The organism is Georgenia sp. H159 (assembly GCF_035607575.1).
Lineage (GTDB): Bacteria > Actinomycetota > Actinomycetes > Actinomycetales > Actinomycetaceae > Oceanitalea.
In genome coordinates this window covers 171,158-228,017 of record NZ_JAYDZY010000004.1, presented here as the reverse complement: position 1 = coordinate 228,017, position 56,860 = coordinate 171,158, and the positions used below count along the sequence as shown (strand labels likewise).

Annotated in this window: 53 protein-coding genes (2 of these 53 cut by a window edge); 27 read left to right on the top strand and 26 right to left on the bottom strand. The window is 71.3% G+C overall.

Going from position 1 to position 56,860, the window contains the following annotated elements:
- On the bottom strand, window positions 1-656 hold the 5' portion of the coding sequence (locus VR894_RS07470) for an RNA polymerase sigma factor (protein ID WP_324650743.1). Its footprint begins 592 nt before the window's first position; 656 of the gene's 1,248 nt are visible here — the first part of the coding sequence; its start codon is at window positions 654-656; its stop codon lies off the left edge, out of view.
- Between the two features lie 2 nt (window positions 657-658).
- Window positions 659-1,012 carry a YciI family protein gene (locus VR894_RS07465; RefSeq protein WP_324650742.1) on the bottom strand — a complete coding sequence of 118 codons (354 nt, stop codon included), beginning with the start codon at window positions 1,010-1,012 and terminating at the stop codon, window positions 659-661.
- 101 nt (window positions 1,013-1,113) lie between these two features.
- Here VR894_RS07465 and VR894_RS07460 point away from each other — a divergent pair, with 101 nt between their 5' ends.
- Window positions 1,114-2,922, top strand: coding sequence for an alpha/beta fold hydrolase (locus tag VR894_RS07460; protein ID WP_324650741.1), 1,809 nt, complete (start codon window positions 1,114-1,116; stop codon window positions 2,920-2,922).
- A 57-nt stretch (window positions 2,923-2,979) separates the two neighbouring features.
- Here VR894_RS07460 and VR894_RS07455 read toward each other — a convergent pair whose 3' ends face one another.
- Complete coding sequence (locus VR894_RS07455; RefSeq protein ID WP_324650740.1) at window positions 2,980-3,846, bottom strand: AraC family transcriptional regulator; 867 nt, start codon at window positions 3,844-3,846, stop codon at window positions 2,980-2,982.
- Window positions 3,847-3,928: 82 nt separating this feature from the next.
- Complete coding sequence (locus VR894_RS07450) at window positions 3,929-4,462, bottom strand: TetR/AcrR family transcriptional regulator (protein ID WP_324650739.1); 534 nt, start codon at window positions 4,460-4,462, stop codon at window positions 3,929-3,931.
- A 76-nt stretch (window positions 4,463-4,538) separates the two neighbouring features.
- Between VR894_RS07450 and VR894_RS07445 the strand changes: the two genes are divergently transcribed.
- The gene (locus VR894_RS07445; protein WP_324650738.1) at window positions 4,539-5,246 is read left to right on the top strand and encodes an MBL fold metallo-hydrolase; all 708 of its coding nucleotides are present in this window, start codon (window positions 4,539-4,541) and stop codon (window positions 5,244-5,246) included.
- A gap of 2 nt (window positions 5,247-5,248) precedes the next feature.
- On the opposite strand, the gene VR894_RS07440 is transcribed toward VR894_RS07445, so the two are convergent.
- The gene (locus VR894_RS07440; RefSeq protein ID WP_324650737.1) at window positions 5,249-5,686 is read right to left on the bottom strand and encodes a VOC family protein; all 438 of its coding nucleotides are present in this window, start codon (window positions 5,684-5,686) and stop codon (window positions 5,249-5,251) included.
- Between the two features lie 150 nt (window positions 5,687-5,836).
- On the opposite strand from VR894_RS07440, the gene VR894_RS07435 reads away from it, so the two are divergent.
- The 3 genes from VR894_RS07435 (at window position 5,837) to VR894_RS07425 (ending at window position 8,220) form a co-directional block, all read left to right on the top strand.
- On the top strand, window positions 5,837-6,511 hold the full coding sequence (locus VR894_RS07435) for an SDR family NAD(P)-dependent oxidoreductase (RefSeq protein WP_324650736.1): 675 nt from the start codon (window positions 5,837-5,839) through the stop codon (window positions 6,509-6,511).
- A gap of 147 nt (window positions 6,512-6,658) precedes the next feature.
- Complete coding sequence (locus tag VR894_RS07430; RefSeq protein ID WP_324650735.1) at window positions 6,659-7,447, top strand: hypothetical protein; 789 nt, start codon at window positions 6,659-6,661, stop codon at window positions 7,445-7,447.
- Between the two features lie 206 nt (window positions 7,448-7,653).
- The gene (locus VR894_RS07425) at window positions 7,654-8,220 is read left to right on the top strand and encodes a dihydrofolate reductase family protein (RefSeq protein ID WP_324650734.1); all 567 of its coding nucleotides are present in this window, start codon (window positions 7,654-7,656) and stop codon (window positions 8,218-8,220) included.
- Between the two features lie 12 nt (window positions 8,221-8,232).
- Here the strand turns inward: VR894_RS07425 and VR894_RS07420 are convergent, their stop codons facing one another.
- Entirely contained in the window at window positions 8,233-8,862 is a 630-nt protein-coding gene (locus tag VR894_RS07420) for a hypothetical protein (RefSeq protein ID WP_324650733.1), read from the bottom strand.
- Entirely contained in the window at window positions 8,853-9,437 is a 585-nt protein-coding gene (locus tag VR894_RS07415; protein WP_324650732.1) for an ArsR family transcriptional regulator, read from the bottom strand. The genes VR894_RS07420 and VR894_RS07415 overlap by 10 nt, the downstream gene beginning before the upstream one ends.
- A gap of 232 nt (window positions 9,438-9,669) precedes the next feature.
- Here VR894_RS07415 and VR894_RS07410 point away from each other — a divergent pair, with 232 nt between their 5' ends.
- From VR894_RS07410 to mobF, 3 genes are all read left to right on the top strand, one after another.
- On the top strand, window positions 9,670-10,113 hold the full coding sequence (locus tag VR894_RS07410) for a hypothetical protein (RefSeq protein ID WP_324650731.1): 444 nt from the start codon (window positions 9,670-9,672) through the stop codon (window positions 10,111-10,113).
- A 1,378-nt stretch (window positions 10,114-11,491) separates the two neighbouring features.
- Window positions 11,492-12,421 carry a hypothetical protein gene (locus VR894_RS07405; RefSeq protein WP_324650730.1) on the top strand — a complete coding sequence of 310 codons (930 nt, stop codon included), beginning with the start codon at window positions 11,492-11,494 and terminating at the stop codon, window positions 12,419-12,421.
- Between the two features lie 1,490 nt (window positions 12,422-13,911).
- Window positions 13,912-16,494 carry a MobF family relaxase gene (mobF, locus tag VR894_RS07400; protein ID WP_324650729.1) on the top strand — a complete coding sequence of 861 codons (2,583 nt, stop codon included), beginning with the start codon at window positions 13,912-13,914 and terminating at the stop codon, window positions 16,492-16,494.
- On the opposite strand, the gene VR894_RS07395 is transcribed toward mobF, so the two are convergent.
- Window positions 16,484-17,104: a helix-turn-helix transcriptional regulator gene (locus tag VR894_RS07395; RefSeq protein ID WP_324650765.1), complete on the bottom strand. Its 621-nt coding sequence runs from the start codon at window positions 17,102-17,104 to the stop codon at window positions 16,484-16,486. The two genes, mobF and VR894_RS07395, sit on opposite strands and share 11 nt — an antisense overlap.
- Window positions 17,105-17,220: 116 nt before the next feature.
- Here VR894_RS07395 and VR894_RS07390 point away from each other — a divergent pair, with 116 nt between their 5' ends.
- Together VR894_RS07390 and VR894_RS07385 are read left to right on the top strand one after the other, a co-directional pair.
- Window positions 17,221-17,460, top strand: coding sequence for a helix-turn-helix transcriptional regulator (locus tag VR894_RS07390; protein WP_152191427.1), 240 nt, complete (start codon window positions 17,221-17,223; stop codon window positions 17,458-17,460).
- Between the two features lie 58 nt (window positions 17,461-17,518).
- Entirely contained in the window at window positions 17,519-18,637 is a 1,119-nt protein-coding gene (locus VR894_RS07385) for a site-specific integrase (RefSeq protein ID WP_324650728.1), read from the top strand.
- A 336-nt stretch (window positions 18,638-18,973) separates the two neighbouring features.
- Here the strand turns inward: VR894_RS07385 and VR894_RS07380 are convergent, their stop codons facing one another.
- On the bottom strand, window positions 18,974-20,128 hold the full coding sequence (locus tag VR894_RS07380; protein ID WP_324650727.1) for a hypothetical protein: 1,155 nt from the start codon (window positions 20,126-20,128) through the stop codon (window positions 18,974-18,976).
- 391 nt (window positions 20,129-20,519) lie between these two features.
- Here VR894_RS07380 and VR894_RS07375 point away from each other — a divergent pair, with 391 nt between their 5' ends.
- From VR894_RS07375 to VR894_RS07365, 3 genes are all read left to right on the top strand, one after another.
- Complete coding sequence (locus tag VR894_RS07375) at window positions 20,520-21,149, top strand: site-specific integrase (protein WP_324650726.1); 630 nt, start codon at window positions 20,520-20,522, stop codon at window positions 21,147-21,149.
- Window positions 21,150-21,607: 458 nt separating this feature from the next.
- On the top strand, window positions 21,608-21,952 hold the full coding sequence (locus VR894_RS07370; RefSeq protein WP_324650725.1) for a type II toxin-antitoxin system HicB family antitoxin: 345 nt from the start codon (window positions 21,608-21,610) through the stop codon (window positions 21,950-21,952).
- A gap of 427 nt (window positions 21,953-22,379) precedes the next feature.
- Window positions 22,380-23,336: a S1C family serine protease gene (locus VR894_RS07365; RefSeq protein WP_324650724.1), complete on the top strand. Its 957-nt coding sequence runs from the start codon at window positions 22,380-22,382 to the stop codon at window positions 23,334-23,336.
- 75 nt (window positions 23,337-23,411) lie between these two features.
- On the opposite strand, the gene ychF is transcribed toward VR894_RS07365, so the two are convergent.
- Together ychF and VR894_RS07355 are read right to left on the bottom strand one after the other, a co-directional pair.
- On the bottom strand, window positions 23,412-24,497 hold the full coding sequence (ychF, locus tag VR894_RS07360; protein ID WP_324650723.1) for a redox-regulated ATPase YchF: 1,086 nt from the start codon (window positions 24,495-24,497) through the stop codon (window positions 23,412-23,414).
- 93 nt (window positions 24,498-24,590) lie between these two features.
- The gene (locus VR894_RS07355) at window positions 24,591-26,264 is read right to left on the bottom strand and encodes a gamma-glutamyltransferase (protein ID WP_324650722.1); all 1,674 of its coding nucleotides are present in this window, start codon (window positions 26,262-26,264) and stop codon (window positions 24,591-24,593) included.
- Between the two features lie 81 nt (window positions 26,265-26,345).
- On the opposite strand from VR894_RS07355, the gene VR894_RS07350 reads away from it, so the two are divergent.
- The 4 genes from VR894_RS07350 to VR894_RS07335 all read left to right on the top strand — a co-directional run bounded on the left by VR894_RS07350 (window position 26,346) and on the right by VR894_RS07335 (window position 29,727).
- Entirely contained in the window at window positions 26,346-27,446 is a 1,101-nt protein-coding gene (locus VR894_RS07350) for an acyltransferase family protein (RefSeq protein ID WP_324650721.1), read from the top strand.
- A 91-nt stretch (window positions 27,447-27,537) separates the two neighbouring features.
- The gene (locus tag VR894_RS07345; RefSeq protein WP_324650720.1) at window positions 27,538-27,879 is read left to right on the top strand and encodes a cupin; all 342 of its coding nucleotides are present in this window, start codon (window positions 27,538-27,540) and stop codon (window positions 27,877-27,879) included.
- Window positions 27,880-27,913: 34 nt separating this feature from the next.
- Window positions 27,914-28,486, top strand: coding sequence for a PH domain-containing protein (locus VR894_RS07340; protein WP_324650719.1), 573 nt, complete (start codon window positions 27,914-27,916; stop codon window positions 28,484-28,486).
- Between the two features lie 59 nt (window positions 28,487-28,545).
- A complete protein-coding gene (locus VR894_RS07335; RefSeq protein WP_324650718.1) occupies window positions 28,546-29,727 on the top strand; it encodes a DNA recombination protein RmuC in 1,182 nt (393 codons plus the stop codon).
- 82 nt (window positions 29,728-29,809) lie between these two features.
- On the opposite strand, the gene VR894_RS07330 is transcribed toward VR894_RS07335, so the two are convergent.
- Both VR894_RS07330 and VR894_RS07325 read right to left on the bottom strand, forming a co-directional pair.
- Window positions 29,810-31,462: an AMP-binding protein gene (locus tag VR894_RS07330; RefSeq protein WP_324650717.1), complete on the bottom strand. Its 1,653-nt coding sequence runs from the start codon at window positions 31,460-31,462 to the stop codon at window positions 29,810-29,812.
- Between the two features lie 251 nt (window positions 31,463-31,713).
- Complete coding sequence (locus VR894_RS07325) at window positions 31,714-32,754, bottom strand: 4-hydroxy-3-methylbut-2-enyl diphosphate reductase (RefSeq protein WP_324650764.1); 1,041 nt, start codon at window positions 32,752-32,754, stop codon at window positions 31,714-31,716.
- A gap of 258 nt (window positions 32,755-33,012) precedes the next feature.
- On the opposite strand from VR894_RS07325, the gene xseA reads away from it, so the two are divergent.
- The gene (xseA, locus tag VR894_RS07320) at window positions 33,013-34,248 is read left to right on the top strand and encodes an exodeoxyribonuclease VII large subunit (protein ID WP_324650716.1); all 1,236 of its coding nucleotides are present in this window, start codon (window positions 33,013-33,015) and stop codon (window positions 34,246-34,248) included.
- A gap of 30 nt (window positions 34,249-34,278) precedes the next feature.
- Here the strand turns inward: xseA and adhE are convergent, their stop codons facing one another.
- Window positions 34,279-36,984, bottom strand: coding sequence for a bifunctional acetaldehyde-CoA/alcohol dehydrogenase (gene adhE, locus VR894_RS07315; protein ID WP_324650715.1), 2,706 nt, complete (start codon window positions 36,982-36,984; stop codon window positions 34,279-34,281).
- 150 nt (window positions 36,985-37,134) lie between these two features.
- On the opposite strand from adhE, the gene VR894_RS07310 reads away from it, so the two are divergent.
- Entirely contained in the window at window positions 37,135-37,365 is a 231-nt protein-coding gene (locus tag VR894_RS07310; RefSeq protein WP_324650714.1) for an exodeoxyribonuclease VII small subunit, read from the top strand.
- A complete protein-coding gene (locus VR894_RS07305) occupies window positions 37,362-38,366 on the top strand; it encodes a carbohydrate kinase (protein ID WP_324650713.1) in 1,005 nt (334 codons plus the stop codon). The genes VR894_RS07310 and VR894_RS07305 overlap by 4 nt, the downstream gene beginning before the upstream one ends.
- A gap of 108 nt (window positions 38,367-38,474) precedes the next feature.
- Here the strand turns inward: VR894_RS07305 and VR894_RS07300 are convergent, their stop codons facing one another.
- Both VR894_RS07300 and VR894_RS07295 read right to left on the bottom strand, forming a co-directional pair.
- Complete coding sequence (locus tag VR894_RS07300) at window positions 38,475-39,869, bottom strand: PhoH family protein (RefSeq protein WP_324650712.1); 1,395 nt, start codon at window positions 39,867-39,869, stop codon at window positions 38,475-38,477.
- Window positions 39,870-40,116: 247 nt separating this feature from the next.
- Complete coding sequence (locus tag VR894_RS07295; protein WP_324650711.1) at window positions 40,117-40,878, bottom strand: isoprenyl transferase; 762 nt, start codon at window positions 40,876-40,878, stop codon at window positions 40,117-40,119.
- A gap of 141 nt (window positions 40,879-41,019) precedes the next feature.
- Here VR894_RS07295 and trhA point away from each other — a divergent pair, with 141 nt between their 5' ends.
- Window positions 41,020-41,727: a PAQR family membrane homeostasis protein TrhA gene (gene trhA, locus VR894_RS07290; RefSeq protein ID WP_324650710.1), complete on the top strand. Its 708-nt coding sequence runs from the start codon at window positions 41,020-41,022 to the stop codon at window positions 41,725-41,727.
- Between the two features lie 15 nt (window positions 41,728-41,742).
- On the opposite strand, the gene VR894_RS07285 is transcribed toward trhA, so the two are convergent.
- On the bottom strand, window positions 41,743-42,096 hold the full coding sequence (locus VR894_RS07285) for a hypothetical protein (protein ID WP_324650709.1): 354 nt from the start codon (window positions 42,094-42,096) through the stop codon (window positions 41,743-41,745).
- On the bottom strand, window positions 42,093-42,944 hold the full coding sequence (gene mca / locus VR894_RS07280) for a mycothiol conjugate amidase Mca (RefSeq protein WP_324650763.1): 852 nt from the start codon (window positions 42,942-42,944) through the stop codon (window positions 42,093-42,095). Before mca ends, VR894_RS07285 begins: the two co-directional genes overlap by 4 nt.
- A gap of 113 nt (window positions 42,945-43,057) precedes the next feature.
- Here mca and VR894_RS07275 point away from each other — a divergent pair, with 113 nt between their 5' ends.
- Both VR894_RS07275 and greA read left to right on the top strand, forming a co-directional pair.
- A complete protein-coding gene (locus tag VR894_RS07275) occupies window positions 43,058-43,474 on the top strand; it encodes a DUF4307 domain-containing protein (protein ID WP_324650708.1) in 417 nt (138 codons plus the stop codon).
- Window positions 43,475-43,639: 165 nt separating this feature from the next.
- The gene (gene greA, locus VR894_RS07270; RefSeq protein ID WP_324650707.1) at window positions 43,640-44,125 is read left to right on the top strand and encodes a transcription elongation factor GreA; all 486 of its coding nucleotides are present in this window, start codon (window positions 43,640-43,642) and stop codon (window positions 44,123-44,125) included.
- A gap of 59 nt (window positions 44,126-44,184) precedes the next feature.
- Here the strand turns inward: greA and ilvA are convergent, their stop codons facing one another.
- Both ilvA and VR894_RS07260 read right to left on the bottom strand, forming a co-directional pair.
- The gene (gene ilvA, locus VR894_RS07265; RefSeq protein ID WP_324650706.1) at window positions 44,185-45,405 is read right to left on the bottom strand and encodes a threonine ammonia-lyase; all 1,221 of its coding nucleotides are present in this window, start codon (window positions 45,403-45,405) and stop codon (window positions 44,185-44,187) included.
- On the bottom strand, window positions 45,402-46,793 hold the full coding sequence (locus VR894_RS07260; RefSeq protein WP_324650705.1) for an AI-2E family transporter: 1,392 nt from the start codon (window positions 46,791-46,793) through the stop codon (window positions 45,402-45,404). Before VR894_RS07260 ends, ilvA begins: the two co-directional genes overlap by 4 nt.
- A 200-nt stretch (window positions 46,794-46,993) precedes the next feature.
- Between VR894_RS07260 and msrA the strand changes: the two genes are divergently transcribed.
- Window positions 46,994-47,662 (top strand): peptide-methionine (S)-S-oxide reductase MsrA, encoded by a 669-nt coding sequence (gene msrA, locus VR894_RS07255; RefSeq protein ID WP_324650762.1) that lies wholly within the window; start codon window positions 46,994-46,996, stop codon window positions 47,660-47,662.
- Between the two features lie 30 nt (window positions 47,663-47,692).
- On the opposite strand, the gene VR894_RS07250 is transcribed toward msrA, so the two are convergent.
- The 4 genes from VR894_RS07250 to VR894_RS07235 all read right to left on the bottom strand — a co-directional run bounded on the left by VR894_RS07250 (window position 47,693) and on the right by VR894_RS07235 (window position 50,357).
- On the bottom strand, window positions 47,693-48,439 hold the full coding sequence (locus VR894_RS07250) for an ABC transporter permease (RefSeq protein ID WP_324650704.1): 747 nt from the start codon (window positions 48,437-48,439) through the stop codon (window positions 47,693-47,695).
- Window positions 48,436-49,350 carry an ABC transporter ATP-binding protein gene (locus VR894_RS07245; protein ID WP_324650702.1) on the bottom strand — a complete coding sequence of 305 codons (915 nt, stop codon included), beginning with the start codon at window positions 49,348-49,350 and terminating at the stop codon, window positions 48,436-48,438. Before VR894_RS07245 ends, VR894_RS07250 begins: the two co-directional genes overlap by 4 nt.
- 72 nt (window positions 49,351-49,422) lie before the next feature.
- The gene (locus VR894_RS07240; RefSeq protein ID WP_324650701.1) at window positions 49,423-49,827 is read right to left on the bottom strand and encodes an FKBP-type peptidyl-prolyl cis-trans isomerase; all 405 of its coding nucleotides are present in this window, start codon (window positions 49,825-49,827) and stop codon (window positions 49,423-49,425) included.
- Window positions 49,828-49,838: 11 nt separating this feature from the next.
- Window positions 49,839-50,357 (bottom strand): MarR family transcriptional regulator, encoded by a 519-nt coding sequence (locus tag VR894_RS07235; RefSeq protein ID WP_324650699.1) that lies wholly within the window; start codon window positions 50,355-50,357, stop codon window positions 49,839-49,841.
- Window positions 50,358-50,431: 74 nt separating this feature from the next.
- On the opposite strand from VR894_RS07235, the gene VR894_RS07230 reads away from it, so the two are divergent.
- A complete protein-coding gene (locus tag VR894_RS07230) occupies window positions 50,432-53,512 on the top strand; it encodes an efflux RND transporter permease subunit (RefSeq protein WP_324650697.1) in 3,081 nt (1,026 codons plus the stop codon).
- 32 nt (window positions 53,513-53,544) lie between these two features.
- On the opposite strand, the gene VR894_RS07225 is transcribed toward VR894_RS07230, so the two are convergent.
- Complete coding sequence (locus tag VR894_RS07225; protein ID WP_324650696.1) at window positions 53,545-54,516, bottom strand: acetylxylan esterase; 972 nt, start codon at window positions 54,514-54,516, stop codon at window positions 53,545-53,547.
- A gap of 97 nt (window positions 54,517-54,613) precedes the next feature.
- The gene (locus VR894_RS07220; RefSeq protein ID WP_324650695.1) at window positions 54,614-55,477 is read right to left on the bottom strand and encodes a Bax inhibitor-1/YccA family protein; all 864 of its coding nucleotides are present in this window, start codon (window positions 55,475-55,477) and stop codon (window positions 54,614-54,616) included.
- A 239-nt stretch (window positions 55,478-55,716) separates the two neighbouring features.
- On the opposite strand from VR894_RS07220, the gene VR894_RS07215 reads away from it, so the two are divergent.
- Window positions 55,717-56,685, top strand: a complete 969-nt coding sequence (locus VR894_RS07215) for an ABC transporter ATP-binding protein (protein ID WP_324650694.1) — start codon at window positions 55,717-55,719, stop codon at window positions 56,683-56,685.
- Window positions 56,682-56,860, top strand: partial view of an ABC transporter permease subunit gene (locus VR894_RS07210; RefSeq protein WP_324650693.1) — the 5' end (the start) only. It continues 667 nt past the right edge of the window; 179 of the gene's 846 nt are visible here — the first part of the coding sequence; its start codon is at window positions 56,682-56,684; its stop codon lies off the right edge, out of view. Before VR894_RS07215 ends, VR894_RS07210 begins: the two co-directional genes overlap by 4 nt.

Below are 56,860 nucleotides of genomic sequence, written 5' to 3'. Positions count from 1 at the left end.
GCCAGCTCGGCGAGCCGGACGGCCTCGCCGGACTCCGCGACGCGGACGACGGCGTCCCCTCCGGCGGGCGCGTACCCGGCGGTGAAGGCGAGGTAGATCGCCCGCGCCACGTCGTCCAGCCGCTCCGGCCACACGCCGGGATCCGGGACGACGAACGGGATCCCACTCGTCGTCAGCCTGCGTCTGGCCCGGGTGAGGCGGGCGGCCATCGTGGCCTGCGGGACGAGGAAGAGCCTGGCGATGTCGGCGGTCGGGACGCCGAGGACGAACCGGAGGGCGAGCGCCGGGCGCACCTCCTCGGCGAGTGCGGGATGCGTGGCCATGAAGAGCAGCGGCAGCCGGTCATCGACGTCGCCCCCGGGAACGGACGGGTCCGGGCCGGCGGGCGGCCCGCCGTCGTCGGCGAGGAGACGTGCCTTGGCGCGCGCGGTGCCCTCGCGGCGCAACGCGTCCACCACCCGCCGGTGGGCGACCGTGCGTACCCAGCCGGCCGGGTTCTCCGGGACACCGCCGGTCGGCCACTGCGCGGCAGCCTCGGCGAAGGCGTCCGCGAGCGCGTCCTCGACGAGGTCCGGGCGCCCGAACCGCCGGACCAGCTGTCCGAGCAGCCGGCCCCAGTGGGAGCGCCAGACCTCGTCGAGGACGTCCTGGGCCACGGTCAGTACGGGTCGACGACCGGGGAGAGCTGGATGTCGTACGGCGGCAGCTCGGCGAGCAGCTCGACGAGCACGTCGAGGTCGGGCACCTCCATGAGGTAGAAGCCCCCGAGGCCCTCAACGGCCTCCGCGTACGGCCCCTCGGTCAGCGTCACCTTCCCCGAGCGGGTGGTCATCACCGTGCTGCCCGCACTGTCGCCGAGCGCCCCACCGGCGAGGATATCCACCCCCTCACGGGCCTGGCAGGCGTCGTCGAACGCCACGAACCGCTGCATCGCCGCCCCCTGCTCCTCGGGGCTCAGGGTGCTCCAGGCGGGCATGTCGCCGTCGCCGATCAGCAGGACCAGGTACTTCATCGTGCGCTCCTCTCGTGGGGACGGCGGAGGTGCCGTCGCCATCATGTCGCGCGACGGGGGCGGAAATCGACAGGTCCCGCTGCGGAGGTAGGTTCGGGTGCGTGAGCAGCACTGCCGGGACCGTCCGTTCCCTCCTCGACCTGCGGACGTGGGTGGCCTTCGACGTCGACGACGCCGGGCGCGTCCTCGCCGGGCACGACGAGCTCGGCACCGTCCAGCTCGTGGAGATCGCGCCCGACGGCAGCCGCACCGCACTGACCGCGCTGCCCAGCCGGTGCTCCGGCCGGTACGTGCCGGGCCGCCGTCAGGTGGTCGTCCAGCACGACACCGACGGCGACGAGCTCATGCAGCTCTCGCTCCTCGACCTCGGCACGCTCCCCTCCGGCCCGGTGACTCTGGATGGCCTCACGCCGCTCGTCCGGGACAGGCGGTACATGCACGTCCTGCAGGACGTCACCGCCGACTCCGTCGTCTTCCACACCAACCGGCGCAACGGCGTCGACATGGACGTCGTCGTCCGTGACCTCACCACCGGGGACGAGCGGGTCGTGCACGACGGCGGGGGCTACGTCGTCGGGGCCGCGGTCTCCCACGACGAGGCTTCCATCGCAGTGACCGGCCTCAGCCTGCGGCCAGCGTCCACGCTCGTCCGTGTCTCCGGTCCGGGCGCCGTCGGGGACGGCGCCGTCACAGACCCCGACGAGCACGCCCGGCACACGCAGGTCGCGTGGGCGCCCGAGGACGAGGCGCTGCTCATGGAGTCGAACCACGACCGCGAGTTCACCGGCGTCGCACGGGTGTCCCTGGACGGGCGGGACTGGTCGTGGCTGGTCACCGACGAGGCGCACGACCTGCGGCTGTGGGCCTCCCCCTCCGGCCGCGCGATGGTCGTCGGGACAGTCCGCGACGGCGCGGTCTCCCTCGCCGTGCACGACGGCGACGGCGCGTTCCGCTGCCCGGTCCGGCTCCCCGGGGAGGGGGTGCCGGACGTCGTGTGGGCGGCCGACGAGCAGCGCGTCGTCGTCACCCTGTCCACGCCCACGGACCCCGCGAGCCTCCACCTCGTCGACGCGGCCACGGGGACGTCCACGCCCCTGGCGCGGGTCGAGGTTCCCGACGACGTGCGCGCACTCCTCGTCGCGCCCTCCGTGCACCGGGTCCCCACGCCCGACGGCGAGGAGGTGCCCTGCTTCCGCTACTCCCCCGCCGAGGGTGACACCGCGCTGGACGGCGCGTCGGTGCTGCACATCCACGGCGGGCCGGAGTCGGCGTCCATGCGCTCCTTCAGCCCGGTGGTCCAGGCACTGTGCGCGGCCGGGCTCACGGTCCTCGTCCCGAACGTCCGCGGCTCGACGACCTACGGCAAGCGCTGGTACTCCCTCGACGACGTCCGCCTGCGCCGGGACTCGGTGGCGGACCTCGCCGCAATCCACCGATGGCTGCCCACGCAGGGCCTGGACCCCGAACGCAGTGCGCTGTGGGGCGGGTCCTACGGGGGCTACATGGTGCTGGCCGGGGTGGCGATGCAGCCGGAGCGGTGGGCGGCCGGCGTCGACATCGTGGGGATGAGCTCGCTCGTCACGTTCCTGGAGAACACCTCGCCCTACCGGGTGGCCTACCGGGAGCGGGAGTACGGCAGCCTCACCGCGGACCGCGACTTCCTCGAGTCCGCCTCCCCGATCACCTACCTCGACGACATCGTCGCGCCGCTGTTCGTCATCCACGGCGCCAACGACCCGCGTGTCCCGTTGAGCGAGGCCGAGCAGATCCGCGACGCCCTCCGCGGGAAGGGCGTCGACTGCGAGCTGCGGGTCTACCACGACGAGGGGCACGGCCTGGCCAAGCGGGAGAACCGGCAGGACGCCTACCCGGCGGCGATCGGCTTCCTCCGGCGACACCTGGCGCGCTGAGCTCGGCCTCCCCGGATCGGTGTCTCGGCGGACGTGCCCGAGCCGCCGAGCGCCCGGTCACCCGGCCGGCTCGACCGGCATCCAGATCTCGCAGGTCGCGTGGCTGTCGGTGAGCTCGAGATAACGCAGGATCGAGGGCCCGGGGCGCAGCCGCCACGGGTTCGAGGGGAACCAGTCCGTCGCCGTCGCCGCATAGGTCTGCTGCAGCGCGTCCGGGAAGGGGCCGCTCGAGTGGAAGACCGCCCACGTGCCGGCCTCCACGGGCACGGCGTCGAGGTCGGCCGGGACCGTGGAGCCGTCTCTGAGCGCGACGGCGTGCAGGTAGGTGAGCATCGACCCCTCCTCCACGTCGGGCTCGAGTCCCGCGGTGACGGCCAGGATGCCGGCGGGCTCCGTGTCGCTCAGCGACTTCAGGCGTCCGTGCTCCTCGGGCGCGATCGACGCGATGTGCTCCTGGATGTGCGGGTTCACGCCTCGGTGCACAAGCGGGACCTGCGCCGCGTGACCGGCGAGGACGAAGGCGGGGCGGTCGGTGATGGTGACGTCCATGGGGGTGCTCCCTTCGACGCTCAGGCGGAACCTGAGCATGGGTTGTGTGCTGAGCGGACCGCCATGACGGCGCACCTCCGCCGGGCTGGTGCCGTGCACCGCCCGGAACGCTCGCCCGAACGCCTCGACCGAGCCGTACCCGTGCCGCACCGCGAGGTCCAGCAGGTTCGGCTCGCCGCGCACGAGGTCGGCGGCCGCGAGGGTCATCCGGCGGCGCCGCACGTACTCGGACAGCGGCAGCTGCGCCAGCGCGGAGAACATCCGGCGCAGGTGGTACTCGGTGGAGCCGTGCTCACGGGCGAACCGAGCGACGTCGAGCGGCTCGTCATGACGCTGCTCCACGAGCTCGACCAGGGCGTTGAGGGTTCCGATCATGGGGTCCTCCTTTCACACACCAGCGTGCGCGTCCGGCTCGCGGCTGCACCCGACAATCCTGGCCGGATGCGATCGGCGGATGTCAGGCACGAGTGGCGCCGAGCCCCTCCCGGATCCGCTCGAGGCCGTAACGGAAGGCCTCGTCGACGTCCCCGCCGAGCCGGAACGCCCCGGCGAGCTCCATCTGGAGGAAGCCGGTCGCCCAGGCGGTGAACAGCCGGGCGGCCGCCAGCGCGTCCTCCTCCCCGACGAGGTCCCCAGCGGCCCGCAGGACCGGAGCCGCCGAGCGCTGGAGGGCGTCCTGCTGGGCGTACGGCGTGAAGACGAGGCGGAACGCCTCGGGACGCTCGTGCGCGAACGCGCGGTACGCCGCCGCCAACCGGGTGAGGTCGGGCGAGGCGGCCTGGAGACGGCCGGTCAGCTCCTCGATCGTGGCGGCGACGACGGCGGTGAGGAGCGCGTCCCGGTCGCTGAACCGCTTGTACAGCGACGGGGCGCGGACGCCGACGCGCGTGGCCACGGCCTGCATCGTGAGGCCCCTCGGACCCGCGCTCTCCAGGACCTCCCGCGCGGCCGCGACGACCTTCTCGTTCGTGGTGACCCTGGGCGACGGCATGGGATTCTCCTTCGGCTATTGACGTTAGCCATGATGGCTAACTAGCGTAGCCATCATAACGCCGAGAGGAAGTGCCATGAAGCTCGCACCACACCTGCACCGCCTGGGCAACGACGTCGTCGCCTCCTACCTCCTCGACCTGCCGGAGGGCGTCACGCTCATCGACGCAGGCCTCCCGGGCCACTGGAAGGACCTGCTCCGCGAGCTGGAGTCCATCGGCCGGCCACTCTCCGACGTCCGCGGACTCGTCCTCACCCACGGCGACAGCGACCACATCGGCTTCGCCGAGCGCCTGCGCCGGGAAGCCGGTGTGCCCGTCTTCGTCCACGCCGCGGACGCCCACCGCGCACGCACCGGCGAGAAGCCGAAGACACCGATGGGCCCGGCCCGGTTCGGGCCGACACTGGGCTTCTTCACGTACGCGCTGAGGAAGAACGGCCTGCGCACCCGGTACGTGCGGGACGTCGTCGAGGTCACGGACGGGGACGTGCTCGACCTGCCGGGCAGCCCCGTCGTCATCGGGATGCCGGGCCACTCCCCCGGAAGCATCGCGGTGCACGTGCCCGCCGCCGACGCCGTCTTCGTCGGTGACGGACTCACCACCCGCCACGTACTGACCGGACGCACGGGGGTGCAGCCGGCTCCGTTCACCGACGAGCCGGAGCAGGCCCTGGCCTCCCTCGACCGGCTCGCGGGTGTACCGGCCTCGTGGGTGCTGCCGGGGCACGGCGCCCCCTGGCGCGGTTCACCCGCCGATGTCGCGGCCGCGGTCCGTGCGGCCTGACCTCAGCTCCGGTTCAGCTCCTCGGCGAGCATGACGATGATGCCGCTCGGCCCCCGGAGGTAGGTGAGTCGGTAGGCGTCCTCGTAGGTCGCCACTCCCCGGAGCGGGTGACAGCCGTGTCTCGCCGCCACCGCGAGGGCCTCGTCCAGGTCGTCGACCGAGAAGGCGACTCGGTGCATGCCGATCTCGTTGGGGCGGGTGGGCTCCGTCTCGATGGGCTCGGGGTTGATGTACTCGAAGAGCTCGAGGTGCCCGTGACCGTCGGGCGTCTGGAGCATCGCGATCCTGGCGTGGTTGCCGTCCAGGCCGACCGCGGTCTCGGTCCACTCGCCGCTGACCGTGTCGCGGCCGATCACGGTGAGGCCGAGGTCGGTGAAGAACGCGATCGTCGCGTCGAGGTCGTGCACGGCGATGCCGACGTTCTCGAGCCGGATGGGCATGCCCGGCACGCTAGCGAGCGCACAGGGCCACGACAAGGGCCCGGCGCCGGACGTCCCGGACGGTGGTGGAGGGTCGCGCCTGAGGTCCCGTCCCACGCCCACGGGGCTCGGGCTAAGGTCAGGCACACAGAAGCTTCGGGAAGGACGGCCATGCCCACCATCGCAATCATCGGTGCCGGACCGGGGCTCGGGGCCGCGGTCGCGCGGAAGTTCGGTGCCGAGGGCTTCTCGGTCGCTCTCCTCGCCCGCGACCAGACGAAGCTGGACGAGGTGGCGGCCGGGCTCCAGGACGACGGCGTGGTCGCTCGTGGCTACGCCGCGGACGTCCTGGACCCTCCCTCCCTCGAGGCCGCCCTCCAACGGGCCGCGGACGAGCTCGGGCCGATCACGGTGCTGCAGTACAGCCCGCTGCCTGCCAGGGCCTACCTGCAGCCGGTGCTCGAGATGACGCCCGAGCTGGCGTCAGAGGCGCTGCGGTTCTCGGCCCTGGGCCTTGTCCACGCCGTGCGATCGGTGCTGCCTGCGATGCGGGAGGCGGGCAACGGCAGCATCATCCTCATCAACGGCGGGACGTCGGTGAAGGCCAGGAGCGGCTTCGCAGGCACCTCGATCGCGTTCCCGGCGGAGAGCGCGTACGGCGAGATGCTCCACGACGTCCTCAAGGACGAGGGCATCCGTGTCGTCCAGCTCGTGATCCCGGGCGCCATCCCGAAGCTTCACCTGGAGAACGGGATCGACGACGTGGCCGAGCGCATCTGGGAGCTCCACCGCTCCGACGGTCCGTTCCGGACGATGCTCATCCCGCTGGAGGAAGGCCGCGAGTAGGACACGACATCGTCCCGGCCTCAGGCTGGCCAGATCGGTGATGCGCCCCGGACCGCGGGTGCCCGGGCGGTGGGCGTCTGGTGCTAACGTCCGAGCTGCCCCGGCGAGGGTCGGCCCTGCGCCTGGCTGACGCATGGAGGTGCCGTGTTGAGTACCCGCACAAAGGCTCGTCAGCGACTGCGCCTCGCCCGGGTGGTGGCCGTGCTCTTCGCTCTCATCGCGGCCGTCATCCTGATGGGGCTGATCGACCTTCTCACGCTGCCCGGCTGGGTGAACCAGGACTTCGAGTGGGAGGTGCCGCTCGAGGCGAGCTGGGGGGCGCTCTTCACCTTCTTCCTCGCCGGCGGCTACGTGTGGCTGGCCCTGTATCCGAAGACCCCGTCGCCGGCCTTCGGGCAACTGACGATCTCCGGATCGGCCCTCCTCGTCGCCGCCGTGGCCGGGACCGACTGGCGACCTCTGGCCCTGGCGACGGGCGTGGCGCTCTCCGGGCTTGTCCTGTGGCGGCTGGTCGACAGACCCGTCCCTGCCCTCCCCGGCGGCCGACCGTCGGCGCCCTGGGCGATGTCGACCGTCGCGGTGCTCGGGTTCCCGCTGTGGCTGCCGTACGCCTTGGCGGCGTTCGCACAGTCACGAGCCGGGGTGCTCGGCAGCGTCACCCAGGGAGTCGAGCACTGGCCGGTCCAGGGTGCGGTCGGCGTCGCCCTGATGCTCGGATCCGTCGCGCTGGCCCTCTGGGACGAGGGACGTGCGCTGCTCCGGGTGGCTGTCAGCCTCTCCGCGGTCTACATCGGCATGGCGGAGCTCGCCTATCCCGACAGGGCCGGTGCCATGGGCAGCCTCCTCTGGGGAATCGGCGTCACGCTGTGGGGACTCCTCGTCGCCCTGATTGTCGTGCCCCGACGCGCTCGCGCGGTACCCGCGCCCAGGTCCTAGACCACGTCCGAGAATCGCCTGGCACGACCCGACCGCCGTCCACACGCACCGACCAGCGGGGTGCCCGCGCACTGGGCCCTCCTCCCGATCAGCGTCGGTGTCGGCGATCCCCCACGGCCGGCGGACTCGGTGACCTCACCGCCGGCGCTCTTGCCGGTGACGTCGGTACGCAGGACCCTGTAGACCCCGTCCGGCCGGAGGCACCCATGGGCAAGCTGATCTACGCCGCCAACACCTCGCTCGACGGCTACGTCGAGGACGAGGCCGGCTCCTTCGACTGGTCCGTGCCCGACGAGGAGGTGCACGCGTTCTGGAACGAGCACGAACGGCACATCGGCACCTCGCTCTACGGCCGCCGCATGTACGAGACGATGCGCGTCTGGGAGGACGACGACTGGCTCACCGACGAACCCGCCGTCGTCCGCGAGTACGCAAGCATCTGGGGCGATGCCGACAAGGTCGTCTACTCCACGACGCTCGCCGAGGCCTCCACGGCGCGAACACGGATCGAGCGGACGTTCGACCCTCATGCGGTACGCCGCCTCAAGGAGAGCTCCGGCGCGGACCTGAGCATCGGCGGCGCGACCATCGCGGCCGAGGCGTTCCGCCACGGGCTGGTCGACGAGTGCGTGCTGCTCCTGTGCCCCGTGACCGTGGGCGGCGGCAAGCCGGCGCTACCCCGCGGCGTCCGACTCGACCTCGAGCTGTTGGACCACCGCCGGTTCCGCTACGGCATGATCTCCGTGCGATACGCGGTACGCAGCGCTGCCTGAGGCCGCTCCGGCTCAGACGTTGAAGCGGAACGAAAACTGAGGTTTTCGGCCGTTCTCGACCATCGTTGGCTGGTGCCGAAAATCCTGTCTGACCTGCGGAGACGCCCCCACGGGACTGTTGGGCGTCATCGGCGAGAATCGGCCCCGGCGGGACTTCTTGCGGACTGTTTGCGGACCGCTGGGCTCACGGCGCGACCCGAGCGACGGCCGCTTCGTAGAGCGTCCGGGCGACCTGCTCAGCCTTCTCGGTCGCCGCGGCACCCACCGGCTTGGCCTCGTAGCGGTCCTGGTTCCGAGCGCGTCGTAGGCGGTCGAACTCTCGCGCTGCCCTCTCGGCGGGCGGCTTGTCGAAGACCGCGCGGAGGTAGCGGCCGAGCGCCTCGTGCTGGCGCCGGGCCCGTTGGTCGTTCGAAAGCCGTACGCCGCCAGCAGCGCCTCGCCGACGTCGAGACAGGCGTCGTAGGCGATGCCGTACCTGACGACGACGCTGGTGAGCAGCGGCAGCTGGGGCAGGCGCTCCTCGGCCTGACGTAGGAACGAGGTCGCACGTGCAACGTCGGCAGGCACGCCGTCGAGGCGTCGCGCCTCGACCAAGGCGAGAATCGTCGCCTGCTCGATGCGGGTGAGTGGGGTCAGCGCCATGGCAGCTCGCCGATCATGGCGACCACCGGGCCGCTGCGCACGTTGTCCAGGAACGAGGAGCGCTCACCGAACTCCTCGGGGGTGAGGATCGTCGGGTTCACGGGTCGTTGAACCGCGGCCTCCGCCCGGGCGCACGCCTCGTAGACGGCATCGACGTCGGGCTCAACGAGCACCATGACGTCGATGTCGTGCGGTGCCGGACCGGCATCCCCGAGCATCCGGGCCGCGAAGGAGCCGTACAGGAACGCCGACTCGACCCGGTCGATGCGGGCAAGCTCCTCGGCCAGGATCACCACCGGGCCGGTCGCGACCATGAGGATCTCGCGCAAAGGGCGCACCAGCGGGCTCTCGTGGTTGGCGCGGATTAGCCTTGTGCGGCCCACCTGTCGCTCGCTCAGGATGCCGGCGTCCAGCAGCCGCGCGACCTCGCGGTGCACGGTCGGGTAGGCCAGACCGGCCTGTCTGGCCAGATCGGTGATGCTCAGCTCGTCACCGGTGAGCAACAGGGTGGAGAGCAAGCGCGCCTGACCGTCGGACCGGAAGATCGGCGCCAGGAGCGGCGCTTCAGTTCTCATATAGCTGAGGTTGGCCTCCGTGATATCTACAGTCAACGTGGGCGTCCCCTTCACCCCCAGAAGACAGGGTCGCCACCGCTGTCGATGTAGTCCAGCGCCTTTACGTTTTTTGTAGGTCGCTTGCGCTTGTCCTCGTGGAACTTGAGGTTGCCAGCGCGTCATAGATCGCCCACAGGCCGGTCAACTTCGCGTAGAGCAGCCGCGCGATCAATCGGGAACGGGGTGCTCACCGATGATCTCGGGGACGATCGGTGTAGTCACGGTGGTGGCTAGCCAGCTGGGGCACCTCGGGTTTGACCGTGTGGAGTTCAGCGGCGGCACGACTCGGTTCAACTTTGCGAAGTTCAGCGGTGGCACAGTCGGGTTCGAGCGCGCGAGGTTCAGCGGCAGCGCGCTCTCCTTCTACGGTGCAGAGTTCAGCGGCGGCGATGTCGGGTTCGAGCGTGCGAAGTTCAGTAGCAGCACGATCCGGTTCTACAGTACAAAGTTCAGCCGCGGCACGGTCCGGTTCGACGGTGCGGAGTTCTGTGGCGGAATGGTCGGGTTCGACGGTGGGGACCGGTTCGACGGTGCGGAGTTCAGCGGCGGCGAAGTGGCGTTTGTGGATGCGCAGTTCAACGGGGCCACGGTGCCTGGTCCCTGGGGTGGAGGCCCGCCACCCAGTCGCTGGCCATAGGAGCCGCCCAGTCATGCATGACCGTTTGCCGCTGTGACTTCGGCAGTTCGAGTCAGGCGCCTAGATGCGGTTGCTGCGATGGCAGGCCGACCACGCCACCCCCAGAGAATTGGCTACCGACGGCGCCGAACACGCCCGAAGACGTCACCGAAAACCGCGGCCATACTTCGGAGCGAATCCGCCAGCACCGCGAAAGACCCGGCGAAGACCTCAGCTAACAGTCCTCCTGGCTCGTACGTAAATGCCCGGTACCAGGGCGGCTGCTCGGCCTGCGGTGTGGCTTCAAGCCTCCCCTGCGAACGTGTCCAAGCGACTCCTTGGGCGTCCACGAAGGCAAGGCTCAGGGAAAGGCCCTCAGGCGGAAGGTCTCCTGGGAGCACCACCCTGCCCGTTTCCCCGGGTGCGAGGGTCCCGAGGTCGTGGCGAAGGAGCGATTGTCCGTTGGAAGTGTTCGCGTTGATGGACACGCGCTCGACCGGCAAATCGGACGCGTTCCGCACAAGAAGTAGTCGCAAACCCACCGTGTGCCCCACTTCACCGGGAGGGCGATCTACCTCCTGCCACGCCGCCACTTTACTGGCTTGCTCTTGTAAGCGGAGTTGCTCACTGACTCGGTCCCGGCGGTTCTCTCGTCGGTAAGCGCCAGCGGCGAGTGCACCACCGAGCGTGGCGACCGCGACGGCGAACCAAGAGGGAGCGTTGCCCCAGTCGATATCCTCCCATCCCGGCATAGACTCAGACGATACTGGCTCATCGCAAGCGAGCGTGTGGTCGCGGCCTGGACGCCGCCTCTGCATCGGGCCGCGCCACTGTCGGCGACCGCGCTCGAGGACGCGACGCGGCGCTCCCGCTCGCAAGAGATGATCTGCTCGCGAGCCTCGGCGCGGTCAAAGCCCGCCGCCCACCTTGGCCGACGACGCGTTCGTGCCAACGGTTCTATGGCGCGGCCCACGCTGGTGCTAGCGGGAGAAGATGTAAACGCGAAGGAGGACGCAACGACGGTGCCTGAGTGACGCCGTTGGGATCAGCGGGTACGTTGATCGGCCGCGGATAGACCAGACGTGCGGTTGGCAACGGTCGGACGCCCCCCGGGGGTGCCATCGCCGCCAGCGTATGCGCCGCTATCGACCTTGACGGCGCGCCGCAGTTTGGCCGCAACTACCTATCGCTTGCGAGCCACAGTCGGTACCGTGGCCGCATGAACGGCCGCCTCCCCGGACCGTCCGTGGGGAACTGGTCCTCCGACGAAGAGTCGAAGGGCAACCGGAAACTGTTCACCGCAAAGAAGGCAGCAGCCCGTCGAAAGACCAAGGAAACCAGCAAACGGAAAGCCGGAAAGCCCGCGCGTAAAGAATCGCGAGACGAGACCTCCTAGGCCATGGGCGATATCCTAAAGGCTGTTACGTCAGGCTTTTCCCGGTTCGCATTGAGTTGGCTACTTCCCAGTTCGGCCGCAATCGCCTTGTTCGCAATCTTCTTATATCCTTATTGGCAAAAATTCGCCGGAATGAGACCCTTCCGCGAGGTTATTCGCACCGGCTTTCTAGAAACAACTGTGTTGATTGCATTCCTGGCGCTCCTACTTTCCCTGGTGTTCGCGCTGGCCTCCCTGCCAATCTACAGACTTTTTGAAGGTTATCTTCTGCCCTCCACCATCGCAACAGCATTGAAGCGGCGCAGATTGGCCGAGGTACGCAAACTGAGGCGCCGTGCCGAAATGCTTAACCGGCGAAAGGTCGGCCGCAACGAGTGGGAGGTCATCCAAGAACGGCTAGCCAACTACCCAGCCGCAGACGACAGCCTTTTGCCGACGCGTCTCGGCAACGCTTACAAAGCGATTGAACGATACGGTCACGAACGTTTCGGACTTGACAGTCAGGCGCTCTGGTACGAACTACACGCGGTAGCGAGCGGAAACCTGCGCAAAGACTCAGACGATGCTAGGTCGAGCGTCGACTTTTTTGTCGCGCTCGCGACTTACCTTTTAGTGTTGGCACTGTTGAGCATCGCGACCGCCCTTACATCGCAGGCGCCACATCTACTAGTTGTTGCGGCCATCTTTATATATCTCGCTTGGCTTGCCTATGGCGCCGCAGTCCGGAACATGACCGACCTTCGTTATGCCATTCAAGCGATCGTAAACGTCAATCGTGTTGGACTCATGTCGAGTCTGGGTTATCGGATGCCGCAAAGCCTCGCCGCGGAGCGGAGGATTTGGCGCGCATGGTCGCTGAGCGCAACGGGCAACGGCGATAGTTTGGAGCGTCTGGATAAGTTCCGCGCCGGCCCACCTGCTAGCGATTCCTGAGATGTGCGGTCATTCTTGCGCGTCCCCGATCTCGGCTAGCAGGTCGGGGTCGATCGCCGCCAGCAGTGTGTCAGCGTTCGGAAACTCGCTTTCGCGTAACGGATCTAGATCGTCGAGCAGCCTAGGGAAGAGTCTTTGGACCATGGTGGCTCTTATCAGGCTTTGTGCGCTGTATGGCAGAGGAGCCAAGTATGCTGGTAAGGCGGCCAACTGACGCCCGAGCCTCCGCAACTCATCGGCTGACCTCCTCATTCGCGCGCCCTGCCAACCGAGTGCGGCCGCCATCACGGGCATCGCCAATATTAGTAGCCACGGCTGCCACTGCCCTGGATCCAAATCGGACCCCCACACAATAGCAATAGCGAATGTTGCGCTCAGGAGCGCGAGAGCCAAAAGCACAATGCCGACAATACGGCGCTCTAACAAGACAGCATCCTTAATGCAGGCTGATGCGGCGTCTACAAGTGCAGCTTCAGACTCGTTCATTGCGACATCGCAGCTACTTACCGCGTCGTCTTCCTCCGGCGTGCTTTGCGGGGGCGGAGAGTGCGCATCACCTCTGGGGGTTCCGAGGAGCACGGCTGTGATACGGACCGCTGCATCTCGCGCGCTCGTAAGATTGGATCCGTCCGTGTTGGAGGTCGATATCTCGGTCTCCAGGTCCGAGAGGAGTCTGGCACTAACCGGAAGCAAATCGTCTAAGATGTTGGGATCAGTCGTCTGCAAGCTCGATCTCGCAGCCATGAGGTGCAAGCGGAGGTCCTGAAGCTCCGGACGCGGAGAACCGAGCGATCGGGCATGCAGATCCTCAACGAGCGAGAGGGCAGCGATTATGCGTGCTCGCAGCGTGGGGGCGGCTCGAGACGGATCTTCCATGTCGTGATGCTAGGGCGCAGGATTGGGTGTGCCGAGGCGACATGCCGCAAGTCCCTTAGAGAACGGATCGCCCGCCCGACGGACGGAGATGCGCTTCGCTACCAGGGAGGTCGTCAAACTCCTGTCCCACATAGTGTTGAGCCAATCTCTCGAGTGATAGCCGCTCGAGAGATCATGAGACGGCGCCAAGACATGGCGCCGTTGTGGCTTGCGTCGCTCAATGGCGGGGTCCTGTCGCCGCTCCGTGGCGGGCCTCAGCCTTCGTGTTGACTCACGTTCCGTTAGCCGATTCCCCTGCGGAAAGTGGCTGACCTCTGCTCCGAAGAGGGTGGCGAGGCCCTGCTGTCGGGCCGCGACTGGTCCCCTGGAGAGGGCCGACCGCTAAGTCGCTCGGAGTAGGTTTGCGAGCGAACCGCTAGTAAGTTCTCACTGGAATTCGTTGGCTCTCCACGGCCGCGAAAATTCGGTTTCACCGAATGCTCCAAGTCCCCTCTCAGGGCCTTCCAATCGAGCGGCACGCATGCTACGAATGACGTAGATGGGCCGTCCGGGTCGGGCGGCCCACGCGGCATTTCTGGGGGTTCGTTGGTTGCCGACGGACGTCCGAGGAGGTGGTGGTCCGGGTGCACGGTGGGGTCAAGTTTTACCGCGGCGCGGCGAAGGCCGCCCGCGCATACGTCGAGCGCGATCGGTCCCGGGCGGACGACTACTACCTCGATGAGGGAACTGGCGTCGCCGAGCGATTCACCGCGACGCCAGAGAGTGTCGAGCAGGCGGGTTCGATGAACGGCGAAACCTACGAGCAGTGGGTCGCCGGCGTCGACATCGACACCGGCCGCCCGAAGGGCTGGGTCCGCCAGGACGTGAACGCGCTGCGGTTCGTCGAGGTCACCGTCAACGGACCCAAGACCTGGTCACTGGCCGCTGCGCTCCATCCGGAGATTTCTGCCGCGCTGGACGACGCGCAGGACCGGGCCGCCGCCGAGATCGTCAGTTGGGTCGCCCAGCACGCGACGACGCGGGTCGGGCCGCGTGGGCAGCAGGTGCAGGTCCCGGTCGAGCGGATCGACGCCGCGGTCATCCGGCACTACACCTCCCGTGCCGGTGACCCGCACCGGCACCTTCATCTCCAGATCAACGCCCGCGTCTACGCCGCCGGCGCCTGGCGCGGCCTCCACTCCGTCGGCATCCGCGACAGCATTGAGGCGATCAACGGCATCGGCCACGCCGCGGTCGCGACCAACCCGCAGTTCCGGGCGGTGCTCGCCGCGCACGGATTGACGCTCGATCCGGCGACGAGCGAGATCCGCCAGCTGATCCCGTACGTCGGAGCATTCAGCGCCCGCACCGCGCAGATCCGGCGGAACGTGAACCGGTACGAAGCCGCCTGGCGGAGCACCCATAGTGGCGAGGAGCCAGGGCCCCGGCTGCGCGAGGCGTGGGACCGGCGCGCGTGGGCCGAAGCCCGCCCCGACAAGATCGTCCCGAAGGACGGCCGCGACCTCGTGGCGCGCTGGAACGCCGAGCTCCGTGACCTCGGCTACCGCGACCCGGCCCGGCCCGTTCCGCTCACAGAACCGCGCCCGGGATGGATCGACCGCGACGCCGCAGCCAACCTTGTCGTCTCCATCCTCGGGGCGAAGCGCTCGGCATGGAACACCGCCGACATCCGCGGGACGGCCGAATTCCTCCTCGCACGGACCGGCCTCCTCGCCGATCCGGCCGCGCGAGCCGAGCTCGCCGAGGACATCACCGCCCGCGCCGTCAGGCGATGCGTCACGCTGCTTGACCGGACCGATGTGCCCGAGCACGTCCGTTCGTTCACCTCGCCGCAGGTTCTCGAGGTCGAGGCCGACGTCGTCGCCCGGATGGCGCGCCGGGCGCACCCGGGCCGCACGCTCCGCCTGACCGCGCGCGGCCCGGACCGGCTCGACCCAGCCCAAGCCGCCGTGATCGGTGCCCTGGCTGGCGACGGATCACTCGTGGTGGTCGAAGGCGCCGCCGGTGCGGGGAAGACGACGGCGCTTCGGGCCACGCAGCACCTCCTGTCCCAGCGGGGCTATCGGCTGATGGTCGTGACGCCGACGTTGAAGGCGGCGGAGGTCGCCGCCGCCGAGACCGGCGCCGACGGTCACTCCGCCGCCTGGCTGATCCACCAGCACGGATGGCGCTGGGACGCCGACGGCCACTGGGCCCGCCAGCCGAACCCAGCCCCCGAATCCACCGCCCAACTTCGGGCCGGGGACCTGCTGCTCATCGACGAAGCCGGGATGCTCGACCAGGACACCGCCCGAGCGCTGCTCACCATCGCCGACGAGGCCGGCGCGCGCGTGGCGTTCGTCGGAGACCGGCACCAGATCCCCGCCGTCGGGCGGGGTGGCGTCCTCGACCACGCCGTGGCGTGGGCGCACCCGACCGCTGTCGTCACCCTGGACATCGTGCGCCGATTCGCCGACTCCGAGTACGCCGCGTTGAGTCTGCGCATGCGCACGGGCGACGACGCGGGCCGGGTGTTCGACGCGCTCCACCGCCGCAGACATATCGCGATCCACGCCTCCGACGTCGAACGCACCGCCGCTCTCGCCGACGCCGGCGCGAGCGGCGACCTCGTTATCGCCGACACCCGCGAGCAGGTTGCGGACCTCAACGCGGCCATCCGGCACCAACGCCACCACGAGAACACACGTGTGGAGATCACGACTGCCAGCGGCGACCGGATCGGGATCGGCGACCGCGTCGCGACCCGACGCAACGACCCCGACCTGCAGGTCGCAAACCGCCAGACCTGGACCGTCGCCCGAATCGGCAGGGATGGCAGCCTGCTGCTCCACGGCCGGCGGCGAGACCGAGAGATCCCCGCCGCCTACGCGACCCGGTTCGTCGAGCTCGCATACGCCACCACCGTCCATGGCGCCCAAGGCAGCACCGTCACGAACGCCCACGTCGCCATCGGCGAACACACCGGCGCCGCGTCGGCGTACGTCGCCATGACCCGCGGCCGGCAGACCAACGTCGCTCACCTCGTCGCTGAGAATGTCGAGGATGCCCGCAGCCAGTGGATCGAGATCTTCAGCCGCGACCGCGCCGACCTCGGACCCGCGCAGGCGCGACGGCAGGCACGCGAGGCGCTCAACCGCTACGGCCCTCGACGCCGTCAACCAGGCACGGCCGTCCGCGACCGCGGCCTCAGTCTGTGACGGGAATGCGGTGCCAAGCCTTGCCTTTTCGTGGCCAAACGACGCCCATCTCGGCCGCGATCCGCGCGTTGTACCCAGCGGGGTCGAGCGGTGGATCCTCACGGGAGGCCCCGCCCTTGGCCTCGTCGATCAACGGCTGCCACGCCGCGCGGACCGAATCAGGAAGGTGCATGTTCGGCCAGGCCTCGACCAACAGGGCGCCGTCGACCGTCTCGACGAGTACGTCGTCGGGGGCGTGGCACAGCGCCAGTTCATAGAACTCGATCCGCTCGGCAGGATCCGACAGGTCCCAGATCTCCTTGCCGTCCGCGTATCCCCTGACCGGAAAGAGCTGGACGCGCGAGAAGCACCGGGGCACCGGGACCTGCCAGAGCCTGTTCGGCACCGCAAACAGGTCGAGTACGGGATCCTCCAGGTAGACGAAGTCGACCCGGCGGTTCGTCGTGAGCTCCGCGTCCGCAGCGTCCAGCAACCGCTCGACGACCTCTAGCGTCGGTGACTTCCGGCGCTTCTCGTACTCCGACACCGACGACTGCTGGGTCCTCGCCAACTCCGCCAGCCGGCGCTGAGACAAGCCCGCCGCCCTCCGGGCAGACTCGATCACCGTCATCTTCACCACCGGTCAATGATCGCTGATCATCGATTGGTGCGCCATGCACACCTCCCTATTGAAGCCGGAGACACCGGCCGACGACCCAGCCGGGTCGAGCACCGAGGAGCATGACGATGACCGCCTCACCGACCAACCCCATCGAGAACCGTCCGATCACGAACCCCGGCGACGAGATGCTCACCCTCCAGGAAGCCTGCGCCTTCCTCCGCGTCCCCGAGGGCACCCTGCGCTACTGGCGCCACCTCGGCGCCGGACCACGGAGCTTCAAGATCGGCCGCCACGTCCGCTACTGGCGCAGCGAGCTCGTCCGCTGGCTCACCGAGCAGGCGAGCCGTCCACAAAACCACCGCTGAGGCCGCCTGCCGTTCTCTCGCGGAGTAACCATGGAGTCATCCCGAAAGGAGCATCGTCATGGCGGGGAACATCGCCAAGCGGGAGAACGGCAAGTGGCGGGCGCGGTACCGCGACGAGGCCGGCAAGGAGCACTCGCGGCACTTCGACCGCAAGATCGACGCCCAGCAGTGGCTGGATCAGGTCACCTCGGCGGTCGTCACCGGCACGTACGCCGATCCCCAGGCCGGACGGGTCACGTTCGCCGCGTTCTTCGGCGAATGGTCGGCCCGCCAGGTCTGGGCACCCGGCACCGTGCTCGCGATGTCGTTGGCCGCCAGAACGCCGTTCGCGGGGAAGCCGATGAAGGAGGTCCGCCGATCCGACATTGAGGCCTGGATCAAGCAGATGAACGCCGCGGGTCTCGCCCCCGGCACGATAAAGACTCGGTACGTCAACGTCAGGTCGGTGTTCCGCGCCGCCGTCAAGGACAAGGTGATCGGCTCCGACCCGACCGACGGCGTGCGCCTCCCCCGCCGACGGCGGTCGGACGTCGCCATGTCGATTCCCACTCCCGAGGAGGTGGGACAGCTCATGGCCGTGGCCGAGGGACGGTTCCGGCCCTTCATCGCCCTCTGCGCGTTCGCCGGCCTGCGGCTCGGCGAAGCCGCTGGGGTTCAACTCGGCGACGTGGACTTCTTGCGCAAGACGCTCAAGGTCTCCCGCCAGATCCAGCGCCTCAACGGCGGGGAGATCGACGTACGAGCGCCGAAGTATGGCTCCGAGCGCGTGGTCTACCTGGCCGATGGCCTGGTGAACGTGCTCGCCAAGCACGTCGCCGACTACGGCACCGTCGGGAAGAGTCGCTGGCTCTTCGCCGGCGAGGAGGAAGGCCCTCCGCACCAGAACACCGTCGGCTACTGGTGGCGCAAGACGCTGCGCGACGCCGGGCTGTCCGGCATCAAGCTCCACGACCTGCGCCACTTCTACGCCTCCGGGCTGGTCGCGGCCGGGTGTGACGTCGTGACCGTCCAGCGCTCGCTCGGCCACGCGAAGGCGACGACGACCCTCAACACCTACGCCCATCTCTGGCCGACCGCCGAGGACCGTACCAGGAAGGCAGCCGAGTCGATCATGTCTACGTCCCTCGGGGAGCCTGCCGCCCCCTCAGCAGAGACAGCGGTGAACACGGCCGAGTGAGCCGTGTCGTTGGCCGCAGATGTACCGCCCCGCGCGTCGCCTCGCTCACCGCCGGTTTCGCGCCCGGCACGGCGTGCCGCATGCGCGGATCTGCCAAGTTCCGGACGCCCGCCTATCCGGTTCGCCGCCCCCGGATCTGCCGATGTCCGCTGAGCCGGCGGGCGCGGTCCGCGATGCCTGGACAGTCTTGCGCCGGTGACCTGGCGGACTGCGCTCGTCGCGTACTTGCCGACGTAGGTGACGGTGCAGCCGGCGTGCATCCCAAGCGAGCCTTGACGTCTCGTGGCCCACGAGCAAGTCCGGCCCCGGCGCAACCCCGGCGTGGTTGCGAGCCCGTCAGATGCTGGGATCGAGGAGCCCGAGCGCGAGCGCCGCGAGCAGTGCAGCGACGGTAGCCGAGGCGACGGCGACGACCGCGGCCGCCCACACCAGTCGCTCGACCGCCCGAGCCCTGCGCGTTTGCACACCGACCAACTCGATGTGCCGGCTCTCCTGAACGTTCTCCTGCCGGCGAGCGGCAAGCTGAGACAGACGCCTATCAGCCGCGACGTAGCCAAGGATCCGGCTCAGCATTCCCAACAGCCACGCCACGCCCACTCCTGCGGCCGATCGACCCCGCGAATCCCCGGTATCACGACCAGCGGCGTCAATGGGAGTGCTTGTGCGAACCAGATAAATCCACTCCTCAACGGGTACACCAGCGCTTGACAGGGCCTTCCTAGCTTCACTATGGCGGCTCTCTCGACAGGCTAGAAGTAGTGCCAGAAGCCACACGCCGAGATCCCGGGTGAAGGGGTCCCTGAACCTCTGCCGGAGATCCTCTAGGGACAACTCGCTAGACGTCGGATAGGAAGCCTTACCGGCCGTCGGGTCGGCCATCGTCTCAGCGCGCCGCTGAAGATCGGACGCGGAATCGTCTGTCGTTCTCGACCTCCAGAAGGCCACCTTCGAGCCGAGGCGCGACCACGACGACGGACGGCTCTCCGCGGCGGACTGGGTCTTGGGCGGCGTTGACCCCTCAGTCCCACTCTTAGCGTCCGGCCCAAAGGTAGGCAGCTCGGCCGGCACAGATCCATCCCCGAGTTTCGCCTCATCGGCTGCACGCGCGCTGTTTGCTCCCCCGTCCAGTGCCGGCAGAAGCTCCTCGAAGCTCACACGTGGGACGTACGAATAGGGCTGCCGGGCGAGCAATCCGCGGTCGAGTTGGGCGAGCGCCGCCCTGATCCGGGTCCTATCCACGCCATCCTTAGTGCCTTGCACACCCCGGCGGGCAGCCACTCCTGTCACATGTAATACGTGCCACCCGGACTTGGTCCGAACTGCGTAATCATCGCCTCGCTTCTCCTCGACGATCGCACGGGCGACGACCTTGAGCAGATAAGCATGTTCGTCCGCTCCACGGGACCGCGCAAAAGCCGACACGGCGGCCGAACCAGCTGCCTTGGCGAGGGCCTCGGCGACAGGCACTGCGGCCACGAACTCAATAACCATCGGCGGTTACTCCTCCGGGTGCCGGCTCACCAGCCTGGCGCACTCAAGCTCTCCCCAACCATAGCGCCGCCTTCGGTACGTGACTACGGATCGGCGAGCCGGGCAGCAGCCCGTTCAGCCCCCCACATGCGTGTAGCGCGGGGCCGAGTGGTCATGACCGTGCGACAGGCACTCCGTCGTCCGAGCCTCCTCCCGCCGCTTTACTCTGTCACGCTCGCCCGGATCTGCCGCCGTGAGGGTGCGTTCCCACCTCGACGATCAGCCACGAGCATCCCACTGGGATGAGCTTCTCAGCCCCCGCTCGGCCAAACTGATGTCGTGCACCTCCCCCGCCGCCGTCGGTCGGACGTGGCCATGTCGATCCCCACTCCGGAGGAGGTGGGGACAGCTCATGGCCGTGGCCGAGGAACGGCTCCGGCCCTTCATCGCCCTCTGCGCGTTCGCCGGCCTACGGCTCGGCGAAGCCGCTGGGGTCCAGCTCGGCGACGTGGACTTCTTGCGCAAGACGCTCAAGGTCTCCCGCCAGATCCAGCGCCTCAACGGCGGGGAGATCGACGTACGAGCGCCGAAGTATGGCTCCGAGCGCGTGGTCTACCTGGCCGATGGCCTGGTGAACGTGCTCGCCAAGCACGTCGCCGACTACGGCACCGTCGGGAAGAGTCGCTGGCTCTTCGCCGGCGAGGAGGAAGGCCCTCCGCACCAGAACACCGTCGGCTACTGGTGGCGCAAGACGCTGCGCGACGCCGGGCTGTCCGGCATCAAGCTCCACGACCTGCGCCACTTCTACGCCTCCGGGCTGGTCGCGGCCGGGTGTGACGTCGTGACCGTCCAGCGCTCGCTCGGCCACGCGAAGGCGACGACGACCCTCAACACCTACGCCCATCTCTGGCCGACCGCCGAGGACCGTACCAGGAAGGCAGCGGAGTCGATCATGTCCGCGTCGCTCGGCCAGCCTGCCCCGCCTCCAAACGAATCGGCGGCGAGCACCGGGCGAGTGAGCCCTGGCCTTGATCGCGGATAGACCGCCCTGGGCGTCGCCTCATTCGCCGCCGGTGCGCGCCCAGGGCGGCGTGCCGGACGCACGGATCTGCCGATATGCGTGTCCAGCTGGGCTGGATCGCGCGGCATCCACGCATCGAGCACGACCTTCTAGGCTGACCGGTGATCAGGCAGGTATCGCGAGCGTCGATGCTGGCCGTTGCGTAATGGTACTGCGGGTAGTACCGTCGTGGCGTGCCGTCAGTGGCGAAGATCGTGGCTCAGATGCGAGCCAACCCGAGCAACATCAGGTATGAGGATCTCGCCAAGGTATGCGAGCACTACTTCGGCCCCGGCCCAGGACCAGCGGCGGCTCGCACGCCGTGTTCAAGACCCCTTGGCCCGGCGACCGCGAGTGAATATCCAGAACGACCACGGCAAGGCCAAGCCGTACCAGGTCCGACCGGTCCTGGCAGCGATCGGGAAGAAGGTGGCAGCCCAGTGAGCACCGCGATGCCCGACGTCTCGCACTACACCTACCGCATCAGCTGGTCTCCCGAGGACGAGGAGTTCGTCGCCACCTGCCTTGAGCTACCCTCCCTGTCCTGGCTCGCCCCCACACAGGAGGAGGCCTTGCGCGGCCTGCGCGACCTGGTGAACGACGTCGCCCAAGACCTGCACCGAAGCAGCGAGCCGATCCCCGAGCCTCTGTCCTCACGGGCCTATTCGGGGAAGTTCAACCTCCGGGTCGGCGAGCGACTCCACCGCCAGCTCGCCATCAAGGCAGCCGAAGAACACCTCAGCCTGAACCAGTACGTCGTCCGCAAACTCGGCGACGCATCCTGAGCTAACACATCCTGTGTTGCCGCGCACCGGGCGGTGCGGACGCCGTCGTAACGGCCGCGTACTTCGTTCGAGTCGGCGACTCGTCGCGAGCTCGAGCTGGGAGCAATGCTTAGAGGATGGTCTCTACGGGCGCTGCAGATGACCGGCTTCTGGGTGTCGCGGTGAACATCATCGCGCTCGTTGTCGGGTTCGTGATCAACCGCGCGCCGCAAGTCGCCGGTCCGACCCTCGCCCGTGTGGACGCGCGCTCGCTGCCGCGAGGGCGGCTACGCTCGCCCGGACCTGCCGCGCTGAGGGCGGCTACGCCCACATCAGTGCCGTTGTCAGGACGCCACTGAGCATGGGTGACCGCCTGCCGGGCACACACGGCACGGTGGCGTAAGGGGCGTCGAGGGCATTTCCGGCGCACCGGCGTTGTTGTCCGGTCATGGTCGACGACGCCGCGGATCCTGACGTCGAGCCCGACGACACGGGACTGCTCGACGCGTACTCGGCTGCGGTCGTGCGCGTCGCGGAGACGGTCCTGCCCAGTGTGGCCAGTCTGCTGGTGCGGACGACGCGGGGCTCCGGGGCCGGCAGCGCCAGCGTGCTGACCCCAGACGGGTACCTACTCACCAGCGCGCACGTCGTGGAGGGCGCCGAGACGGTCCAGGCCACCTTCACCGACGGCACCGAGGCGACCTCCGACGTCGTTGGACGTGACTCGCTGTCGGACCTCGCGGTGCTGCTGACGCGCGGCGGCGCGCCGAATCCCGTGACCCTCGGCGACGCGTCCCGACTGCGCGTCGGGCAGCTCGTCGTCGCACTCGGCAGCCCGCTGGGGCTGGCGGGCACAGTCACCGCCGGCGTCGTCTCTGCGCTCGGACGATCGCTGCCCACCCGCTCCGGGCGCGTCGTCGACGAGGTCATCCAGACCGACGCCGCCCTCAACCCCGGCAACAGCGGGGGCGTCCTGGCCGACAGCACTGGGCGCATGGTCGGGGTGAGTACTGCGGTCGCTGGCGTCGGCCTCGGCCTGGCGGTGCCGATCAACGGCACTACGCGGGCGATCATCGACACGCTGATGACCCACGGACGCGTCCGGCGCGCAGCCCTCGGCATCGTCGGTGCGCAGGCGCCGTTGCCTCCCGACCTCGCCCGGTCGCTCGGACGGCGGACCGGTCTACAGGTCGTGGACGTGATTCCCGGCAGCGCCGCCGCGGAGGCGGGCCTGCGGCGGGGCGACGTCGTGGTGGCGATCGCCGGGGAGCGCATCGCCACCACGACGGCGATCCAGCGCCTCATGGTGGAGGGCGCGATCGGCCGCCCGCTGGAGATCACCGTCTGGCGCAACGGCGCACTCGTCGACGTCATCGCCCTGCCCCGCGAGCTGGCCGGCGCCTGACGGGCAGATTCTCTTGCGGACTGTGTGCGGACTGGGAGCATCCAGCACCGCTCTGACCTGCGCAAACGCGCTGATTCACACGTTGAAGCGGAACTCCACCACGTCGCCGTCCTGCATGACGTACTCCTTGCCCTCCATGCGCACCTGGCCGCGCGCCTTGGCCTCGGCCATCGAGCCGGCGTCCACGAGCGCGTCGAAGGAGACGATCTCGGCCTTGATGAAGCCGCGCTGGAAGTCGGTGTGGATGACACCGGCCGCCTCCGGGGCGGTCGCGCCCTTGGGGATCGTCCAGGCGCGGGCCTCCTTCGGCCCGGCGGTGAGGTAGGTCTGCAGGCCCAGGGTCTCGAAGCCGACGCGCGCCAGCTTGTCCAGGCCCGCCTCGTCCTGCCCCGCGTCCGCGAGCATCTCGGCGGCCTCGTCGGGCTCGAGCTCGACGAGCTCGGACTCGAACTTCGCGTCGAGGAAGATCGCCTCGGCCGGTGCGGCGAGCGCGCGCAGCTCTGCCTGCATGGCCTCGTCGGCCAGGCCCTCGTCGTCGGTGTTGAAGACGTAGATGAAGGGCTTGGCGGACAGCAGCTGGAAGGAGGCGACGTGCTCGGGGTCCAGCCCGGCCTTGTCGGCTCCGGCGGAGATGGCGGTGCCCTCCTCGAGCAGCGCGAGGGCCGCCTTGGCCGTGTCGAGGACGGCGGCGTCCACCTTCTTGCCGCGCACCTCCTTCTCCAGGCGCGGGACCGCCTTCTCCAGCGTCTGCAGGTCGGCGAGGACCAGCTCGGTGACGATCGTCTCGATGTCGTCGGCCGGGGACACCTTGCCCTCGACGTGGACGACGTCCGGGTCACTGAACGCGCGCGTCACCAGGCAGATGGCCTCCGCCTCGCGAATGTTGGCGAGGAACTGATTGCCCAGCCCCTCCCCCTCCGAGGCACCCCGGACGATCCCGGCGATGTCGACGAAGGACACCGTCGCGGGCAGGATCTTCTGCGAGCCGAAGATCTCGGCGAGCTTCTCCAGCCGCGGGTCGGGCAGCGGGACGACGCCGATGTTCGGCTCGATCGTCGCGAAGGGGTAGTTCGCGGCGAGCACCGTCGCGCGAGTCAGGGCGTTGAAGAGGGTCGACTTGCCGACGTTCGGCAGTCCCGCGATTCCGATGGTAAGAGCCACAGGCGTCGAGTCTACGTGGCACACCGCCCAACCCGCCCCGCCCGTGCGCCCCTTCACACCACCATGCGCCCCGTGACTCCGCCTCCGGCCGGCTCAGGGCCCGACGACGGTCACGGCCGCCTCGCGCCGGGGGTCGGTCGCCCCGGCCAGCGCACCGGTCTCCGGGTCGACCTCCAGCGCGTTGACCGACCCGAAGGAGTACGTCGAGCCCGGCACGACCTCGACGGCGTACCCCCGCGCCGCGAGCCCGTCGCGCACGTCACCGGGCAATGACTCCTCCACCCGCATCGTGCGCCCCTCCAGGTGGAAGCGTGGGGCGGCCACCGCCTCCTCCAGGGACTGGCCGTGCCACGCCCACCGTGCGTACACCCCGGTGAGGATGTTCGGGATGAGGCGGCCACCGGGTGAGCCGATGACGAGGACCACCCGTGCGTCGTCGTCGATGACGACGAGCGGCATGGACCAGCTGACCGAGCGCTTGCCGGGGGCCGGCCGGTTCGCGGCGGACTCGATGGCGGAGAAGCGCGAGAGCTGGTCGTTGAGGAAGAAGCCGGCGCGGTAGGTCCCCGAGCCGAACCAGTGCGTCAGGGTGTTGGTCATCGACACGGCCGTGCCGCTGGCGTCGACGACGCTGATGTGCGTGGTGTTCGGCGTACCCTCGTAGCGGGTGGACGTCGTCGTGGCGGCCGCAGAGGTCTGGGGGACGTCGGCGGCGAGCGCCGCGTTCCGGTCGGGGTCGGTGAGCTCGGCGACCGGAACGTCGACGAAGGCGGGGTCACCGAGCACGGTGCTCGTTGACTCGTCGGCCACCTCCCAGGCGCGCGAGACGCGCTCGATGAGCTCCACGGACCCCGGCGCCGCCTCCCCCGCGCCCAGCGCCTCGGCCACCTGGAGCATCTGCACCATCGGCGCCCCCGGCAGCGGCGGCATCGGCGCGAGGACCTCGTGGTCCCCGACGACGCCGCGCACCGGCTCGCCGCTCACCACCTCGTACCCCGCCAGGGACCCGGCGTCGATGCCGGGAACCCCGACGAGCGCGGCCGCGAGCGTCCCCGTGTAGAACGACTCCGGACCCTCGTCGGCCAGCGTCCGCATCGTCGCGGCAAGCTCCTCCTGGACGAGGACGTCCCCCTCGGCGAGCGCCTGACCCCCGGAGCGGAACTGCGGGAGCTCGGCGACGATCCCCGGGCCGACGTCCTCCCGCAGGCGGGCGGCGAGCATGCCCGAGGCCGGGTCGCCGTCGGCCGCCAGCTCGATGGCCGGGGCGAGCACCTCGGCCCACTCCGTCTGCCCGTGGGCGTCGTGCAGGGCCGCCATCCCGGCCACGAAGCCGGGGATGCCGGTGCCCGACGGCGGGATGACACCGTCGACGGGCACCACCTCCCGGTAGTCGTAGGCGACCGCCTGTCCGCCGTCGCCGCCCGGGACGACGATCGCGGCGCCGCCCCCGCCGATGCCCGAGGCGTAGGGCTCGACCACGGCGACGGCGAAGGCCGCCGCGATCGCGGCGTCGACGGCGTTCCCACCGTCCTGCAGCACGCGGATCCCGGCGTCGACGGCGGCGGGGTCCCCGGCCGCGACCCCGTAGGAGGCGGGGCTCGACGTGGGCGAGGGCGTGGGGGACGGCGAGGGGGGCGCCGTCGTCGTGGGTGCCGCGGACGACGGCGAGGGCTGCGGCTGCTGCGGTCCGGAGCTGGTGCAGGCAGCGAGCGACGCGGCGACGACGACGGCGACGGTGAGGCGGACCGGTCGGGTGGGAGCGGGCACGAGTTGCCTCCTTGGGTCGGATACCTACGGTAGGAGCAGATTGGCGGGGCGCATCCTGCCGGCACGACGATCGGAGGCGACGTGGCCGACGCCGCCGACGCCATGGCCAGGACCGGGACGGCGGGCCACGGTCCGCGCGCCGCCCGCGTGCTCGGCATCGACGCCGCACGTGCGCTGGCGATCATCGGGATGGTGACGGTCAACGTCGGACCCGTCGAGTCGACCGAGCCGGGCGCCTGGTTCTACCTGCTCGCCCACGGCCGCGCCTCGATCCTGTTCGTGCTGCTCGCCGGCATCGGGTTCTCCCTCATGACGCGGCGCGTGCGCGAGGCGCGGGAAGGGCTGCGGCCGCTGTGGGCGGCACTGGCCTGGCGCTGCGCGGTGCTGCTCCTCGCCGGGCTCGCGCTGCAGCGCCTCGGCCACGAGGTCAACGTCATCCTCGCCGTCTACGCGCTGCTGTTCGTCGTCGCCGGGGCACTCGTGCGGGCCGGGGACGGGCTCCTCCTCGTGGTCGCGGGCCTCGGGGCGACGGTCGGCCCGGCCCTGTGGCTCGGCCTGCAGGTGCGGGCCGACGCGCCGTTCTCCGGCCGTCCCCCGCAGCTCGGCGACCCGCCCGCCGAGGTCCTCCCCTCCCTCCTCCTCACCGGCCCCTACCCGCTGGTCACGTGGGTGGCACCGTTCGCGCTCGGGATGTGGCTGGGCCGCCGCGACCTCACCGACCCGGCCCTGCAGCGCCGCCTGGCGGTGCTCGCCGGCGCCGTCGCGGTGGCGGCCCCGCTACTGGCTCGGCTCGCGGCACGGCTACGTGGCGGGCGCGTGGGCGACCTCTCCTGGGAGCTCCTCCTCACCGATGCCCCGCACGGGCAGATGCCGCTGTGGATTCTCGGGGCCACCGGCACGTCGGTCCTCCTCCTCGTGGTCTGCCTGGCCCTCGAGCGCCGGTGGGGGGACCGTCCGCTGCGGCCGCTCGCCCTGCTCGGCCAGCTCTCCCTCACGTTCTACGTCGCTCACCTCGTGGCCCTGGCCTGGGTGCGCCCGCTGCCACACACCCTCCTCCAGGGAGCGGCGATCAGCGCGGTCATGGTCGTGGTGGCAGCCGTCGCCGCCGTGCTGTGGCGACGCCGCTTCCGGCGCGGCCCCCTCGAGGTGCTCGTCAGGGCACCGTGGACGTGGCGGGCGTGAGGCGCGGTCGGTGCGGGAGCGCGCTCCCGGCTACCGCACCCGCACGGGCTGTGCCACGGTGAGGGCACGCCGTCCGCTCCAAGGAGGACCCATGCCCGACCTCGACGCCCTCACCAGCTCCCACCTCCAGGCCGCGCGGGCCGACGAGCACGGACGCAGTGCCGAGCTGCTCGTGCACGACGGCGTCCTGCGTCAGTCGATCCTCGCCCTGCGCGGCGGCACCGAGCTCGCGGAGCACAACTCGCCGCACGCCGCGAGCCTCCAGGTGCTCGTCGGCCGCGTCCGCGTGACCGGTGAGGACGAGCCCGTGCTCGCGGCCGGCCAGCTGCACACGCTGACCCACCAGCGCCACGCCGTCGCCGCCCTGGAGGACTCCGTCTTCCTCCTCACGACCGTCACCGGGCTGCCCGGCGAGCCGCCGCAGTCCCCCTGACCGGGAGCCCGGGCGCGACTGCGATGATGGGGCGGTGGAGCCCGCCATCGTCTTCCGCGCGCCGACCAGCCGCGTCTACGCCGTCGCCACGTGGGTGGTCGCCGCCGTCGTGCTGGGCGCCTTCGTGGCGAACGGCGGCCCGAACGAGGTGCTCGCCTACGGCGCCCTGCCGGTGCTGCTCGCGGTACTCGGCTGGACGGCGTTCTGGCGGCCCCACGTGCGCGTGGAGCGGGCGGGCGTTCGGGTCGTCAACGTGCTGAGCACGACGTGGGCGCCGTGGGCCGCGGTCACCGGGACGCGCACGCGGTGGGGCCTGGAGCTCCTCACCCACTCCGGCACGGTGGGCGCCTGGGGCCTCCCGGCGCGCAGCGCGATCGGGCGGTGGGTCCGGACGACGCGGGACGAGCCCGTGGTGACGTCGCTGCGCCGGCTGGACTCCGACGTCGCCGGCGGTGGCGAGCCCGGCACCGCGGCCGAGCTCATCGAGGAGCACCGGACCGGACACCTGCAGGCCGGGAGCACGGGCGTCGACCGCCGGCTGGACATGCTGCCGGCCGGGCTGCTGCTGGTCGTGACGGGCCTCGCGATGGTCACTCTGCTGCTCTGACCCAGCCGCGCCGCGGCGCTGCGCCCACCGATGTCGGTGGCCGCTGACACCCTGGGGCCATGGACACGACGACGGCGATCATCCTGGCCGTGGCAACCCTCGCCCTGGGTCTCGGTGCCGGGCTGCTGCTCGGGCGGGTCCGCGCGGAGGCGGGAGTCTCCGCCGCCAGGCAGGAGACGGCGTCGGCGCGGGCCCGGGCGGAGGCGCTGGCGGCCGAGTGCGCCGACCTCAAGGACCGCGCCGCCCGCGACCACGACGTGCTGCGCGCGCTCGCCCCCGTGCGCGCCACGCTCGCGCAGGTCGGGGAGCACGTCGCCGAGCTGGAGCGGGAGCGGACCGAGCAGTTCACCGTGCTCGCCGAGCGGCTGCACGCCGCCCAGCGCAGCGACGCCGAGCTGCGCGCCACCACCGCGAGCCTCGCCGGCGCGCTGCGCTCCGGCACCGCCCGCGGCCAGTGGGGCGAGGTCCAGCTGCGCCGCGTGCTCGAGGCCGCCGGCATGCTCCGGCACGTCGACTTCCTCGAGCAGCCCACGCTCGCCGGCCTGCCCGGCGCGCGCGCGGACGCGACCAACGCCCGGCCCGACGTCGTCGTCCACCTGCCGGAGGGCAAGTTCCTCGTCATCGACGCCAAGGTGCCCTTCGACGCCTACCTCGAGGCGAGCGGCATCACGGCGGTGGACGACCCCGCCGCGTCGGACCGCCGTGAGCGGCTGCTCGCCGCGCACGCCCGCGCCCTGCGCGGCCACGTCGACGCCCTCGCCTCGCGCCGCTACCACGAGCAGCTGAGCGGCAGCCCGGAGCTCGTCGTCATGTTCGTGCCCTCCGAGGGGCTGCTCGCGGCCGCGCTGGAGACCGATCCCGGCCTGCTCGAGCACGCGCTGCGCCTGGGCGTCGCCCCGACCGCGCCGGCCTCGCTGCTCGCGCTGCTCCGCACGACGGCCACGATCTGGTCCTCGGCGACCGTCACCGAGGACGCCAAGCGGCTGCTCGACCTCGGGCGCACCCTGTACGAGCGGCTCGGCACGGTGGCCGGCCACGTCGGCCAGCTCGGGCGCACCCTGGAGAGCGCCGTGCAGCACTACAACCGGCTCGTCGGGTCGGTGGAGTCGCGGCTGCTCGTCACCGCCCGCGGCTTCGACGGCCTCGACCACGGCGCCCTGGAGGTGAGCGAGCTCGACGGCGACCGCGGGCAGGTGCGGCGGTTCACGGCCGCCGAGCTCACGGCCGACCGCATCGCCTGAGGCAGCACGGCTCGACCGCCGCGGCCCCGAAGGGATCGCCGTCGGGCCGAGCGGGTGTGGGAGCCCGCCAGGAGGAGACGGGTCAGGACCGTCGGCCGTGAGTGAGCAGCTGCTCACGCACGACGCGGCGCAGCACCTTGCCCAGCTGCGAGCGCGGGAGGTCCTCGAGGATGGCCACCGCGCGCGGCATGGCGTAGTGGGACATCCGGTCCTCGGCCCAGCGGCGGACGGCGGCGATGTCGACGCTGGCGCCGGGCTCCAGGACGAGGGCGGCGACGACGCGTTCCCCGCGCGACCCGTCCGGCACGCCGACGACGGCGACGTCACGCACACCGGGCATCGCGCGGACGGCGTCCTCCACCTGGGAGGGGTAGACGTTGAACCCGCCGGAGATGATGAGCTCCTTGCGACGGTCGGCGAGCGTGACGAAACCGTCCGCGTCCCGCCGGACGAGGTCGCCGGTGCGCAGCCATCCGCCGTCGAGCATGACCTCGGCCGTGGCGTCGGGGTCCTGCCAGTAGCCCGCGAAGACCTGCGGGCCGCGGATGAGCAGCTCGCCGACCTCGCCGTCGGGGACGTCGGTGGCGGGCTCCTCGGGGTCGACGACGCGGATCTCGGTGGCCGGGAACGGCAGGCCCAGCGCACCCGGGCGGCGCTCGGGGCTCAGCGGGTTGCCCAGGGCCACCGGCGAGGTCTCGGTCATGCCGTAGCCCTCGATGATGAGGCCGCCGGTGACCCGCTCCCAGTGGGCGGCGACCTCCGGGTCGAGCGCCATGGCGCCGGAGATCGCGAAGCGGACCGCGGTGAGGTCCGCGCCACGCTCCTCCGCGGCGGAGGCGAGCCTGTCGAACATCGGCGGCACCCCGCCGAAGAAGGTCACCGGGCGGCGCTTGACGGCCGCGAGCACCATGTCGACGTCGAAGCGGGGGAAGACCATCTGCGTGGCACCCAGCCGCACGGCCGTGGTGAGGGACAGGGTGAGCCCGAAGGCGTGGAAGAAGGGCAGGACGGCGGAGAAGACCTCCTCGCCGTACCGCAGGCCGGCGACCCAGGCCGAGTTCTGCGCGACGTTGGCCACCAGGTTGCGGTGGGTGAGCACCACCGCCTTCGGGGTGCCGGTCGTGCCGCCGGTGTGGAGCAGCACGGCCGTGTCGAGCGGTCCGGGACCGGCGTGGTCGGCGGCCAGCGGCGAGCTACGGCGCAGCGCACGCTCCCAGCTCACCACGCCCGCCGGGACCGGGCCGCGCATGACCTCCCGCTGCGCGCGCGCCGCCGGGAGGGGCAGGCGCAGCAGCATGCGTGACCGCCGTGGGAGGGCGGCGGTGAGGTCGACCGCCAGGACGGTGCGGCCGCCGAGGTCCCCACCCGGGGCGACCTTGTCGAGCGACTTCTCCCAGGCGACGACGACCCGTGCGCCGTGCGCCTCGAGCTGCGCGCGCAGCTCTGCCGACGAGGCGAGCGGGTTGTGCTCGGCGACGACCGCGCCCAGCCGCAGCGCGCCGTAGAAGGCGACGACGTGCTGGGGGCAGTTGGGCAGCACGAGCGCCACGCGGTCCCCGGCGCGCACCCCCGCGGCGGCCAGCACTGCGGCCGCGCGGCTCACCTGGTCGGCGAGCTCGCGGTAGGTCGTCGTCGCGCCGAGGAAGTCGAGGGCGACGTTGTCCGGGACGTTCGCGACGGCGTCGTCGAGAAGGTCGGGAACGGTCCAGTCGGGGACGGTGAAGGTGTCGGTCATCTGCGCTACTTCGATCGGGGACACCACGTGCTGGCGCCGTGGTCACCGTAACCTACGGATGCGTAGGTTGCCCGACGAGGAAGCCGCCCCGAGGCTCCCTGGCCCGTGCCCCGCGTCGCGAGCTGGATCGTATGCGCGCGGAGCGTCCGCGCCTCGACACAACCCCGCTCTCGGCGGAGGTGGGGTGGGGGGCCCCGGGCCTCGACACAATCCCGCTCTCGGCGGGGGTGGGGGCTGGGGGCCGCGTTCGGTCAGCTGGCGTCGACGGGGAGGGCGCGGCGGCCGCCGCGGCGGGGGCGGTCCGGGGAGCCGCCGGCGGCCTTGAGGTCGGCACGCAGGTTCTTCGGCAGCGAGAAGATGATGTCCTCGGTGGCCGTGCGCACCTCCTCCACCTCGCCGTAGCCGCGCCCGCCGAGCCACGTGATGACGTCGCGCACGAGGATCTCGGGCACCGAGGCCCCGGAGGTCAGCCCGACCGTCGTCGCCCCGGCGAGCCACGCCTCGTCGATCTCGTCGGCCTTGTCCACCCGGTAGGCGGCGCCCGCGCCGGCCTCGAGCGCGACCTCGACCAGCCGGACGGAGTTGGAGGAGTTCGCCGAGCCGACGACGATGACGACGTCGGCCGACGGCGCGAGCTTCTTCACCGCGACCTGGCGGTTCTGCGTCGCGTAGCAGATGTCGTCGCTGGGCGGGTCCTGGAGCATCGGGAAGCGCTCGCGCAGGCGGCGCACCGTCTCCATCACCTCGTCGACGGACAGTGTGGTCTGCGAGAGCCAGGAGACCTTGGACGGGTCGCGGACGACGACGTTGTCGACGTCGTCCGGGGAGTTGACCACCTGGATGTGGTCCGGGGCCTCGCCCTGGGTGCCCTCGACCTCCTCGTGGCCGGTGTGGCCGATGAGGAGGATGTCCCTGTCCTCCCGCGCGAAGCGCACGGCCTCCTTGTGGACCTTGGTGACGAGCGGGCAGGTCGCGTCGATCGTCTCGAGGCTGCGCGCGGCGGCCTCGGCGTGCACCGCGGGTGCCACGCCGTGCGCGGAGAACACCACCCGGGCACCCTCGGGCACCTCGTCGGTCTCCTCGACGAAGATCGCGCCCCGCTCGGTCAGCGTCTCGACGACGAACTTGTTGTGGACGATCTCCTTGCGCACGTAGACCGGTGCGCCGTAGTGCTCCAGCGCCTTCTCGACGGCGTCGACGGCGCGGTCCACACCGGCGCAGTAGCCGCGTGGTGCGGCGAGGAGGATGCGGCGCCCGGGAACGGCCTCGACGCCCGGCGTGTGCGCGGGCACGTCGTCGGGGAAGGCGGAGGCGCCGGCGAGCGACTGGACCTTGGGGCGGTCCAGCGCCTGGGCGCCCTGGGCAGCAGCAGAAGGCACGGTAGTCACGACCCCAGGCTACGTCGCCGTTCCGGGAACGTCTCCCCTCGGTGGCATGCTGTGAGCGATGCGACCCGATCCCGCCGAGCACGTCCCGGCCACCCGCGCCGCGTGCCACCTCGTCTCCCCGGCCGTCGGCGCAGTCTCGGCACCCGTCCCCGGGGCGTGCCCGTGACCGACGCACCCCTGCCCGAGCGCGCCGCCCAGACGACCGCCGAGCACCCGTGGCCGGTGCGGCTGCTGTCGACGAAGATCGCCGAGTACGTCGCACGGATGTCCCCCGTGTGGGTCGAGGGCCAGATCGTCCAGCTCAACCGCCGCCCGGGGGCCGGGATGGCCTTCCTCACGCTGCGGGACGCCGACGTCGACATGTCCCTCGCGGTGAAGATCTTCGCCCGGGACCTGCCGGAGGTCGCCGAGGGGGCGCGCGTCGTCGTCCAGGCCAAGCCCGACTTCTACCTGAAGAACGGCTCGCTGTCTCTGCACGCCCGCCAGATCCGCGCCGTCGGCCTGGGCGAGCTGCTCGCCCGGATCGAGCACCTCAAGGGCGTGCTGGCCGCGGAGGGCCTGTTCGCCCCGGAGCGCAAGGTCCCGCTGCCCTTCCTGCCCGCGTGCGTCGGGCTGGTCTGCGGGCGGGAGTCCAAGGCCGAGCACGACGTCGTCGTCAACGCCCGCGCCCGGTGGCCCGGGGTGCGGTTCGAGATCCGTGAGGTCGCCGTCCAGGGCGTGGGGACCGTCGCCCAGGTGAGCGAGGCCATCGCGGAGCTCGACGCGAACCCGGACGTCGAGGTCATCGTCGTCGCCCGCGGTGGCGGCTCGGTCGAGGACCTCCTGCCCTTCTCCAACGAGCAGCTCGTGCGGGCGGCGGCCGCCTGCCGCACGCCCCTCGTCTCGGCCATCGGGCACGAGACCGACACGCCCCTGCTGGACCTCGTCGCCGACTACCGCGCCTCCACGCCCACCGCGGCCGCCAAGCGGATCGTGCCCGACGTCGCGGAGGAGCGCCGCGGCATCCTGGTCGCCTGTCAGCGGCTGCGGGCGACGGTCGCCGGGCGGCTCCACAGCGAGCAGACCATGCTCGAGGGTCTGCGGTCCCGCCCCGTCCTCGCCGAGCCGACGACGATGGTCGCCACGCGCGAGGAGGACGTCGCCCGGCTCGTCGGCTCGCTCCGGCAGGCGACGACGACGCGGCTCGAGCGCAGCTCCGCCGCTCTGGAGTCGGTGCGCGGCCACCTGCGTGCCCTGTCCCCGCTGGCGACCCTCGAACGCGGCTACGCCGTCCTGCGGACGCAGGACGGCGCGGTGGTGCGGGACGCCGCCGACGTCGCGGAGGGCGACCTGCTCGACGCCCGTGTGGCGCAGGGGCGGCTGGACGTGGAGGTGCGCCGCACGCGACCGCAGCCCTGAGCCGGTGGCCCAGGGCTGCGGTGACGCGGCTCAGCCGACCCGGGCCTCCTCGGTCGCCCGGGCCTCCTCGTCCGCCCGGGCCTCGCGCACCTCGGTGAGGGAGGTGCCGTAGTAGGCGGCGGCCATGAGGTCCTTCATGTCCTCGAGCATCGGCATCCGCGGGTTCGCGGGCGCGCACTGGTCCTCGTAGGACCGCATCGCCAGGTCGTCCAGGCCGCCGATGAACGCGGCCTCGCTCACGCCCTGCGCCCGGAAGGAGGAGGGGATCCCCACGGCCGCGCGCAGCTCCTCGACCGCCCGGGCGTAGGACTCCACCCCCTCCTCCGGGGTGCTCGCCGGCAGGCCGAGCGCCTCGGCGATCTGCTGGAAGCGCTCGAGCGCCACGTAGGACTCGTACTTCGGCCAGCTCGTCAGCTTGGTGGGCACGGTGCCGTTGTAGCGGATGACGTGGGGCAGCAGCACGGCGTTGGTCCGGCCGTGCACCAGCCCGAAGGTCGAGCCGACGGTGTGCGCCATCGCGTGGACGATGCCGAGGAAGGCGTTGCCGAAGGCCATCCCGGCGATCGTCCCCGCGTTGTGCATCTTCTCCCGTGCCTCCCTGGCACGCGGGCCGCCGGTCACCGACTCCTCGAGGTTGGCGAAGATGAGCCGGATCGCGTGCAGCGCCATCCCGTCGGTGAAGTCGTTGGCGTACACCGACACGTAGGCCTCGGTCGCGTGCGTGAGGGCGTCGAACCCGGAGTCGGCGGCGAGGGAGGCCGGCATCTCACCGGTGAGGGCGGGGTCGACGATCGCCACCGTGGGCGTCAGCGCGTAGTCCGCCAGCGGGTACTTCACGCCCGTCTGGGGGTCGGTGATGACGGCGAAGGGCGTGACCTCCGCGCCGGTGCCCGACGTCGTCGGGATGCACACGAGCTTGGCCTGGTCTCCCAGGGCGGGGAACTTGAAGGCCCGCTTGCGCACGTCGAAGAACTTCTCGCGGATGTCGGTGAAGACCACCTCGGGGTGCTCGTAGAGCAGCCACATGACCTTGGCGGCGTCCATCGGGGAGCCGCCGCCCAGCGCGATGATCGTGTCCGGCTTGAACTCGCGCATCGCCTCGGCACCGCGTTCCACGGTGGTGATGGACGGCTCCGGCTCGACGTTGTCGATGATCTGCAGGGCGACCTTCTCCGGCCGGCGGGACAGCACGTCGAGGACCTTGTCGACGAAACCCAGGCGCGTCATCGTCGCGTCGGTGACGACCGTGACGCGGCGGACGTCGTGCATGTCCTCGAGGTAGCGGATCGCGTTCGGCTCGAAGTAGGTCTTGGCCGGCACCTTGAACCACTGGAGGTTGTTGTTGCGGCGCCCGATGCGCTTGATGTTCACGAGGTTGGCCGCCGAGACGTTGCCGGACACCGAGTTGGCGCCGTAGCTGCCGCAGCCCAGCGTGAGGGAGGGCATGAAGGAGTTGTAGATGTTGCCGATGCCACCGAGGGACGCCGGGGAGTTCCAGATGACGCGCACGGCCTTGACCCGCGACCCGAACTCCTCGACGGTGGCGGGGTCCTCGGTGTGGATGGCCGCGCTGTGCCCGAGCCCGTCGAGCTCGACCATCTCCTCGGCCAGCCGCATCCCGTGCTCGCGGTCCTCCGCGCGCAGCACGGCCAGCACCGGGCACAGCTTCTCGCGGGTCAGCGGCTCGGCCGGTCCCACCTCGCCGACCTCGGCGAGGATGATCGAGGTGTCGGCGGGCACGCTGAAGCCGGCCTGCTCGGCGATCCACCGGGGGCTGCGGCCGACGACCGCCGCGTTGAGGCGGGCGCCGGAGCACGCTGTCCCCCCGGCCTCGACACCGAAGATGAAGCGCTCGAGCATCGCCTTCTCCGCGGGGGTGGCCCGGTAGGCGTGCAGCCGGGCGAACTCGAGGAGGGCGGCGTCGTAGCGGGTCGCGTCGATGATGACGGCCTGCTCCGAGGCGCACACCATGCCGTTGTCGAAGGCCTTGGACAGCACGACGTCGTTGACGGCGCGCGGCAGGTTGGCGCTCGCCTCGATCCACGCCGGTACGTTGCCCGCGCCGACCCCCAGGGCCGGCTTCCCGCACGAGTACGCGGCCTTGACCATCGCGTTGCCGCCGGTCGCCAGGATCATCGCGACGCCGGGGTGGTGCATGAGCTCGCGCGTCGCCTCGACCGAGGGGTCGGTGACCCACTGGATGCAGTGCTCGGGAGCGCCAGCCGCGACGGCGGCGTCGCGCACGACGCGGGCGGCCGCGACCGAGGACTCCTGGGCCGCGGGGTGGAAGGCGAAGATGATCGGGTTGCGGGTCTTGAGCGTGATGAGCGACTTGAAGATCGCCGTCGACGTCGGGTTGGTCACCGGCGTGATCCCGGCGACGACCCCGACCGGCTCGGCGATCTCCACGATGCCGTTGAGCTCGTCGCGGTTGACGACCCCGACGGTGCGCATGTCCGCCATCGAGTTCGTCACGTGCTCGCAGGCGAAGATGTTCTTCACCGCCTTGTCCTCGAACACGCCGCGACCGGTCTCGGTGACCGCGAGGCGGGCGAGGACGCCGTGCTGGTTGAGTGCCGCCACCGACGCCTTCTTGACGATGTGGTCGACGTCCTCCTGGGTGAAGGAGTCGTAGGCTGCCGCCGCCTGCGCCGCGCGGGCGACGAGCCGGTCGATCTGCGAGTCGTGGGCGGGGCCCGTCGCGGGCCGTGCTGCCTGGGTCGTGTCGATGCTCATCGTGGGCTCCGTGGTCTCGGACTCCTGCTGGCCGGATCACCGTCGACCCACTGCTCACGCTAGGGCTACCCGGCGAATCGGACATGAGGCGAAGGTCCCGCCGCCGCACGCACACCGGGAACGCTCGGCAGTTCTGCCAGACTTGACGCCATGAGCACCCCCGACGTCGCGTCCCTCAGCTACGAGCAGGCACGCGAGGAGCTGCAGACCGTGGTCCGGCGTCTGGAGACCGGCGCCGCGACGCTCGAGGAGTCGATGGAGCTGTGGGAGCGGGGCGAAGCTCTCGCGGCCCGCTGCCAGCAGTGGCTCGACGGCGCCCGTGAGCGCCTCGCGAAGGTCCAGCAGGGCGCGACGGCGACGACCACGGAGGACGAGGGATGAGCGAGCCGCAGACCCGCGCCGGGCAGCCGTCGGACGCGCCGCGGACGCGCCGTACCGTGCGCGGGCACGAGACCGAGCCCGCCGTCCTCGTGGTCGGGGAGAGCCTCATCGACATCGTCGCCCGCGACGGCGACGAGCCGGCCGAGCACGTGGGCGGGAGCCCGGCCAACGTGGCCGTCGGGCTGGCTCGGCTCGGCAACCCGGTCGAGCTGGTCACGTGGTTCGGCCCCGACGCCCGGGGCGAGCGCATCCGGTCGTGGCTCGAGGCCGACGGCGTCGCCGTCAGCGCCGGGTCCGCCGGTGCCGAGCGCACGTCGACCGCCCGCGCGCGCATCGACGCCTCCGGCGCCGCCGAGTACGACTTCGACCTGCTCTACGACGTCCCGGCGGTCACCCCGCTCCGCGAGCCGGCGCTCGTGCACGTCGGGTCGATCAGCGCCATCCACGGGGACGCCGCCGCGAAGGTGCGGACGCTCGTCGAGGAGCTCACCCCGGTGGCCACCGTCAGCTACGACCCCAACGTGCGGCCCGCCGTCATGGTCGACCCGGTCGCCACCCGCCGGGAGGTCGAGGCGCTCGTCGCCCGGGCGGACGTCGTCAAGGTCTCCGACGAGGACGTCGCGTGGCTCGCGCCCGGGGAGGACCTCACCGAGGTGCTCACCGCCTGGGTCGCGCTCGGACCGGCCCTCGTCGTCGTCACGCGCGGCGCGGAGGGCGCGCTGGCGCTCACCGCCGGCGGCGCGGAGGTCACCGTGCCGGCTCCGCGGGTGACCGTCGCCGACACCGTCGGCGCCGGTGACTCGTTCATGTCGGGCATCATCGACGGGCTGGCGCGTGACGGCCTCCTCGGCGCCGGCCGCAGGGAGCTCCTGCGGGCGCTGGACGCGACGACGGTGCGCGCGATCCTCGAGCGGGCGGCGACGATCGCGGCCGTCACCGTCTCCCGGCCGGGAGCCAACCCGCCGACGGTCGCCGAGCTCGAGGCCTTCACCACCCCCTGAGCGGCGTCCGTGGCTCGCTCACCTGACCTCCCCCGCTCTCCTCGTCCACCGGTGTGCTCCGGGTGGAGGTGAGAGGACAGCGGGGGAGGTCAAGGCTGTCGGCGGAGCTCAGATGACCGGGGCGCCGTCCTCGAGGACCTCGGTGACGAGTGCGGCGATGGCCGACCGCTCCGACCGGGTGAGCGTCACGTGGGCGAAGAGCGGGTTGCCCTTGAGCATCTCCACCACCGCTGCGACGCCGTCGTGCCGCCCGACCCGCAGGTTGTCGCGCTGGGCGACGTCGTGGGTGAGGACCACCTTGGAGTTCTGCCCGATCCGCGACAGGACGGTGAGCAGGACGTTGCGCTCGAGCGACTGGGCCTCGTCGACGATGACGAAGGCGTCGTGCAGCGACCGGCCGCGGATGTGGGTGAGCGGCAGCACCTCGAGCATGCCGCGGGCGAGCACCTCGTCGAGCACGTGCCGGTCGACGAGCGCCCCGAGGGTGTCGAAGACCGCCTCGGCCCACGGGTTCATCTTCTCCGCCTCGGTGCCGGGCAGGTAGCCGAGGTCCTGGCCCCCGACGGCGTACAGCGGCCGGAACACCACGACCCTGCGGTGCTCCTGCCGCTCGAGCACGGCCTCGAGGCCGGCGCACAGCGCGAGCGCCGACTTCCCGGTGCCCGCCCGCCCACCGAGGGAGACGATCCCGACCTCCGGGTCGGCGAGCAGGTCGATGGCGACGCGCTGCTCGGCGCTGCGCCCGTGGACCCCGAAGACCTCCCGGTCGCCGCGGACGAGCGTGAGCGTCCCGCCCGTGCCCACCCGGCCGAGCGCCGAGCCGCGCCCGGAGTGGAGGACCACCCCGGTGTGGCACAGCTCCTCGGCGAGCTGCCCCGCCATCGCGAGCCCCGCGGTCTCGATGCGCCCCTCCGCGAAGAGGGTGGCCATCTCCTCGTCGGTGAGGTCCGCCGTCGTCATCCCCGTCCAGCCCGACTCGATGACCTGCTGGGCCCGGTACTCCTCGGCGGCGAGACCGACGGCGGAGGCCTTGACCCGCATCGGCAGGTCCTTGGAGACGACGGCGACCTCGTGGCCCTCGGCAGCGAGGCTCGCGGCGACGGAGAGGATGCGCGTGTCGTTGTCACCCAGCCGCATCCCGGAGGGCAGCACCGCGGGGTCGGAGTGGTTGAGCTCGACGCGCAGCGTCCCGCCGTCCTTCCCGATCGGGACGGCGGTGTCCAGCCGGCCGTGGTGCACGCGCAGGTCGTCGAGCAGCCGCAGGGCGGTGCGTGCGAAGTACCCGAGCTCGGGGTGGTGCCGCTTGCCCTCGAGCTCGGTGATGACGACGACCGGCAGCACGACGTCGTGCTCGGCGAACCGGCCGATCGCGTACGGGTCCGAGAGCAGGACCGAGGTGTCGAGCACGTAGGTGAGTCGCTGGGCGACGGCACCGTCGACACCGGGGAGCCGCGCCTGCTGGAGGTCGGCGAGCGGGTCCGGCCGCTGGGTGAGGATGGTCATGGGGGGCTCCCTCCGGCGCCGGCGCGACGCACGGTGCCGGGCGCGGTGAGTAGGGCGGGTGGCGCACCGGCGGAGGAGCCGGCGGCCCCTCTCGACGACGTGTCCATCGGCGGCCTCCCGGAGGGTGACGATGTGCCACCCGTCACACCTGACGCTAGGGCCGGTGGACGCCTCGGCGTGCGCGACACACCCGAGCGCGTGCACTTCGGGCGAAGAGTTCACCCTGCGGTTACCGCGCAGTCACCGCTCAGCGACCGAGGCGGCGCTCTCGCTGGGTGTAGTCACGCAGGGCGCGCAGGAAGTCGATCCGCCGGAAGTCCGGCCAGTACACCTCACAGAAGTAGTACTCGCTGTGCACGCTCTGCCAGAGCAGGAAGCCGCCCAGGCGCTGCTCACCGGACGTGCGGATGACGAGGTCGGGGTCCGGCTGCCCCTTGGTGTAGAGGTGCTCGGCGATGTCCTCGACGCTCACCGCCTCCGCGGCCTCCTCCAGGCTCATGTCCCGGTCGGCGTAGGAGCGCAGCAGGGAGCGCACGGCGGCGGTGATCTCGTAGCGGCCCCCGTAGCCGACGGCGACGTTCACGCCCATCCCGCTGACGTGGGAGGTGCGCTCGACGGCCCGGGCGAGCCGGTCGGCGACCGCCGGCGGCAGCAGCTCCAGCGCGCCGACGACGCGCAGCCGCCACCGTCCGGAGTCCGCGAGCGCGTCGACGGTCGAGGCGATGATCTCCAGCAGCTCGGCGACCTCGTCGGCGTCCCGGTCCAGGTTGTCGGTCGAGAGCATCCACAGGGTGACGATCTGCACCCCGGCGTCCTCGGACCAGCCGAGCACCTCGGTGATCTTGTCGGCGCCCTTGCGGTGCCCGTGCGAGGCGGGGTTGCCCAGGGCACGGGCCCACCGGCGGTTCCCGTCGAGGATCACCCCGACGTGGCGCGGGGTCGCTTCCCGGTCCAGTCCGCGGGCGAGCCTGCGCTCGTAGAGCCCGTACAGCAGGCGGAGAGGCTGCATGGTTCTGGCGCACTCCTGACGACGAGCGGGTGAGGTCGGGCTCAGGCTACTCGCGACGACGACGTCGGACAGGCACCGTCCGTTACGCTGACGTAGGTTACGCAAGCGTAGGTTACGTCCCGACAGTCCGAAGGAGGCTCCGTGAACGACGGCTCCACCGCGGATCACCGCACGTCGTCGCCGGGTGACGAGGCGAGCGGCTCGCTCGTCGCAGCGGTCAAGCCTCGGCTGCGCGGGTGGATCCACGCAGGCACCGCGCCGCTCGCCGTGGTCGCGGGGATCGTGCTCGTCGTGCTCGCGCCTCCGGGGCCCGCCACGTCCTCCACGGCGGTGTTCGCGGTCGCGGCCGTGCTGCTGTTCGGGTGCAGCGCCGTCTACCACCGCGGCACATGGTCCGCGCCGGTCGCCGCCGTCCTGCGGCGGCTGGACCACGCGAACATCTTCCTGCTCATCGCGGGCACGTACACGCCGCTCGCCGTGCTGCTCCTCCCCCGCGACACCGCGAGCGTGCTGCTCACGGTGGTGTGGCTCGGGGCGCTGGCCGGGATCCTCATGCGCGTCTTCTGGATGGGGGCACCGCGCTGGCTCTACGTGCCGATCTACATGGCGCTCGGGTGGGTGGCGGTGTGGTTCCTGCCGGACTTCGGACGCGCCGGCAGTCCCGTCATCATGTGGTTCGTCATCGCCGGTGGGCTCTGCTACACCCTCGGCGCCCTCGTGTACGGCACGAAGTGGCCCAACCCGAGCCCGCGCTGGTTCGGGTTCCACGAGATCTTCCACGTCGGCACGGTCGGCGGCTACCTGTGCCACTACGTCGCCGTGCTCCTCGCCGCGACGGCGGCCGGCTGAGCCGGCGGCCGTCGCTCAGCGGCCGGGGCCCTCGCCCGGCTCGTCACCCGACGGCACCGACCGCTCGTCGCCGGCCGGGACCGTCCGCTCGTCACCGGGCGCCACCGGCGCGTCGGCCGCGCGACCGTCCTCCGCGGCCGCCCGCTCACGGCGCAGGACCTCCTGGTCGACCCGGCGGACATGCTTGACCAGCGAGCGGAACAGCAGCCACCCGATGAGCGCGAGCACGAAGAAGGTGATGAAGCCGGAGATGCCCGGGGTCACGGTGTAGATCGTCTGGACCGGTCCCGTGGGTGAGGGGCTGGGCTCGGGTGTCTGCCCGGTGGCGACGGCGAGCAGGAGCGGTCCGAGCAGGGTGGAAGGGGTCACCCCACCAGCCTACGCAGGCCGGCGAACAGGTCCTCCTCGGGGGGCTCCACCGGGACCCGCGAGTGGGCCAGCTCGAACTCCTCGACCGGCCAGACCTCACGCTCGACGTCGCGGGGTACTTCGAAGAAGAAGCCCTCCGGGTCGATCTGGGTGGCGTGCGCCCGCAGCGCCTCGTCACGGCGCTCGAAGTACTCCTCGCAGCGCACCCGGGTGGTCACCGTCCGCTGCGGTCGCCGGGCCGCACGCTCGAGCCAGTCGTCGAACGGGGAGACGAGCCCGCGCTCGTGCATCGCCTCGGAGATGGCCCTGATCCGGTCGATGGAGAAGCCGACGTCGTAGTAGAGCTTGGAGACCTCCCACGCCGGCCCCGCGTCGGGGAACTGGTCCGGGTCCGCGGCGGCGTGGTAGGCCGCCACCGAGACCTCGTGGCAGCGGATGTGGTCCGGGTGGGGGTAGCCCCCGAGCTCGTTGTACGTCGTCATCACGTGGGGTCGGAAGGTCCGCACCTCGCGGACGAGCGCCTCCACGCTCACCTCGAGCGGCACGAGCGCGAAGCACCCGTCGGGCAGCGGCGGCAGCGGGTCGCCCTCCGGGAGGCCGGAGTCGACGAAGCCGAGCCACACGTGCTCGATGCCCAGCGCCTCCGCGGCGGCGGCCATCTCCCGGCGGCGGTAGGCCGGCATGTCCGCGAGGATCGCGGCGTCGTGCGCGAGCTTGGGGTTGAGGATGGATCCGCGCTCGCCGCCGGTGCAGGTGACGACGCGTACGCGCTCCCCCTCGCCGACGTACCGCGCCATCGTCGCGGCACCCTTGCTCGACTCGTCGTCGGGGTGCGCGTGCACCGCCATGAGGCGCATCGACTCGCTCACTGTGTCTCCTCCTGCTCGGACCGCCCTCGATTCTCGCCCGCCCGCGGTGCCCGGGCAAAGCCCATAAGTGTGGGACGGGAGACAATGGCGCCGTGACCACGAACGACGACGAGATGCGCGCCGCCCTCGCAGACCGCTACGGGCTCGCTCCCGACGCCGCGACCCGACGCCGCCGCCGGGTGGTGGGCGCGCTGCTCGCCGTCGTCGCCGTTCTCGCCTTCGTCGTCCTCGCGGTCGTGTCGACCGACGAGGGGGTCCGCACGGACGAGGCGTCCTTCGCCGTGGTGGACGAGTCCGCCGTCGAGGTCGGCTTCGTCGTCCACATGGACCCGGGCACGACGGCGGAGTGCACCGTCCTCGCACTCAACGACGCCTTCGCCCAGGTCGGGGTCGCCCGTGTCCCGGTGGGCCCGCACGACGAACGGAGCACCGTCGTCACGGCGCGGGTCGCGACGACCGAGCCCGCGACCGGTGGGCGCGTGTCCGGCTGCCGGGTGACCACACCCTGAGCGGGTGCCGAGGGGAATGGCACGACTGTTCGACTGAATACTTGCTATCCTGACGCCGTCGCACCGCGCGGCGAGCAGTGTTGCGCCGCCCTCGCGGCGTACTGACCAAGACAGCCTCGGCCCGTTCGAGTGGCCGAGGCTCACGATTTTGTTGGAGGAGGAGACGTGGCCGAGACAGCGACCACCTGGCTGACCGCAGAGGCTTACAACCGCCTAAAGTCCGAGCTGGAGCACCTCACCGGCCCCGGCCGCGCCGAGATCACCGAGCGTATCGAGGCCGCCCGCTCCGAGGGAGACCTCAAGGAGAACGGTGGCTACCACGCGGCTCGTGAGGAGCAGGGCAAGCTGGAGGGCCGGATCGTCCAGCTCACCGAGCTGCTGCGCAACGCCCATGTCGGCGAGGCACCGGCGGACGACGGCATCGTCGAGTCCGGCATGGTCGTCACGGCGACCATCGCGGGCGAGAAGGAGGTCTTCCTCCTCGGCTCGCGCGAGGCGGCGCAGGACGTCGACATCGAGGTCTTCTCCGAGAGCTCGCCGCTGGGAGCGGCGATCGTCGGCAAGACGGCCGGCGACTCCGTGTCCTACGTGGCGCCGAACGGCAAGTCCATCGACGTGGAGATCCTCGAGGTCAAGCCCTTCACCGGCTGACACGTCCCTCCGACGGGCGGGGTGCACGCGGCTGCGGCCGGCGCGCACCCCGTTCGCGTCTACTCCACGGACTGGAACACCACGCCGTAGCCCTCGGCGCGCAGCGCCGTGAGCACGTCCCGGCAGTGGGACAGGCCCTTGGTCTCCAGCTCCACCCCGATCTGCACCTCGGCCACGCCCAGGTCCGCGCCGGTGCGGTCGTGCTTGATGCTGACGACGTTGCTGCCCGTCTCGGCGAGCACTCCCAGCAGGCCGGCGAGGGAGCCGGGCTGGTCGGGGACGCGGACCTCCATCTGGAGGTACCGTCCGGCAGCGACCAGGCCGTGCCGCAGGATCCGGTACAGGACGAGGGTGTCGACGTTGCCGCCCGAGAGGATGACGGCGACCGGGCCCTCGAGCCCCTCGGCCCCGTCCAGCAGCGCCGCCACCCCCGCCGCGCCGGACGGCTCGACGACCAGCTTCGCGCGCTCGCTGAGCAGCAGGATGGCCCGGGCAAGGTCCTCCTCGCTCACCGTCCGGACCTCCGCGACGTGGTCACGCACGATCCCCAGCGTCAGGTCGCTGGGTGAGGGGACCGCGATCCCGTCGGCGATGGTGTTGATCCGGGTGAGCGGGACGGGGTGCCCCGCGGCGAGCGACGCCGGGAACGCCGCCGCGCCGGCGGCCTGGACCCCGATGACGCGCACGTCGGCGCCGCGCGCGTGCACCGCGGCGGCCACGCCCGCGAGCAGGCCGCCGCCCCCGGTGGGCACGAGGATCGTGCGGACGCCGGGGACCTGGTCGAGCACCTCCAGCCCGATGGTGGCCTGACCGGTGATGACGTCGCTGTGGTCGAACGGCGGGATGAAGACGCGGCCCGTCTCGGCGGCCTCGTGCTGCGCCGCGGCGAGCGTGCCCGCGAGGTCGCTCCCCGCCTGCCGGACCTCCGCGCCGTAGCCACGCGTCGCCGACAGCTTCGGCAGCGCCGCGTTCTGCGGCATGTAGACGACGGCGGAGATGCCCAGCTCCCGGGCGGCCAGCGCCACCCCCTGCGCGTGGTTGCCGGCGCTGGCGGCGACGACGCCGCGCGCCTTCTCCTCGGCCGTGAGCCGGGACAGGCGCAGGTAGGCGCCCCGGAGCTTGAAGGAGCCGGTGCGCTGCAGGTTCTCGCACTTGAGCACCACCCGGGTGCCGGCGATCCCGCTGAGCGAGGTGCTCTCCTCCACCGGGGTCAGCGTGGTGACGCCACGGAGCCGCTCGGCCGCCTCCTCGATGGCGGCGAGCCCGATCCCTGCCGTCACGTGGCTCCCTGCCCGGAAGGGCGACCGCCCTCGTCGCCGGGCCGGTCGTCGCGGCCGGGGTCGTCGGCGGGGCCGGAGTCGGCGGGCGTGACGGTGGCGGCCTCGAACGCGTCGTCGTCCTCGGGGTCGCCCGTCGAGGCGGCGTAGGAGTCGGCGATCGACCGGAACAGCGTCCCCGGCGGCCCCCCGGGCCGGTACCAGTCGGTCGCGGCCCTGGGGTGCTTGTCGTGGCCGTTGAGGTAGAGGACCACGGTGTTGATGACGGCGGCGATCGGCACGGCGAGCAGCGCGCCGAGGATGCCGGCCACTCCGGTGCCGGCGGTGACGGCGAGGAGGACGGCCACGGGGTGGAGCGAGACGGCGTTGCCCATGAGCCACGGCTGCAGGAGGTTGCCCTCGATCTGCTGCACGAGCAGCACGATCCCCAGCATGATGAGGGCGGTCTGGACGTCCTGGTCGACGACCGCGACGAGGACGGCGACCGAGCCGCTGACGAGCGCGCCGACGATCGGGATGAACGCACCGAGGAAGACGAGGATGGTCAGCGGGAGGACGAGCGGCAGCCCGAGGACCCAGGCACCGATGCCGATACCGAGGGCGTCGACGAACGCGACGAGGATCTGCGTGCGGGCGTAGCCGCCGAGGGTGATCCAGCCGCGGATGCCGGCCTCGTTGATGCGGTCCCGGCCCCGCACGGGGGCGAGCCGGACGAACCAGTGCCAGATGCGGCGCCCCTCCTTGAGGAAGAAGAAGAGGCAGAAGATCGCGATGACGGCGCCGAGCGCGAACTCGGTGACCGTCGTCGTGGCGGCGAGCGCGCCGGACGCGAGGGACCCGGCGTTCGCCTCCAGCTGCCCGACGGCCTCGTCGAGCCACGTCTGCAGCTGCTGCTGCTCGATCCCGAGCGGCCCCTCGGACAGCCAGCTGAGCAGCTCGTCGAAGCCCTGGACGGCCTGGTCGGCGAGGTCGGAGAAGCCGATGATGATCGAGCGCCCCGCGAGCGTGAGCAGCCCGCCCACGAGCGCGATCACCGCGATGAGGGTCGTGGCCGACGCGAGCGACCGCGGGAAGCGCAGCCGCTTGCGCAGCCACGCGGAGACCGGGTCGAGGAGCACGGCCAGCAGCACCGCGATGACGAAGGCGACGACGACCGTCTTGAACACGATGGTGAGGTACCCGACGAGCGCGGTCCCCGCGGCGATGGCCAGGATCCGCCAGGACCAGGCGGCCGCCGAGCGCACGGAGCGGGGCACGGAGAGCTCGGCCGGGTCGCTCTCCGCCGGCCGAGGCGGCCGGACGACCGTGGGCGGAGGCGGGGGGACGTCGGGCGTGGAGGCGCGGCGGGCAGGCGTGAGCCGGGCGATCCACCCGGAGGTGTTCTCTGACATGTCCCCGCAATCGATGTGGTGAGAGAGCCGAGTCACAGCCTAGAGGACGGCACCGGTGCCCGATCGCCGGACCCTTCCAAGGGAATACTCAGGTTCCTGTGGTGTTGTCGTCCACAGCGCCGGCTGCCGTCCCCCCGTGGTAGCCGGCGCCCTTGATCTCCCGGAGGTGCCCTGTGAACTTCTTTCGTCCTACGCCACGCATGGTCGGTGCCGAGGAGGCACTGCGCGGACGCGACGTGCCCGCCTACCGGGTGCCCGAGACCCACGAGGTCCTCGACACCCCGCTGCGCGGGCCGTGGCCCGAGGGCACCGAGGTCCTGTACGTGGCCATGGGCTGCTTCTGGGGAGCCGAGCGGATCTTCTGGCGGCTCGACGGCGTCGTGACGACCGCGGCCGGGTACCTCGGCGGGTTCACCCCCAACCCGACCTACGAGGAGGTGTGCACCGGCCTGACCGGGCACACCGAGGCGGTGCTCGTCGCCTACGACCCTGCCCGCACCGGCCCGGAGGAGCTGCTCAAGGCGTTCTGGGAGAACCACGACCCGACCACCCCGAACCGGCAGGGCAACGACGTCGGCACCCAGTACCGCTCGGGTATCTACTGGACGACGCCGGAGCAGCAGCGGGCCGCCGAGCTCACCAGGGAGGCCTTCGGGCGCGTCCTCGCCGACGCCGGCCACGGACCCGTCTCCACCGAGATCGCCCCCGCGGGCACGTTCTACTACGCCGAGGACTACCACCAGCAGTACCTCCACAAGAACCCCGGGGGCTACTGCAACCACGGACCCAACGGCTACACGTGCCCGGTGGGTCTGCTTCGCCAGGACGAGGTCCCCGCCCAGCAGGACGTGCTGCCGCCGACGTCCTGACAGCGGGCGACGGTGCCGTGACGCACCGGCTCACACCTCGCGGAACCGCCCGAGGGCACCGGCCGCGACCAGCGAGAGGACGAGCAGCGCCGCAAGCACCGCCATGGAGGACGCGGGCCAGGCGCCCTCGACCCACTGCGCCCGGAGCAGCTGCCCGGCGTAGGTCACCGGCAGCCAGTCCCCCACGGTCACGAGCGTGGCCGGCATGACCTCCCTCGGCGGCCCGGCCCCGCCGAGGATGAGGAAGAGGAAGAAGAGCAGCACGCCCAGCCCCTGGGCGGCGCGCGCACTCGGTGCCACCAGCCCCAGGACGACGCCGAGGACGGTGAACGTCAGGCTGACCAGCACCGTCCCGGCAACCAGGGCAGGGGTGGACACCGGCGGCTCGACGCCGAGGACGGTGAGCGCGACCACGGCGAGAACTGCCGCGGAGGCCAGCGACAGGACGACCCCCAGGGCCAGGTGCCCGGCGAGCACGGTGGGCACCGACAGCGCGGAGGCCCGGAACCGCTTGAGCACGCCCTTCTCCCGGTACCCGGCCAGGTGCACGGGGACGAAGAGGATCCCGATCGTCGCGACCGACAGCGCGACGTAGGTGGGGGCGTAGAAGGTGCTGGCCCCCAGTCCCTCGTAGAGCTCGGGCCGGGCCTCGTTGCCGAAGACCCCGTCGAGGACGTACATCATGACGAGCGGGAGCACGAGGACGAAGACGACGGTCATCGGTTCCCGGACGAAGAGGCGGAGCTCGAGGACCATGAGACGCCAGACGTTCCTCATGGCGTCCCCTGCCCCGTCAGCGCGAGGTACACGTCCTCGAGACTGGGCCGGTGCACGGCGAGGTCCTGCGGCTCGATCCCGACCGTGACGAGGTGGTGGGCCACGCGGGCGAGGAGCGGTCCGGTCCCCGTGACGACGACCCGGGCACCGGACCGGTGGACGCCCGTGACGCCCGGGGTCCCTGCGAGACCCGGGAGCTCCCCCCGGTGGGAGAAGGTCACCTCGACCTCCCCGGCGTGACGGTCGACGAGCTCCCCCGGGGAGCCGGTCGCGACGACGCGCCCACCGGAGAGCACGACGAGCCGGTCGCACAGCCGCTCGGCCTCGTCCATGAAGTGCGTGACCAGCAGGACGGTGGCGCCGCGGTCACGCACCCGCTCGACCAGCTCCCACGCCACCCGCCGGGCGGCCGGGTCGAGCCCCGTCGTCATCTCGTCGAGGACCACGACAGGAGGGTCGTTGACGAGCGCCAGCGCGACGAACAGCCGCTGCTGCTGCCCCCCGGAGAGGTCACCGAAGGCCCTGCGACGCAGGTCGGACAGCCCCCACTCACGCATGAGCTCGCCCGGCGAGCGGCTCCCGGGACGCAGGGAGGCGAAGAACTCCAGCGCCTCCCCGACCCGCAACCGGTCGGGCAGCGAGGAGCTCTGCAGCTGACTGCCGACGAGTGCGCGCACCCGTCCCGGGTGGGCGACCGGGTCGACCCCGGCGACCCGGATGGTTCCGCCGTCGGGACGGCGCAGCGCCTGGAGGCACTCGACCGTCGTCGTCTTGCCGGCGCCGTTGTGCCCGAGGACGCCGAGGATCTCACCCCGGGCGACGGAGAAGGAGACGTCGGCGACCGCCGCGACGTCCCCGTACGTCTTGCGCAGGGAGACGACCTCGATGGCTGGTCCTCGCCGACCCGACACGCCGCCAGACTATCGCCGGTCACCGCCGAGCAGGGCGTGCTCGCCGCCCTCGGCACGCGGGACGGGTAGGGCCTACTCCACGCCGACGATGTCGACGACGAAGACGAGGGTGTCCTCGCCACCGATACCCGCCTGCGGCACGCCACGCGGGCCGTAGCCGTGCTCCGGCGGGATCGACAGCAGCACGCGGGAGCCGATGGCCTTGCCCACGAGGCCGTCGTCCCAGCCGCCGATGACCATCCCCATCCCGATGGGGAAGGAGATCGTCTGACCGCGGGCGTAGGAGCTGTCGAAGATCTTCCCGTCCCAGATCTGGCCGTGGTAGTTGACGACGATCGTGTCACCGGCCTCGACCGCCGGGCCGTCGCCCGCCTCGAGCACCGCCACCTGGAGGCCGTCAGGGGCCGGGGTGCCGGGGAAGGTCAGGGTGGGGTCGTCGCCGAAGGAACCGGAGGCGATCGGGAGGTTTGCGCTCATGGTCCACCACCCTACGTGGCGCTGCCGGGCTCGCCCGCCGTGGCGACCGGACCCGACCCGGCGCAGCACCCGCCCTCGCCCACGCGCTCCTCGACCGCCCGCGACATCGCCGTGAGCCCGCGGGTGAGCGCCCGCAGGTCCGCCACGTCGAGCGACTCGAGGATCTCCGCTCCGGGGCCCCACCCCGCGGCCTCGAACTCCGCGACGAACGCCTCTCCGGCGGGACTCAGCGCGGTGAGCCGCACCCGGCGGTCCGCGGGGTCCGCGCGCCGGTCGACCATGCCCCGCTCGACGAGGCGGTCGACGATCCCGGTCACCGTGGGCATCGAGACCTCGAGGTGGCGGGCGAGGTCGTGGCCGCCGAGCGGGCCGTGCTCGTGGAGCAGGGCGACGAGCCTGAGCTGCTGCATCGTCAGCGCCGATGCGAGGATCGGGCCGAGCTGCTGGTGGACGAAGAACTTGGCCACCACCTCACCCGCCGCCCTCGCTTCCTCGATGAGGCGGTGCTGCTCCGCGGGGCGCTCGGTCACGTGTTACCTTACTTTGGGTTTACCTAACAATTAGGCCTGTCCTCAACAACTCCACTATGTCACACGGAGCACCTGTGTCGTCACTCGCCCGGTTCAGTCTCGGCAACCGCGCCCTCGTCGCGCTCGCCACGATCCTTGCCGTCCTCGGCGGGCTGTGGGCGACGTCGACGCTCAAGCAGGAGCTCATCCCGCCGCTCGACCTGCCGATCGTCGGAGCGGTGACGAGCTACCCCGGCGCCTCGCCCGAGGTGGTCGAGCAGCAGGTCACCGACGTCGTCGAGCAGGCCGCCGGCGTCGTGGCAGGCCTGGAGGGTACGTCCTCGACGTCGAGCGCGGGCACGTCCGTCGTCCTGCTCGAGCTCGCCTACGGCACGAACGTGACGAACGCGCAGCAGGAGTTCCAGGCCGCACTCACCCGCCTGGAGCCGGTGCTGCCGGAGTCTGCCGACACCCAGGTCATCAGCGGCGGCATCGACGACCTGCCCGTCGTCCAGCTCGCCGTGGCGACCAGCGGGGAGGAGGAGGCCACCGCCGAGGTGCTGCGCACCGTCGTCGTCCCGGAGCTCGAGCGGCTCGGCGGGGTCCGCGACGTCCAGCTCAGCGGGGTGCGCGACGTCCGGGTGACGATCGACGCCGACCTGCCCGCCCTCGCTCAGGCCGGCCTGGACCCCAGCGCGATCGGCGACACGCTGCAGGCCAACGGTGCCGTCGTCCCCGGCGGCTCGATCACCGAGGGCGAGCGCACCCTGACGGTCCAGACGGGTGAGCGCCTCACCTCGGCCGAGGAGGTCGCCGCCCTCCCGATCCCCACGGGGACCGGCCCGGTCCGGCTCGACGACGTCGCCGAGGTCACCTCCGAGCGCACCGAGCCGACCTCCTTCAGCCGGACGAACGGTGACCCGAGCTTCGGCGTCGCGATCACCAAGACACCGGACGGCAACACGGTCGACGTCTCCCACGCCGTCCAGGAGCTCATCCCGGAGTTCGAGGCAGCCCTCGGCGAGGCCGCCGAGGTCACCGTGGTGTTCGACCAGGCCCCCTTCATCGAGCAGTCCATCGAGGACCTCGCGACGGAGGGCCTATTCGGCCTGGTCTTCGCGGTCGTCGTCATCCTCGTCTTCCTGCGCAGGTGGCGGCCGACAGGGGTCACGGCGCTGTCGATCCCGCTCTCGCTCATCATCGCGCTCATCGGTCTGCGGACGGTCGGCTACACCCTCAACCTCTTCACCCTCGCCGCGCTCACCGTCTCGGTCGGGCGGGTCGTCGACGACTCCATCGTCGTCATCGAGAACATCAGCCGCCACCTGTCCTACGGCAAGGACCGCCGGACCGCCATCCTCGACGCGGTCCGCGAGGTCGCCGGCGCCATCACCTCCGCGACGATCGCGACCGCAGCCGTCTTCGTGCCGATCGGGCTGGTCGGCGGGATGGTGGGCGAGCTGTTCCGGCCCTTCGCGTTCACCGCGGCGCTGGCGCTGCTCGCCTCCCTGCTCGTCGCCCTCACCATCGTCCCCGTGCTGGCGTACTGGTTCGTGCGCGGCCCCCGTCCCGGCGAGGACCCCGACGCCGTCCGCGAGGCGGCCGAGGCCAAGGAGCGCCGCGGCGTGCTCCAGCGCGCCTACGTCGGCACCCTCCGCGGCGCCCTCACCCGGCCGTGGCTCGCCGTCGTCGCGGCGGTCGCCGTGCTCGCGGGCACCGCGGGCCTGGCCACCCAGCTGCAGACCGAGTTCATCGGGGACAGCGGCCAGAACACGCTCTCGGTCACCCAGGCCCTGCCTGCCGGCACGTCGCTGGAGGCCGCGGACGCCGCCGCCCAGGAGGTCGAGGAGGTCGTCGCCGGGCTCGCGGACGTCGAGAGCTATCAGGTCACCGGTGGCTCCGGGGACGCCGCGATGGCCTTCTTCGGCTCGCAGGGCGAGACGACCTTCGCGATCACGCTGGACATCGACGCGGACGCCACCGAGGCGGAGGAGGAGCTGCGCTCACGGCTCGACGGGCTCGAGGACGTCGGTGAGCTCACCGTGGCCACCGGCATGGCCGGGTTCGGCGGCGGCCTCGAGGTGGTCGTCAGCGGCGCCGACGGCGAGTCGGTCGAGACCGCCGCACGAGGCGTCCTGGACGCCGTCGAGGCCATCGACGGGACCACCGACGTCACCTCCAACCTCACCGCGGAGCTGCCCACGCTGCAGGTCGAGGTGGACCGGGCGGCCGCCGCTGCGATCGGCGTGAGCGAGGCCCAGGTCGGCCAGGTCGTGTCCGCCGCACTCCAGGGCAGCACGGTCGCGTCGATCAACACGGAGTACGGCCGCAACGACGTCGTCCTCAACGTCGGCGAGCCGCCGACGACGCGGGAGGAGCTCGAGTCGCTCCAGGTGGCCACTGCGGCCGGCCCGGTGCCGCTCTCGCAGGTGGCCGAGGTCCAGGAGGTCGACCAGCCGATCACCGTCACGCGGGCCGACGGGCTGCGCAGCGCGACGATCAGCGCGACGTCGACCGCCTCGGACCTCGGCCGGGTGACGGCCGACCTCCGGTCCGCGCTCGACTCGCTCGACCTGCCCGACGGCGTGGCCGCCGAGATCGAGGGCGTCAGCGCCGACCAGGAGGAGGCGTTCGCGAACCTCGGCATCGCGCTGCTGCTCTCGCTCGCGATCGTCTACCTCGTCATGGTGGCGACCTTCAACTCCCTGGTCCAGCCACTCATCCTCATGGTCTCGGTCCCCTTCGCCGCGACCGGCGCGGTGCTCATGCTCGTCGTGACCGGCAGCCAGCTCGACGTGCCGGGTCTCATCGGCGCGCTCATGCTCGTCGGTATCGTCGTCACCAACGCGATCGTCCTCATCGACCTCATCAACCAGTACCGACGGCAGGGCATGGACCTGCGCGCGGGCATCGAGGAGGGGGCGCGCCACCGCGTGCGGCCCATCCTCATGACGGCCGCGGCCACCATCGCCGCGCTCGTGCCGATGGCGATCGGGGTGACCGGTGGCGGCGCGTTCGTGTCCCAGCCGCTCGCCCTCGTCGTCATCGGCGGCCTCGTCACCTCCACGCTGCTCACCCTGCTGCTCGTCCCGGTGCTGTACCTGCTCGTCGAGCGCAGGCTGGAGAAGCGCGCCGCCCGGCGCCTGGAGAGGCAGCCCGACCTCGTCGAGGTGTGAGCCGGCGTCGAGAGCGGCCTCGGCGCACCGCGTCAGGGGTGGAGGAGGTCACCGAGCCAGGCGAGCTGGCGTTCGCGCTGGAACTCCGTGCCGCCCTCGTGCTCGTTGTACGGGTAGACCTCCACCTCGGCCGGGCCCCCGTAGTGGTTCGCCGACGCGTAGACGGTCGACGGCGGGCAGACCGGGTCCATGAGCGCCACCGAGTACAGCGCCGGTGCCTGGGCCCGCCTGGCGTGGTTGACGCCGTCGATGTACGACAGCGTCCGGAAGGTCTCCTCCACGCGGCCGCGGTGCGCCGCGAGGTAGGTCCGCACCTCCCCGAATGGCCCGCTCGGCGCGGTCTCGACCCCGCGCCGGATGTGCTGGAGCCAGGGCACATCGGGCATGGCCGCGGCGACGTCGATGAGCCCGGCGACCGCGGTGGTGATCGCACCGCCCTGGCTCACCCCGGTCACGGCGACCCGCGCCGGGTCGACGCCGGGGAGCTCACGCACCGCCTCGACCGCGCGCACACCGTCGGTGTAGACGCGGCGGTAGTAGTGGTCGTGCGGGTCCTCGACGCCGCGGGTCAGGGTGCCGGGTGCGGCCACGCCGGAGCCCACCGGATCGGGGGTGGCACCGTGGCCGTTCGTCGCCGCCGTCCCCTGGCCGCGGGTGTCCATGACGACGTAGGCGTAGCCGGCGGCCGCCCACGTGAGCCGCGAGTGCGCCATCCCCCGGCCACCGCCGTAGCCGAGGTACTCGACGACCGCCGGGAGCGGTCCGTCGTGCCCCGCCGGGCGCAGGTACCAGCCCTTGACGCGGTGCCCGCCGAAGCCGGAGAAGGTGAGGTCGTAGGTCTCGATCACGGTGAGTCGGGCGTCCACCGGCGCGACCTCGACGGACAGGTCGTGCGCGCGCGTCTCGGCCAGCGTGCGGGCCCAGAAGGCGTCGAAGTCGTCCGGCTCGGCGACCTCCGGACGGTAGTCGGGCAGGCGGCTGGCATCGATGTCGAAGAGGGGCACGGGCGACACCTTAGCGACGCCCCCCTCGACGCCGAGAGCCGGACCCTTCGCGAAGGGTCCGGCTCTGGCAACGCTCGGAGCACGCTCCGGGTCGGGACTACTCCCGGAAGATCGCCAGCAGGCGGAGGAACTCCAGGTAGAGCCACACGAGGGTGACGAGCAGGCCGAAGGCCGCGGACCAGGCGTAGCGCGCCGGGGCACCGGCCTCGACACCGCGCTTGATCGCGTCGAAGTCCATGATGAGGCAGATCGCGGCGAGGCCGACGGCGAAGATCCCGATGATCACACCCAGCGGGATGCCCATGATCTCCACGCTCGACCGCAGCCCGAAGGCGGCGTCGTTGCTGCCGAACAGCATGATGCCGAGGTTGACCAGCGAGAACAGCGCGTAGCCGACGAGGGCGATGAGCACGAAGCGGGTGAGCTTCGGGGTCACCCGGACGGCGCCGCTGGTGAACAGCAGCAGGCTGGCGACGAAGGTGGCGCCCGTGGCGAGCACGGCCTGCAGGACGATGCCGGGGTAGAGCGACTCGAAGACCATCGAGATGCCACCGAGGAACAGTCCCTCGGCCGCCGCGTACCCGGCGATGAGTGCCGGGCTCGGCTCCCGCTTGAAGGCGTTGACCAGCCCGAGCACCAGACCCACGACGAGCCCGCCGAAGGTGGCGATGTAGTTGCCGCCCAGCACGAACCAGTTGACGGCGCCCATGGCGACGACCAGCGCGAGCAGCCCACCCGTCTTGATGATGACGTCGTCGTAGGTCAGGCGACCCGTGTGCACGGGGCCGGCCGCCGGCTGCTGGTAGGCGTACTCCAGGCCCTGCACCTGCTGCGGGTCGACCTGCTGCTGGTACGTGGTGGCGGCGCCGGGCGCGTATCCCGGATGGGTGGGGTAGCCCTTCGGCGTCCGCGACTGACGCTCGCCGAAGTGCGGGCTGTTCTCGAAGACTGGATTGCTCACTCATTGCCTCCTGGTCACAGCGCGAGCGGGAGCCCAGCGCTTTCTGCGTCCATCCTATGCGTGAGGACGGCCGCACCTGGTGGAACGTCCGGGGGTGCCTCCGTGTTCCGTCCCCTCTCATCCTCGAGGTGGAGATTCTCAGTCGCGGGAGTGAGGATCCGGGGCCGAGATCTCCGCCTTCGGACCGTCGGCCCGGGCACCACCACGGTCCTACTGTTGAGGTGACAAGGAGGAACTCCATGATCGAAGCCCATGAGCTCACCAAGCGGTACGGCGACAAGACGGCCGTGGACCACGCGAGCTTCACCGTCCAGCCGGGCACCGTCACCGGCTTCCTCGGCCCGAACGGCGCCGGGAAGTCCACGACGATGCGCATGATCGTCGGCCTCGACCGCCCGACGTCGGGCACGGTGACCGTCAACGGCCGTCCCTACGCCGAGCACCGCGCACCACTGCAGGAGGTCGGCGTCCTCCTCGACGCCAAGGCGGTCCACACGGGGCGCTCCGCCTACCAGCACCTGCGTGCGCTGGCCGCCACGCACGGCATCGCCACCGCCCGGGTACGGGAGGTCATCGAGATGACCGGCCTGCAGACGGTGGCGAAGAAGCGGGTCGGTGGGTTCTCCCTCGGCATGGGGCAGCGGCTGGGCATCGCCGCGGCGATGCTCGGTGACCCGCGCACCCTCATCCTCGACGAGCCCGTCAACGGCCTGGACCCCGAGGGCGTGAAGTGGGTGCGCACCATGGTGCGCTACCTCGCCGGCGAGGGACGCACCGTCTTCCTCTCCTCCCACCTCATGAGCGAGATGGCCGTGACCGCGGACCAGCTCCTCGTCATCGGCCGCGGGCGGATCATCGCCGCCGGCCCGGTCCAGGAGATCATCGACGCCACGCGCGGTGTCCAGGTCCGGGTCCGCTCGCCTCGGGCGGGCGAGCTCAGCGAGCTCCTCGCCGGGCCCCAGGTGACGCTGCGGGCGACCGAGCCGGGCCTCATGGAGGTCACCGGGCGGAGCCCCGAGGAGATCGGTGACCTCGCCGCGGGCGCCGGTATCCCGCTCCACGAGCTCACCCCCGTGCGCGCCTCGCTCGAGGACGCGTACATGACGCTGACGCAGGACGAGGTCGAGTACCGCACCGAGGCCGCCGCCGAGCACCTCGGCGGAGGACCGGCCGACGCCGCGACCCGCCCGGAAGGAGCCCTCCGATGACCGCCCAGGCCACCACCGCCCCCCGGACCGTCACCGTCCGCCCGGTGACGTTCCCGCGCACGCTCCGCTCCGAGTGGATCAAGTTCTGGTCGCTGCGTTCCACCTACTGGGCGATCGCCGCGACGGTCGTCGCCATGGTGCTCATGAGCCTGCTCATGGCCGTGGGCATGTCCCA

Coding starts and splice junctions, on each gene's coding strand:
- VR894_RS07390 (WP_152191427.1), top strand. CDS start 17,221: ATGACCGCCTCACCGACCAACCCCATCGAGAACCGTCCGATCACGAAC.
- VR894_RS07465 (WP_324650742.1), bottom strand. CDS start 1,012: ATGAAGTACCTGGTCCTGCTGATCGGCGACGGCGACATGCCCGCCTGG.
- VR894_RS07240 (WP_324650701.1), bottom strand. CDS start 49,827: ATGAGCGCAAACCTCCCGATCGCCTCCGGTTCCTTCGGCGACGACCCC.
- VR894_RS07380 (WP_324650727.1), bottom strand. CDS start 20,128: ATGGTTATTGAGTTCGTGGCCGCAGTGCCTGTCGCCGAGGCCCTCGCC.
- VR894_RS07385 (WP_324650728.1), top strand. CDS start 17,519: ATGGCGGGGAACATCGCCAAGCGGGAGAACGGCAAGTGGCGGGCGCGG.
- VR894_RS07425 (WP_324650734.1), top strand. CDS start 7,654: ATGGGCAAGCTGATCTACGCCGCCAACACCTCGCTCGACGGCTACGTC.
- mca (WP_324650763.1), bottom strand. CDS start 42,944: ATGGCGGTGCACGCGCACCCCGACGACGAGTCGAGCAAGGGTGCCGCG.
- VR894_RS07440 (WP_324650737.1), bottom strand. CDS start 5,686: ATGCCCATCCGGCTCGAGAACGTCGGCATCGCCGTGCACGACCTCGAC.
- VR894_RS07335 (WP_324650718.1), top strand. CDS start 28,546: ATGGACACGACGACGGCGATCATCCTGGCCGTGGCAACCCTCGCCCTG.
- VR894_RS07365 (WP_324650724.1), top strand. CDS start 22,380: ATGGTCGACGACGCCGCGGATCCTGACGTCGAGCCCGACGACACGGGA.
- VR894_RS07250 (WP_324650704.1), bottom strand. CDS start 48,439: ATGAGGAACGTCTGGCGTCTCATGGTCCTCGAGCTCCGCCTCTTCGTC.
- VR894_RS07215 (WP_324650694.1), top strand. CDS start 55,717: ATGATCGAAGCCCATGAGCTCACCAAGCGGTACGGCGACAAGACGGCC.
- VR894_RS07420 (WP_324650733.1), bottom strand. CDS start 8,862: ATGGCGCTGACCCCACTCACCCGCATCGAGCAGGCGACGATTCTCGCC.
- VR894_RS07260 (WP_324650705.1), bottom strand. CDS start 46,793: ATGTCAGAGAACACCTCCGGGTGGATCGCCCGGCTCACGCCTGCCCGC.
- VR894_RS07395 (WP_324650765.1), bottom strand. CDS start 17,104: ATGACGGTGATCGAGTCTGCCCGGAGGGCGGCGGGCTTGTCTCAGCGC.
- VR894_RS07305 (WP_324650713.1), top strand. CDS start 37,362: ATGAGCGAGCCGCAGACCCGCGCCGGGCAGCCGTCGGACGCGCCGCGG.
- VR894_RS07415 (WP_324650732.1), bottom strand. CDS start 9,437: ATGAGAACTGAAGCGCCGCTCCTGGCGCCGATCTTCCGGTCCGACGGT.
- VR894_RS07295 (WP_324650711.1), bottom strand. CDS start 40,878: ATGCAGCCTCTCCGCCTGCTGTACGGGCTCTACGAGCGCAGGCTCGCC.
- VR894_RS07345 (WP_324650720.1), top strand. CDS start 27,538: ATGCCCGACCTCGACGCCCTCACCAGCTCCCACCTCCAGGCCGCGCGG.
- VR894_RS07405 (WP_324650730.1), top strand. CDS start 11,492: ATGGGCGATATCCTAAAGGCTGTTACGTCAGGCTTTTCCCGGTTCGCA.
- VR894_RS07300 (WP_324650712.1), bottom strand. CDS start 39,869: ATGACCATCCTCACCCAGCGGCCGGACCCGCTCGCCGACCTCCAGCAG.
- VR894_RS07375 (WP_324650726.1), top strand. CDS start 20,520: ATGGCCGTGGCCGAGGAACGGCTCCGGCCCTTCATCGCCCTCTGCGCG.
- VR894_RS07450 (WP_324650739.1), bottom strand. CDS start 4,462: ATGCCGTCGCCCAGGGTCACCACGAACGAGAAGGTCGTCGCGGCCGCG.
- VR894_RS07310 (WP_324650714.1), top strand. CDS start 37,135: ATGAGCACCCCCGACGTCGCGTCCCTCAGCTACGAGCAGGCACGCGAG.
- VR894_RS07410 (WP_324650731.1), top strand. CDS start 9,670: ATGATCTCGGGGACGATCGGTGTAGTCACGGTGGTGGCTAGCCAGCTG.
- VR894_RS07435 (WP_324650736.1), top strand. CDS start 5,837: ATGCCCACCATCGCAATCATCGGTGCCGGACCGGGGCTCGGGGCCGCG.
- VR894_RS07445 (WP_324650738.1), top strand. CDS start 4,539: ATGAAGCTCGCACCACACCTGCACCGCCTGGGCAACGACGTCGTCGCC.
- VR894_RS07455 (WP_324650740.1), bottom strand. CDS start 3,846: ATGATCGGAACCCTCAACGCCCTGGTCGAGCTCGTGGAGCAGCGTCAT.
- msrA (WP_324650762.1), top strand. CDS start 46,994: ATGGTCGGTGCCGAGGAGGCACTGCGCGGACGCGACGTGCCCGCCTAC.
- adhE (WP_324650715.1), bottom strand. CDS start 36,984: ATGAGCATCGACACGACCCAGGCAGCACGGCCCGCGACGGGCCCCGCC.
- VR894_RS07330 (WP_324650717.1), bottom strand. CDS start 31,462: ATGACCGACACCTTCACCGTCCCCGACTGGACCGTTCCCGACCTTCTC.